This window comes from Mycobacterium gordonae, assembly GCF_001417955.2.
GTDB lineage: Bacteria > Actinomycetota > Actinomycetes > Mycobacteriales > Mycobacteriaceae > Mycobacterium > Mycobacterium gordonae_B.
This window is the reverse complement of the sequence record NZ_LKTM01000101.1, coordinates 1-56,958: the sequence shown is the minus strand read 5'-3', so window position 1 is coordinate 56,958 and position 56,958 is coordinate 1. Positions and strand designations below refer to the sequence as shown.

The 56,958-nt window shown below is 66.9% G+C and carries 57 protein-coding genes and 1 pseudogene (1 of these 58 only partly in view); 22 read left to right on the top strand and 36 right to left on the bottom strand.

Translation table 11 applies throughout. From position 1 onward, the window contains the following. The 6 genes in view from AO501_RS10605 to AO501_RS10580 are tightly spaced (at most 3 nt apart) and all read right to left on the bottom strand, a layout consistent with a single transcriptional unit that may run on beyond the window. Positions 1-776, bottom strand: partial view of an MlaD family protein gene (locus AO501_RS10605; protein WP_055577667.1) — the 5' portion only. 346 nt of this gene lie to the left of the window's left edge; 776 of the gene's 1,122 nt are visible here — the first part of the coding sequence; the start codon lies at positions 774-776; the stop codon falls past the left edge of the window. A 1-nt stretch (position 777) separates the two neighbouring features. Further along, positions 778-1,785 carry an MlaD family protein gene (locus tag AO501_RS10600; protein WP_231752432.1) on the bottom strand — a complete coding sequence of 336 codons (1,008 nt, stop codon included), beginning with the start codon at positions 1,783-1,785 and terminating at the stop codon, positions 778-780. Continuing rightward, on the bottom strand, positions 1,782-2,798 hold the full coding sequence (locus tag AO501_RS10595; protein ID WP_055577666.1) for an MlaD family protein: 1,017 nt from the start codon (positions 2,796-2,798) through the stop codon (positions 1,782-1,784). Before AO501_RS10595 ends, AO501_RS10600 begins: the two co-directional genes overlap by 4 nt. Then, the gene (locus AO501_RS10590) at positions 2,795-3,787 is read right to left on the bottom strand and encodes an MlaD family protein (RefSeq protein ID WP_055577665.1); all 993 of its coding nucleotides are present in this window, start codon (positions 3,785-3,787) and stop codon (positions 2,795-2,797) included. The genes AO501_RS10595 and AO501_RS10590 overlap by 4 nt, the downstream gene beginning before the upstream one ends. A gap of 3 nt (positions 3,788-3,790) precedes the next feature. After that, positions 3,791-4,675: an MlaE family ABC transporter permease gene (locus AO501_RS10585; protein ID WP_082658542.1), complete on the bottom strand. Its 885-nt coding sequence runs from the start codon at positions 4,673-4,675 to the stop codon at positions 3,791-3,793. After that, on the bottom strand, positions 4,675-5,580 hold the full coding sequence (locus tag AO501_RS10580) for an MlaE family ABC transporter permease (RefSeq protein WP_082658541.1): 906 nt from the start codon (positions 5,578-5,580) through the stop codon (positions 4,675-4,677). The genes AO501_RS10585 and AO501_RS10580 overlap by 1 nt, the downstream gene beginning before the upstream one ends. A 357-nt stretch (positions 5,581-5,937) precedes the next feature. Between AO501_RS10580 and AO501_RS10575 the strand changes: the two genes are divergently transcribed. Further along, complete coding sequence (locus AO501_RS10575) at positions 5,938-7,680, top strand: FAD-dependent oxidoreductase (RefSeq protein ID WP_231752431.1); 1,743 nt, start codon at positions 5,938-5,940, stop codon at positions 7,678-7,680. A 13-nt stretch (positions 7,681-7,693) separates the two neighbouring features. Here AO501_RS10575 and AO501_RS10570 read toward each other — a convergent pair whose 3' ends face one another. The 5 genes from AO501_RS10570 to hsaA form a co-directional block, all read right to left on the bottom strand. Further along, positions 7,694-8,302, bottom strand: a complete 609-nt coding sequence (locus AO501_RS10570) for a hypothetical protein (RefSeq protein WP_055577663.1) — start codon at positions 8,300-8,302, stop codon at positions 7,694-7,696. A gap of 152 nt (positions 8,303-8,454) precedes the next feature. After that, entirely contained in the window at positions 8,455-9,021 is a 567-nt protein-coding gene (hsaB, locus tag AO501_RS10565) for a 3-hydroxy-9,10-secoandrosta-1,3,5(10)-triene-9,17-dione monooxygenase reductase subunit (protein ID WP_055577662.1), read from the bottom strand. 9 nt (positions 9,022-9,030) lie between these two features. Continuing rightward, a complete protein-coding gene (gene hsaC / locus AO501_RS10560; protein WP_055577661.1) occupies positions 9,031-9,933 on the bottom strand; it encodes an iron-dependent extradiol dioxygenase HsaC in 903 nt (300 codons plus the stop codon). Beyond that, positions 9,930-10,805 carry a 4,5:9,10-diseco-3-hydroxy-5,9,17-trioxoandrosta-1(10),2-diene-4-oate hydrolase gene (gene hsaD / locus AO501_RS10555; protein ID WP_055577660.1) on the bottom strand — a complete coding sequence of 292 codons (876 nt, stop codon included), beginning with the start codon at positions 10,803-10,805 and terminating at the stop codon, positions 9,930-9,932. Before hsaD ends, hsaC begins: the two co-directional genes overlap by 4 nt. A 2-nt stretch (positions 10,806-10,807) precedes the next feature. Beyond that, positions 10,808-11,992, bottom strand: coding sequence for a 3-hydroxy-9,10-secoandrosta-1,3,5(10)-triene-9,17-dione monooxygenase oxygenase subunit (gene hsaA, locus AO501_RS10550; protein ID WP_055577659.1), 1,185 nt, complete (start codon positions 11,990-11,992; stop codon positions 10,808-10,810). Positions 11,993-12,138: 146 nt separating this feature from the next. On the opposite strand from hsaA, the gene AO501_RS10545 reads away from it, so the two are divergent. Together AO501_RS10545 and AO501_RS10540 are read left to right on the top strand one after the other, a co-directional pair. Continuing rightward, on the top strand, positions 12,139-13,218 hold the full coding sequence (locus AO501_RS10545) for a ferredoxin--NADP reductase (RefSeq protein WP_055577658.1): 1,080 nt from the start codon (positions 12,139-12,141) through the stop codon (positions 13,216-13,218). 46 nt (positions 13,219-13,264) lie between these two features. Next, entirely contained in the window at positions 13,265-13,795 is a 531-nt protein-coding gene (locus AO501_RS10540) for a hypothetical protein (RefSeq protein WP_055577657.1), read from the top strand. 78 nt (positions 13,796-13,873) lie between these two features. Here the strand turns inward: AO501_RS10540 and AO501_RS10535 are convergent, their stop codons facing one another. Next, on the bottom strand, positions 13,874-15,985 hold the full coding sequence (locus AO501_RS10535) for an acyl-CoA dehydrogenase (protein ID WP_055577656.1): 2,112 nt from the start codon (positions 15,983-15,985) through the stop codon (positions 13,874-13,876). Between the two features lie 244 nt (positions 15,986-16,229). Between AO501_RS10535 and kstR the strand changes: the two genes are divergently transcribed. Further along, positions 16,230-16,829 carry a cholesterol catabolism transcriptional regulator KstR gene (gene kstR, locus AO501_RS10530; protein WP_055577694.1) on the top strand — a complete coding sequence of 200 codons (600 nt, stop codon included), beginning with the start codon at positions 16,230-16,232 and terminating at the stop codon, positions 16,827-16,829. Between the two features lie 26 nt (positions 16,830-16,855). On the opposite strand, the gene AO501_RS10525 is transcribed toward kstR, so the two are convergent. Further along, a complete protein-coding gene (locus AO501_RS10525) occupies positions 16,856-17,935 on the bottom strand; it encodes a substrate-binding domain-containing protein (protein WP_055577655.1) in 1,080 nt (359 codons plus the stop codon). Between the two features lie 116 nt (positions 17,936-18,051). Between AO501_RS10525 and AO501_RS10520 the strand changes: the two genes are divergently transcribed. The 7 genes from AO501_RS10520 to AO501_RS10490 all read left to right on the top strand — a co-directional run bounded on the left by AO501_RS10520 (position 18,052) and on the right by AO501_RS10490 (position 24,281). Continuing rightward, the gene (locus AO501_RS10520; protein WP_156452468.1) at positions 18,052-18,927 is read left to right on the top strand and encodes a metal ABC transporter solute-binding protein, Zn/Mn family; all 876 of its coding nucleotides are present in this window, start codon (positions 18,052-18,054) and stop codon (positions 18,925-18,927) included. Positions 18,928-18,932: 5 nt separating this feature from the next. After that, positions 18,933-19,721 (top strand): metal ABC transporter ATP-binding protein, encoded by a 789-nt coding sequence (locus AO501_RS10515; RefSeq protein ID WP_082658538.1) that lies wholly within the window; start codon positions 18,933-18,935, stop codon positions 19,719-19,721. Further along, complete coding sequence (locus AO501_RS10510) at positions 19,721-20,569, top strand: metal ABC transporter permease (protein ID WP_055577653.1); 849 nt, start codon at positions 19,721-19,723, stop codon at positions 20,567-20,569. The genes AO501_RS10515 and AO501_RS10510 overlap by 1 nt, the downstream gene beginning before the upstream one ends. Positions 20,570-20,662: 93 nt before the next feature. Next, positions 20,663-21,331: a sensor domain-containing protein gene (locus tag AO501_RS10505; RefSeq protein WP_156452467.1), complete on the top strand. Its 669-nt coding sequence runs from the start codon at positions 20,663-20,665 to the stop codon at positions 21,329-21,331. A 26-nt stretch (positions 21,332-21,357) separates the two neighbouring features. Then, positions 21,358-22,116 carry a LamB/YcsF family protein gene (locus AO501_RS10500; RefSeq protein ID WP_055577651.1) on the top strand — a complete coding sequence of 253 codons (759 nt, stop codon included), beginning with the start codon at positions 21,358-21,360 and terminating at the stop codon, positions 22,114-22,116. Beyond that, entirely contained in the window at positions 22,116-23,036 is a 921-nt protein-coding gene (locus AO501_RS10495; protein WP_055577650.1) for an MBL fold metallo-hydrolase, read from the top strand. The genes AO501_RS10500 and AO501_RS10495 overlap by 1 nt, the downstream gene beginning before the upstream one ends. 3 nt (positions 23,037-23,039) lie before the next feature. Next, positions 23,040-24,281, top strand: coding sequence for an SLC13 family permease (locus AO501_RS10490; protein WP_055577649.1), 1,242 nt, complete (start codon positions 23,040-23,042; stop codon positions 24,279-24,281). Positions 24,282-24,355: 74 nt separating this feature from the next. On the opposite strand, the gene AO501_RS10485 is transcribed toward AO501_RS10490, so the two are convergent. The 8 genes from AO501_RS10485 to carD form a co-directional block, all read right to left on the bottom strand. Continuing rightward, complete coding sequence (locus AO501_RS10485) at positions 24,356-25,552, bottom strand: PPE family protein (RefSeq protein WP_055577648.1); 1,197 nt, start codon at positions 25,550-25,552, stop codon at positions 24,356-24,358. Positions 25,553-25,585: 33 nt separating this feature from the next. Then, entirely contained in the window at positions 25,586-26,794 is a 1,209-nt protein-coding gene (locus AO501_RS10480) for a PPE family protein (protein WP_055577647.1), read from the bottom strand. A 30-nt stretch (positions 26,795-26,824) separates the two neighbouring features. Beyond that, positions 26,825-27,124, bottom strand: a complete 300-nt coding sequence (locus tag AO501_RS10475) for a PE family protein (RefSeq protein WP_055577646.1) — start codon at positions 27,122-27,124, stop codon at positions 26,825-26,827. Positions 27,125-27,592: 468 nt separating this feature from the next. Continuing rightward, the gene (gene rlmB / locus AO501_RS10470) at positions 27,593-28,522 is read right to left on the bottom strand and encodes a 23S rRNA (guanosine(2251)-2'-O)-methyltransferase RlmB (RefSeq protein WP_055577645.1); all 930 of its coding nucleotides are present in this window, start codon (positions 28,520-28,522) and stop codon (positions 27,593-27,595) included. Continuing rightward, positions 28,523-29,929: a cysteine--tRNA ligase gene (gene cysS, locus AO501_RS10465; protein WP_055577692.1), complete on the bottom strand. Its 1,407-nt coding sequence runs from the start codon at positions 29,927-29,929 to the stop codon at positions 28,523-28,525. 48 nt (positions 29,930-29,977) lie between these two features. Then, entirely contained in the window at positions 29,978-30,457 is a 480-nt protein-coding gene (ispF, locus tag AO501_RS10460; RefSeq protein WP_156452462.1) for a 2-C-methyl-D-erythritol 2,4-cyclodiphosphate synthase, read from the bottom strand. Next, complete coding sequence (gene ispD, locus AO501_RS10455) at positions 30,454-31,131, bottom strand: 2-C-methyl-D-erythritol 4-phosphate cytidylyltransferase (RefSeq protein WP_055577643.1); 678 nt, start codon at positions 31,129-31,131, stop codon at positions 30,454-30,456. The genes ispF and ispD overlap by 4 nt, the downstream gene beginning before the upstream one ends. Further along, positions 31,128-31,616 carry an RNA polymerase-binding transcription factor CarD gene (gene carD, locus AO501_RS10450; RefSeq protein WP_055577642.1) on the bottom strand — a complete coding sequence of 163 codons (489 nt, stop codon included), beginning with the start codon at positions 31,614-31,616 and terminating at the stop codon, positions 31,128-31,130. The genes ispD and carD overlap by 4 nt, the downstream gene beginning before the upstream one ends. A gap of 288 nt (positions 31,617-31,904) precedes the next feature. Between carD and AO501_RS10445 the strand changes: the two genes are divergently transcribed. From AO501_RS10445 to disA, 3 genes are read left to right on the top strand one after another with little or no spacing between them, the layout of a single operon-like run. Next, a complete protein-coding gene (locus AO501_RS10445; protein ID WP_055577641.1) occupies positions 31,905-32,474 on the top strand; it encodes a hypothetical protein in 570 nt (189 codons plus the stop codon). A 57-nt stretch (positions 32,475-32,531) separates the two neighbouring features. Next, on the top strand, positions 32,532-33,950 hold the full coding sequence (gene radA / locus AO501_RS10440) for a DNA repair protein RadA (protein ID WP_055577640.1): 1,419 nt from the start codon (positions 32,532-32,534) through the stop codon (positions 33,948-33,950). Between the two features lie 30 nt (positions 33,951-33,980). Continuing rightward, positions 33,981-35,057, top strand: a complete 1,077-nt coding sequence (disA, locus tag AO501_RS10435; protein WP_156452461.1) for a DNA integrity scanning diadenylate cyclase DisA — start codon at positions 33,981-33,983, stop codon at positions 35,055-35,057. Here the strand turns inward: disA and AO501_RS10430 are convergent. Both AO501_RS10430 and AO501_RS10425 read right to left on the bottom strand, forming a co-directional pair. Further along, a complete protein-coding gene (locus AO501_RS10430) occupies positions 35,054-35,854 on the bottom strand; it encodes a hypothetical protein (protein WP_156452460.1) in 801 nt (266 codons plus the stop codon). The two genes, disA and AO501_RS10430, sit on opposite strands and share 4 nt — an antisense overlap. A 90-nt stretch (positions 35,855-35,944) precedes the next feature. Further along, positions 35,945-36,586 carry a carbonic anhydrase gene (locus tag AO501_RS10425; RefSeq protein WP_055577638.1) on the bottom strand — a complete coding sequence of 214 codons (642 nt, stop codon included), beginning with the start codon at positions 36,584-36,586 and terminating at the stop codon, positions 35,945-35,947. Between AO501_RS10425 and AO501_RS10420 the strand changes: the two genes are divergently transcribed. The 6 genes from AO501_RS10420 (at position 36,585) to AO501_RS10395 (ending at position 43,709) form a co-directional block, all read left to right on the top strand. Further along, positions 36,585-37,499, top strand: coding sequence for an A/G-specific adenine glycosylase (locus AO501_RS10420; RefSeq protein WP_055577637.1), 915 nt, complete (start codon positions 36,585-36,587; stop codon positions 37,497-37,499). The genes AO501_RS10425 and AO501_RS10420 overlap by 2 nt on opposite strands. 186 nt (positions 37,500-37,685) lie before the next feature. Further along, positions 37,686-39,263: a proton-conducting transporter membrane subunit gene (locus tag AO501_RS10415; RefSeq protein ID WP_055577636.1), complete on the top strand. Its 1,578-nt coding sequence runs from the start codon at positions 37,686-37,688 to the stop codon at positions 39,261-39,263. Beyond that, positions 39,260-41,848, top strand: coding sequence for a DUF2309 domain-containing protein (locus tag AO501_RS10410; protein WP_055577635.1), 2,589 nt, complete (start codon positions 39,260-39,262; stop codon positions 41,846-41,848). Before AO501_RS10415 ends, AO501_RS10410 begins: the two co-directional genes overlap by 4 nt. Positions 41,849-41,862: 14 nt before the next feature. Next, positions 41,863-42,162 (top strand): P-II family nitrogen regulator, encoded by a 300-nt coding sequence (locus AO501_RS10405; protein WP_231513242.1) that lies wholly within the window; start codon positions 41,863-41,865, stop codon positions 42,160-42,162. 25 nt (positions 42,163-42,187) lie between these two features. Beyond that, the gene (locus tag AO501_RS10400; RefSeq protein WP_055577633.1) at positions 42,188-42,799 is read left to right on the top strand and encodes a carbonic anhydrase; all 612 of its coding nucleotides are present in this window, start codon (positions 42,188-42,190) and stop codon (positions 42,797-42,799) included. 61 nt (positions 42,800-42,860) lie between these two features. Then, a complete protein-coding gene (locus AO501_RS10395; RefSeq protein WP_055577632.1) occupies positions 42,861-43,709 on the top strand; it encodes a DUF6671 family protein in 849 nt (282 codons plus the stop codon). A 63-nt stretch (positions 43,710-43,772) separates the two neighbouring features. Here AO501_RS10395 and AO501_RS10390 read toward each other — a convergent pair whose 3' ends face one another. Then, complete coding sequence (locus AO501_RS10390; RefSeq protein WP_055577631.1) at positions 43,773-44,090, bottom strand: helix-turn-helix transcriptional regulator; 318 nt, start codon at positions 44,088-44,090, stop codon at positions 43,773-43,775. Between the two features lie 133 nt (positions 44,091-44,223). Continuing rightward, the gene (locus AO501_RS10385; protein ID WP_156452459.1) at positions 44,224-44,997 is read right to left on the bottom strand and encodes an alpha/beta fold hydrolase; all 774 of its coding nucleotides are present in this window, start codon (positions 44,995-44,997) and stop codon (positions 44,224-44,226) included. A 14-nt stretch (positions 44,998-45,011) separates the two neighbouring features. Here AO501_RS10385 and mhuD point away from each other — a divergent pair, with 14 nt between their 5' ends. Both mhuD and AO501_RS10375 read left to right on the top strand, forming a co-directional pair. After that, positions 45,012-45,329: a mycobilin-forming heme oxygenase MhuD gene (mhuD, locus tag AO501_RS10380; RefSeq protein ID WP_055577630.1), complete on the top strand. Its 318-nt coding sequence runs from the start codon at positions 45,012-45,014 to the stop codon at positions 45,327-45,329. Next, positions 45,304-46,671 (top strand): serine hydrolase, encoded by a 1,368-nt coding sequence (locus AO501_RS10375; RefSeq protein WP_055577629.1) that lies wholly within the window; start codon positions 45,304-45,306, stop codon positions 46,669-46,671. Before mhuD ends, AO501_RS10375 begins: the two co-directional genes overlap by 26 nt. Here AO501_RS10375 and AO501_RS10370 read toward each other — a convergent pair whose 3' ends face one another. The 11 genes and pseudogenes from AO501_RS10370 to AO501_RS37900 form a co-directional block, all read right to left on the bottom strand. Continuing rightward, positions 46,672-47,208, bottom strand: coding sequence for a histidine phosphatase family protein (locus tag AO501_RS10370; protein ID WP_269435174.1), 537 nt, complete (start codon positions 47,206-47,208; stop codon positions 46,672-46,674). Continuing rightward, positions 47,205-47,951: a CbtA family protein gene (locus AO501_RS10365; RefSeq protein WP_055577628.1), complete on the bottom strand. Its 747-nt coding sequence runs from the start codon at positions 47,949-47,951 to the stop codon at positions 47,205-47,207. Before AO501_RS10365 ends, AO501_RS10370 begins: the two co-directional genes overlap by 4 nt. A gap of 9 nt (positions 47,952-47,960) precedes the next feature. Next, complete coding sequence (locus AO501_RS10360; RefSeq protein ID WP_371935031.1) at positions 47,961-48,173, bottom strand: CbtB domain-containing protein; 213 nt, start codon at positions 48,171-48,173, stop codon at positions 47,961-47,963. A 141-nt stretch (positions 48,174-48,314) separates the two neighbouring features. Further along, positions 48,315-50,849, bottom strand: a complete 2,535-nt coding sequence (clpC1, locus tag AO501_RS10355) for an ATP-dependent protease ATP-binding subunit ClpC (RefSeq protein WP_055577627.1) — start codon at positions 50,847-50,849, stop codon at positions 48,315-48,317. Positions 50,850-51,181: 332 nt separating this feature from the next. After that, positions 51,182-51,520, bottom strand: a complete 339-nt coding sequence (lsr2, locus tag AO501_RS10350) for a histone-like nucleoid-structuring protein Lsr2 (protein WP_055577626.1) — start codon at positions 51,518-51,520, stop codon at positions 51,182-51,184. A gap of 117 nt (positions 51,521-51,637) precedes the next feature. Beyond that, entirely contained in the window at positions 51,638-53,161 is a 1,524-nt protein-coding gene (gene lysS, locus AO501_RS10345; protein WP_055577625.1) for a lysine--tRNA ligase, read from the bottom strand. Between the two features lie 33 nt (positions 53,162-53,194). Beyond that, on the bottom strand, positions 53,195-54,013 hold the full coding sequence (locus AO501_RS10340; RefSeq protein WP_055577624.1) for a type III pantothenate kinase: 819 nt from the start codon (positions 54,011-54,013) through the stop codon (positions 53,195-53,197). 2 nt (positions 54,014-54,015) lie between these two features. After that, positions 54,016-54,447: an aspartate 1-decarboxylase gene (panD, locus tag AO501_RS10335; protein ID WP_055577623.1), complete on the bottom strand. Its 432-nt coding sequence runs from the start codon at positions 54,445-54,447 to the stop codon at positions 54,016-54,018. After that, entirely contained in the window at positions 54,447-55,373 is a 927-nt protein-coding gene (gene panC, locus AO501_RS10330; protein WP_055577687.1) for a pantoate--beta-alanine ligase, read from the bottom strand. Before panC ends, panD begins: the two co-directional genes overlap by 1 nt. Beyond that, a complete protein-coding gene (locus AO501_RS10325) occupies positions 55,373-56,284 on the bottom strand; it encodes a Rossmann-like and DUF2520 domain-containing protein (protein WP_055577622.1) in 912 nt (303 codons plus the stop codon). Before AO501_RS10325 ends, panC begins: the two co-directional genes overlap by 1 nt. 103 nt (positions 56,285-56,387) lie before the next feature. Continuing rightward, a pseudogene (locus AO501_RS37900) lies at positions 56,388-56,958 on the bottom strand (hypothetical protein); the annotation flags it as partial.

Here is a 56,958-nt window from a genome sequence, read left to right as displayed (position 1 = left end):
TCGACCAGCAAAGGCAACGCGTGCCCGAGATGCGCGAGCGCGGAACCGAACCCGTTCGACAGCCCCTCGATCATGCGCAGGCTCTCGGGCAACGTCTGCAGCACGGTGGTAAAGGTGTCCCAGTGTGCCAGCAGGTCTGAGGTGAGGATCTCACTGTTGGCCAGTAATTGCCGGTACTCGGCATCGGCGCGGCCGGGATCGCCTACCAGGGTGACCAGATCCCGCAGCGTCTGATTGGTCTGCGGGCCGGTTCCCTCCAGGGAACGGCTCAACGCGGCCAGGCTCTGGTTGATCGCCTGAGCGCCGGGCGCCTTCGCCGGGTCCGGCCCGTCACCGAGGATGGCGCCGGCGAGTTTGTCGACAGCGGAGAAGGTTTGGCTGACGCTGATCGGCGTCTTCGTGGACTCCAGCTTGATGCACTGGGCCCCGGAGAACTTCGGCCCGCCGGCGTAGGGCTTGGTGAGCTCGACGTGCCGGTCGGCGACGATCGACTGCGAGTAGGTGAGCGCTCCCACATCGGCCGGCAATTCGAGGTCACCTGGCACGGTGAAGTCCACCTGCACGTAGTCCGGCTTGTTGGCGATCGCCGTCACCGAGCCCACGTCGATGCCCAGCAACTGCACCTTGTTCCCGGGATAGAGCCCCACCGCGTCACTGAATTCGGCACACAACGCCCGGGTGGCAGGTGCCATCACCTTGGCCCCGGTGACCGCGAGAGCGACGACTCCGACCACCACGGCAAGCACCGCGGCACCGATCCATCCGAATTTCTTCATATCAGCACTGCTTCACCATGTTGGGCAGACAGACAGCGGGGGCGCGTACCACCCGATTGCTCTGGTCCACAACGAGACCGTGTCCCTGCAGCATCGGCAGCAACACATTGACAATCTGAGACAGGCCCTCGGTGGCCTTGCCGACCCGCTCCGGATGGGCCACCAGCGCGGTGATGATGTCGTCGATGCCGTTGACCGAGGGGGCCAACTCCCGGTTGTAGAACACCATCACCCTATCGATGATGCGAGTCAATTCGCTTAGCAGCGTGAAGAACTCGACGATATCGACCGATTTGGTGGTGTAGCGCTGCCCCACCAGCGCGAACTGCTCGATCAGGGCCGTGAGTTGCTGACGTCCATTGGCGAACGCGCCGGCGGCGTCGTTGACGAAGTCGAGGCCGCGGTGGAAATCACCACTCATCTTGCTCAGCGATCCGGTCAACTCGTTGGCGGACTGCAGGATCTCGCGCAGCGCGTTGGGATACTTGTCGGTTGCGTTGGCGAGTTCGGTGAAGGTGTCGTGGATAACCTGGCCGTTGACGTCGCGCAAGAACGGGGTCACGGCCTGGATGATGTCGTTGCCCTCGAATGGCGTTCTGACCCGCTGAGGTGGAATGACATTGTGGCCCAATGGTGTACGACCCTGAGGGTCGAGAGCCACGTAATGACCGCCCAGCGGGGTCAGCAGGCGGATATCCAGTGTCGAATCGTTCCCGACCGCCACCGAGCGGTCGACGTCGAACGTCATCTCGACGAGAGTCCGGCTCAGCCGCACCCCGGTCACTTTGCCGACCGGAACACCGGCTACGCGAATCTCGTCGCCGACGCGCACGCCGCCGGAGGTCGCCGCGTGTGCGGTGTAGCCGGCCTGACCCGCCGGATTGACATAAGCCAGCCCGGTGGTGACCAACGCGACCACGATCGCGAACACGCCTACGATGCCGAGACGGCGGTTGCGTACGGCCTCGCCGCGATCGTCGAGCGCGCGACGGTTCCGCACGCCCATCATCGGCACACCACCAAACCCTGGTGGGCGAACGACACTTCACCGATGCCGGGGAGCTGCACCTCGCCGTTGGAGCAGGTGTACGCCGGCCGTTCGTCGTCGACCAGAGAGTCACGCAGCCCCTGAATCAGGGTGGGAGTCAAAGACAGCCCGGCGATCACGGTAGGTGTCTGTGGGAACATCCGGGTGGCCATTCCGTACAGCGGCGACGTCGAGGCGTCGAAGCCGCGTTCGGCGGTCTGTAAGACCTGCACGAGGCTGCGCATCATCGGCAGCTCGATATCGATCGAGGTACGGAACTGCTCGGCTTTCGATGTGAAAGTCGCCAGCGCATCGTTGAGCGCGTTGATGAGGTTGAACAACTGCTGCGACTTACCACCGAGATCATGTGACAGGTCACTGAGGTTGTGCAGCAGCAGAGTGATGACGGCCTGCCGGTTGACGGCGTACTTGGATATGACGTCGAGATCCCGGAGCACCGGCCCGATCCCGGTGTCGTCGCCCTGGATCAACCGCAGCAGGTTCTCGCCGAACTGGTTGAGCTGGGCTGCGTCCAGCGTCTGGAACACCGGCCGGAAACCGTTGAAAAGCTTGGTGATATCGAATGACGGCACCGTCTGCCCCACCGGGATGGCCGAACCTTCGGGCAGTCGCTGACCGGCCCGTTCACCCGAGGAAGCCGTCTGCACCAGCTCCACATAGCGCTGCCCCAACAGGTTCTGGTAGCGCACCGCCGCAATGGTGTTGCGATACACCGGATGCTCATTGAGGGCACTGAAATCGACTCTGGCCGTGCGGCCCTCGAGCTGGATGCCCTCCACCTTGCCGACCTGCACTCCGGAGATGCGGACATCATTGCCCACATCCAGCCCGGAGACATCGGTGAACGTTGCCGAGTAGTGCGAGACTGCCCCGTTGACCGGACTCCGCAATGCGGTGAGCAGCAGGATCGCGCACACCGTGGCGACCGCGGTGAACGTCGTCAGCCAAAACACCTGCCTGGCCAGTTTTTTCATCGGCGCGGTCCACCGTCCAGGGATACCTCGGTGCGCAGGCGCACCTGGCCGTCGACCACGATCAGGGCGCCGTCCGCGCGATCGATGAGGCTGGACAGCCGGTCATAGGCGGGAGCAAGGCTCCCCGCGGCGAAGGACGCCGGTATGCCGACATTCATGATCGCGTTGACCAACTGCACGATCCAGGCGCTGTTCTGTCCGGCGAGGTGTCCGACGTCGACCAGCAACTGCCCGGTCTGCTGAAAGACCAGGTTGGTCCGCTCGATACCACCGGGTCCGACGAGTGGGGTAAGACCGTCCACCAGGTTGGTGCTCAGCCCGACCACCGGAAGCGCGTCGCCCAGGCCGGTGACGAACGATGCCAGTACCGAAAGCGATTGGGCAACCGGCATGGTGTTGGTGTCGGCGATGATCTTGGCCAGATCCGACCCGGCTCTGGCCAAAGGCTCGACGATGTCGGCGTGTCGTCGCAGCACCTCGATGACGTGCTCGAATTCCGGGTTGTCGAAACTGCGGCTCAGCTTCTGCCCCTGCCGCAGCAACCCGGTGATCGACGCTGCCTGCACGTCGGCGCTCATCACCAGCGTCTGGTCGGACCGCAGCGGCGGACCGTTTCCGTCGCTGACGAGTTCGACTGCCGCCGTGCCGAATACGTTCGACGAGGTGAACCTGGCTTTGGTGTCGGTGGTCAGCGCCCCGGCCTGGCGCGGGTCGAGCACCACCGTCATCCGTTGCCGGTTGTAGCCGACCGATTCCAGTTCCTTCACCGAGCCGATGGCCAGGCCATGGAACTTGACCTCCGCGCCGGGGGCCAGGCCTTCGCCGATCGTATTGGCGATCACGGTGAGCCTGAACGTGTCGTCGTAGGTCCCCTGGCCGGTCTGGTAGAGCACGGTGCCGATCAGCGCCAGCACCACCGCGACGATCAGGCCGCGGATCCTCAGACTGGTTACGGTCGCTCGTCGTGCGACCAGGTCTCGAATCGTCATCTGCTACCCCGACAACCGAAGGCCCGGATTGTTGCCCCAGAACACCAGCGTCAGCACCATGTCGGCGACGACCACCGAAATCAGGCTGGCCCGGATAGCGCGTCCCGAGGCCTGGCCGACGCCCTCGGGGCCGCCGGCCGCGTAGTAGCCCTCGTAGCAATGGATTGCCACGATCAGCAGCACGAAGATCGCCGCCTTGACCACCGAGAGCAGCACGTCAGACGGTTGGATGAAGGCGTCGAAGTAGTGGTAGTAGGTGCCGGAGGACTGATGGTGCACCACGTTGACCACCAGGGAGCAGAACAGGTAACTGAGCACCAGCGACATCAGGTAGAGCGGGACGATGGTGATGACGCCGGCGACGACACGCGGGGTCACCACGTAGGGAATCGACGAAATGCCCTGCACTTCAAGCGCATCGATCTCCTCGGATATCCGCATCGAGCCGATCTCGGCGGTCATCCGGGTTCCCGCCTGCGCGCCGAACCCGATCGCCGCGATCATCGGAGCCATCTCCCGGGTGTTGGCGTAGGCGGAGATGAAGCCGGTGAGCGGGCCCATGCCGACCATGTCCAGGGCGGCATAGCCCTCGATGCCGACCGACGCGCCGATTGCGGCGCCCATGAAGATCAGCACACCGACGGTCCCACCACCGACGATCAATGATCCGTTGCCCCAGATCATGTCGACGAGGATCGCCCCGGTGTGGCGGCGGTATCTGGTCACGGTCCGCGGTATCGCGCCGAGCGCCATGATCAGGAAGCTGGCCTGGTGCCCTAGCCGTTCGAAGAAGGACAGGCCCCGATTAACTACCCCCAGAGGCAGCCGCAACGCCGCCGCCATTCCACCTGGCCGGTACCGGGCCGGCCTGGCCACATACCCCGCCATCAGCCCACCTTCGTCGGCATGAGTGTGGTGACCAGCTCGGTGATCACCAGGTTCAGCACAAAGACGGCGACCACACCCAGCACGACGGCGGCATTGACCGCGTCAGCCACCCCGCGCGGACCACCCCGGGCCTCCAGCCCACGCTGACAGGAGATCAGCGTGACAATCACGCCGAAGAGCCAGGTCTTCAACAGCGCAACGACGAGATCGGCTGTGGTGGCGAAAGATCCGAACGATGCGATGTAGCTGCCCGGCGTGCCGGACTGGAAACCCACATTGATCACGTAGCCGGCCGACAGTCCCATGAAGATGATGAAGACGCACAGCAGCGGCGCTACCAGGATCATCGCCGCCAGCCGCGGGGTGACCAGACGCTGCACCGGGTCGATACCCATCACCCGCAGCGCATCGACCTCGTCCCGGATGCTGCGCGCGCCGAGGTCGGTGGTGACCGCCGCGCCGGCCGCGCCACCCAGCAGCAGGGCGGCAACGATCGGTGCGGCCTGCCGGATGACACCGAGGCCGCCCGCCGCGCCGGAGATCGATGTCGCACCGACCTGCTGAATGACGCTGCCCACCTGCACCGCGACGATGACGCCGAACGGAATGGAGATCAGCAGCGCGGGAATCGCGGTGACGCTGACGATGAACGCCGCCTGGTTCAGGGTGTCCCGCCACGGGTGACGCAGCCGGAACAGATCGGTGATCAGGTACACGGCCGACTGCACGGCCAGCTCGAAAAACCGGCCGAGCGTCTGCAGCGACCCGTCAGCCTTCCGCACCGCCCGGCGCCCCGCGCGGACGACCCGCGGAGCACTACGGCGGGGTGCGGCGGGCGCAGCGGATGTGACCGTCGGCGCCGGAGCCTCGATCACCGGATTCACGGTGCCACGTCCTGCCGCGATCCGGCCGCAGCCGGGTAGGCAGCTGAAAAAGGCATGACGGTTCCCCGGGATCGAATGAAGGTTTGGGCCTAACTGACGTTGTTAGTGATTTCGCACAGTACAACACCGCACATTATTAAAGCGAGTCCCAATCGTTATTTCCCCCGCGCAATGCAAACGCCTGTCAAAGACGTTTACATTTTGCGTCGATGTTCAAATGTAAAGTTGATTTACGCGGTCTCACTAAAGCGTGATCCACCCTCGTCGAGTCAACGTGGAAAAGATTCCCGGCCAATTTCGGGCGAACCATGGTATCGCTGCCGTCGCAGGTTTAGGCTGCGCTACATTTACCGGTTCCCGACATTGGAGGTTGCCGACATGGTGGCACCGCCCTTCCGAATGGCCTTGCCGACCGCCGCTTCTTTGGCCACTCCCCACGACGCACTTCGCAGCGAGTACGACGTGGTGATCCTGGGCTCCGGCTACGGCGGCGCCATCACCGCCGCGCGCCTCGGCGTCGCGAATGCACGGGCGGGCGGCAAGCTGCGCATCGCGGTCTTAGAGCGCGGCTCCGAGCATCCGACCGGGACGTTCCCGGAGACTGAGAAAGCTGCGGCGGCCGAGTTGCGGTCACCGCTCAACCCACTCGGCTTGATCGAACTCGAACGTTTCAAGACCATCGACGTCATCCACGCCAACGGACTGGGCGGCACCTCGCTGATCAACTTCAACGTGGCGATCGTGCCGGACCGCGAGGTGTTCCTCGCGTCGTGGCCCAAGGAATTTCAACGGTTGGTGGACCAGGCGCGCGAGGGAGTCGGCGGGCTCGACGAGTACTACGGGCGGGCCCGGCGCATGCTCGGCGCGGTGCCTTACGCGGAGAACGTGCCGCTGCGGCGGGTCGACGCGTTCACCCAGATCGCCAAGAACGCCGGAGCCCAGCTACAGCTGCTCAACCTCACCGTCAGCACCGAGGACCGGGTGACCAAATATGGTGTGCAGCGCCGGCGCTGCCCGAACCACGGCGGTGACGGTACCGGCGACAACACCGGGTCGAAGAACACCCTGATGACCAACTACCTGCCGATGGCCGCGCACTTCGGCGTCGAGCTGTTCGCCGGCATCGAGGCACAACACATCGAACCAACGGACGACGGCCGGTGGCGCGTCGTCACCCGTCACACAGACGGCAAGAGCGGGAAGACCACGAGCGTCATCGCCCGGCACGTGGTGGTGTCCGCGGGAACCATCGGGTCCAACGGCATCCTGTTGCGTTCGGGTCAGGCCGGGTTGCAGTTGTCCACCCGCGTCGGCAAGAACTTCAGCGGCAACGGCGACAACTTCGGCATCGCCTACAACACCGACATGCAGACCGACACCCAGACCTGGGCCACCACCGACGGGCCCCCACGCTCGCTGCTGGCCTGCGGACCCAGCATCACCGCCGCCATGCGCTTCGGCGCGGACCAGTCCGACCTGCGTAAACGCTTCACGGTGCAGGATCTGTCATTGCCTCGCGCGCTGATCGACAGCTTCCGATTCGGGCTGATGGGGCTGGCCGCAACCAGCTACCGCGACTACCGCAAAGCCAAGCTCGACCGGTGGCGCCGCGACATCACGTTCAACACCGACGGGGCGATGAACCACTCGCTCGGCTTCCTGATCATGGTGCACGACAACTCCGACGGCGAGCTGGTGCTGCGTAAGAACGGCACCGTCAAGATCGACTGGCCCGGGGCGCCCACCGAGCTCGTCTATAAGGACGTCGACGCCGTCATGCGGCCGGCCGTCGAGGCCATCGGCGGGACCTACATCAAGAATCCGCGGTGGGACAAGCGGTTCCTGGGCAAGCACCTGATCACCGCGCACCCGATGGGTGGGTGCACCACCGCGGACAACGTCGACGCGGGTGTCGTCGACCATGCCGGACGGGTGTTCCGGCCGGACGGCGGTACCTACGACGGGCTCTACGTGTGCGACGCGTCGGTGATCCCGCGAGCCATCGGGGTCAACCCGTTCCTGACCATCTCAATGTTCGCCGAGCGGACCGCCGAACTGATGCGCGAGGACCTGGGTCTGCCCGGTTACGACCCGGCCGTCGAAGGCGACGACCGGGCCTAGAGCCAGGCTCGCACTAGGTGCGCAGCGCGAAGAAGCCAATCATCTCGTATTTGTCGCGCGGCAGGCGGAACAGGATCTTGCCCAGATACGTGCCGGGCACCACCTCGACCAGTTCATCGCGGATGCTGCGGATGATGACGTACGGGTTCTCCTTGACGTCTGAGTAGTCGATGACCATGACCTGGACGTCGGGGTCCAGCTTGCCGGCGTCCTGGTAGGTCTTGAAGTCGAAGGCGAGCTTGCCGTCGGCGGCGTCCTTCATCTTGTACAGCGGCCACAGCAACTTGGAGGGAAGCTTGGCGTTGGAGGTCATCCGGTTGTCGCCGGTGCCGGCAGCCAGGTCGAATCGCTTGCCCTGCCACGGCATCCACAAGCTGGTGACGAAGCGGGCCGCGGCGTCGACGAGCTGATTCGTCGTGGTCATCACCAGGATGCCGTCGGTCGGTCCGTCCAGGTCTCCCGGTGGCGTTCCGTTACGGAAAATCGCGTCGAGTTCGGCCTCGGCGGCCGCACTGTCGGACTTCGCCTGTTCTTTGAGGTCGACGATCCATTGCCAGGCTTCTTGCGCAGCCTCGCGCTGTCGTAGTTCGGAGACGCGCGACTCGGTTGCTTCGATTGACATTTGGTGGCCTTTTCTGTGAGCGGAGCACGATGGCCCAGATGTTAACCCCGTCATACCCGAATTGGAATAGCCAGATATTGCGCTTGAGGTAGACAAATTGGTCGAAGAAATACGAATTCGGTGCTCGTGTAAAGCTGATTGACAGGCGCCGTTTAAAGCCAGGTGTCATCCGTGGTGGTGGTCAAAAACGCCTCCAGGTCGTCCCGCCACTGCGCCGGCCTCGTTTTGTCCGGCTCGATTCCGGTATAGGAGCCGCGGTAGAACAGCAACGGGCGCGGCTTGATCTTCGGCACTTCGGACAGCGAGCTGACAGCGCCGAAAACGACGAAGTGATCACCGCCGTCGTGCACGGACGCTACCGTGCAGTCGATGTAGGCCAGCGACCCGTCGATAATGGGCGATCCGAGTTCTGATGCGCGCCAGTCGATTCCAGCGAACTTGTCGGGCTCTTTGGATCCGAACCGGGCCGAGACATGCTGCTGCGACTCGGTCAGCACGTTGACGCAGAACCGGCCGCTGGCCTCGATGGCCTGCCAGGACCGCGACACCTTGGTGGGGCAGAACAACACCAGGGGCGGATCCAGCGACAGCGCGGCGAACGACTGGCACGCGAAGCCGATCGGCACGTCGTCGTGCACGGTGGTGATGATGGTGATTCCGGTGCAGAACTGACCGAGCACGGAACGGAAGGCGCGCGGGTCAATCGGCGCAGCAGTCATTCCTCGAGGCTAGCCACGCATGCCGACGCTGAAGTCGTGACCCCACAGGCTCACCGCGGTGCTCTCCCGCGCAATCCAGTCGTCGTCTTGCACTTTCCGGCCCTCACAACCGAATTCGACGTCGAACCCACCCGGCGTCTTCATGTAGAAGGACAGCATCAGGTCGTTGACGTGCCGGCCGAGGGTGGCCGACATGGCCACCTTGCGGCGCAGCGCGCGATCCAGGCACAGGCCGACATCGTCGGAGTTCTCCACCTCGACCATCAGGTGCACGATGCCCGACGGCGTCGGCATCGGCAGGAAGGCCAGCGAGTGGTGCCGGGGATTGCAGCCGAAGAAGCGCAGCCAGGCCGGCGCCCCATCGGCGGGCCGGCCGACCACCTGCGGTGGCATCCGCATCGAGTCGCGCAGCTTGAAGCCGAGCACGTCGCGGTAGAAGTGCAGCGCCTCGGCGTCGTCGCGGGTGGTCAACACCACGTGACCCAGGCCCTGCTCCTCGGTGACGAACCGGTGCCCGTAGGGGCTGACCACCCGACGGTGCTCCAGGGCGGCGCCGTGGAAGACGGCCAGCGGATTGCCGGACGGGTCGTTGAACAGGATCAGCTCATCGACCCGGCGTTCGGCCAACTCAGCGGCGGTGGCTTCTTTATAGGGCGTACCCTCCACCTCGAGCCGGTTCCGGATCTCTTGCAGCCCTGCGGCATTGGCGCATTCCCAGCCGGCCTCGGCCAGCCGGTCCTGCTCGCCGGGCACGATCACCAGCCGGGCGGGAAAATCGTCCATCCGGAGATAGAGCGCACCGTCGACCGTGCCTTTGCCTTCCACCATGCCGAGCACCTTCAGGCCGTAGTCGCGCCAGGCGGCCATGTCGGTGGCTTCGATGCGCAGATAGCCCAGTGACCGGATGCTCATCTCGCACCTCCTAAGAAATCGATAGTCAGTTTGTTGAACTCGTCGAACTTCTCCACCTGAGCCCAGTGTCCGCACTGCCCGAACACGTGCAACTGGGCCCTCGGAATGGTTTTCAGCGCCACCAGGGCGCCGTCCAGCGGGTTGACCCGGTCTTCGCGACCCCAGATCAGCAACACCGGCTGACGCAGCTTGTACACCTCGCGCCACATCATGCCGAGCTCGAAGTCCGCCCCGGAGAACGACATTCCCATCGCCCTGGTCGCCTGCAGCGACTCCGGGGTGCTGGCCAGCTCGAAGCGCTGGTCGATCAACTCGGGCGTGATCAGCTTCTGGTCGTGCACCATGATCCGCAGGAACGCCTCGAGGTTCTCCCGGGTGGGCTGCATCGAGAACTTCCCCAACCGCTTGACACCCTCGGTGGGGTCGGGCGCGAACAGGTTGACGCTCAGACCACCCGGCCCCATCAGGACGAGCTTGCCGGCCCGGTCGGGGTAGTCCAGCGCGAAGCGCACCGCGGTGCCGCCGCCGAGTGAATTCCCCACCAGCGGAACGCGTCCCAGTTCCAGCTGGTCGAACAGACCCTTGAGGGCCCGGGCCGCGTACCGGTTGAACTGCCCGTGTTCGGCGCGCTTGTCGGAATGCCCATAGCCCGGCTGGTCGACGGCCAGCACGTGGAATTGCTGCGCCAGGACCGCGATGTTGCGGGAGAAGTTGGACCAACTCGACGCGCCGGGTCCGCCGCCGTGCAACAGCACCACCGTCTGGTCGTTACCGGCCCCTGCCTCGTGATAGTGCAGCTTCAGCGGGCCGTCGACGTCGACTTCCGCAGTGCGCGAAGTGGATTCGAACGTTATTTCTTCGGTGGCAGTCATCCCTAGACCATGGTGTCGCCGGGCGGCAACCCGAACTCGTTGTTCCCGAAGATCACGTAGGCCCGCTCGGGGTCGTTGGCAGCGTGCACCCGACCGGCGTGCGCGTCACGCCAAAAGCGTTGCACCGGAGCGTCACTGGCGAGCGCTGTGGCCCCGGATGCCTCGAACAGCCGGTCGATCGAAGCGATCGCACGTCCGGTGGCGCGTACCTGGTCGCGGCGGGCCCGGGCGCGCAGCTCGAACGGGATCTCCTTGCCGGCCGACAGCAGCGCGTACTCGTCGGAGACGTTGCCGCTCAGTTGGCGCCAGGCTGCGTCGATGTCGCTGGCCGCCTCGGCGATGCGGACCTTGGCGAACGGGTCGTCCTTGGCCTTCTCCCCGGCGAACGCGGCGCGCACCCGCTTGCCCTGGTGCTCCACGTGCGCCTCGTAGGCGCCATAAGCCATGCCGACGATGGGGGCCGAGATAGTGGTGGGATGCATTGTGCCCCAAGGCATTTTGTAGACCGGGGCGGTGTTGGTCCGGTATCCGCCCGCAGTGCCGTCGTTCATCGCCTTGTAGGACAGGAACCGGTGCCGGGGCACGAAGACGTCCTTGACGACGACGGTGTTGCTGCCGGTGCCCTTCAGCCCGACCACGTGCCACACGTCGTCGATGCGGTAATCGCTGATCGGGATCAGGAAGCTGCCGAAGTCGACCGGTCGACCGTCCTTGATAACCGGACCACCGAGGAAGGCCCAGGTCGCATGGTCGCAGCCGGAGGACCAGTTCCACGATCCGTTGACCAGGTAGCCGCCGTCGACCACGACCCCGGCGCCCATCGGTGCGTACGACGAGGAGATGCGGGTCCTGGAGTCCTCACCCCAGACCTCTTCCTGGGCCTGCTGGTCGAACAGCGCCAGGTGCCAGTTGTGCACACCGAGGATCGAGCTCACCCAGCCGGTGGAACCGCAGGCGCTGGCCAGCCGGCGCACCGCCTCGTAGAACAGGGCCGGGTCACACTGCAGGCCGCCCCACTGCTCAGGCTGCAGCAGGGTGAAGAAGCCGACTTCGTCCAGTTCCGCAACGGTCTCGTCGAGCAGGCGGCGCCGCTCTTCGGTGGCCTGAGCGCGCTCCCGGATCCGCGGCAGCAGATCATCGATGGCAGCTAGGACCGTCTGCGCATCACGCTGTTGAATAGTGGTCACTGACGTATGCCTCCTGGGAGTGCTGACTTACACAAAGACTAGAACACGTTCCGATTTGTGTCGAGCAGGGTATTCCTGCGGCTGGTAGAGATGCGAATCGGGTTTTCTATAACATGTTCTAGTTGATACCGAAGAGAGGAAGCGCCTTGACCGAGGCGGATCTGGACCAAGCCCCCGACGAGCCGCTGGGCGACCATGTCCTGGAGCTGCAGATCGCTGAGGTTGTCGCCGAAACCGACGACGCGCGGTCGTTGGTGTTCGAGGCACCGAGCGATGCTCCCGTCCCGGCCGAGCGGCTGCGTTATGCGCCCGGTCAGTTCCTGACGCTGCGGGTGCCCAGCGACCGCACCGGCTCGGTGGCGCGCTGCTACTCGCTGTGCAGCTCCCCGTTCACCGACGACTCGCTGACGGTGACGGTGAAGCGGACGGCCGACGGCTACGCGTCCAACTGGCTGTGCGAGCACGCCCACAAGGGCATGCGTATCCACGTGCTCGCCCCCTCGGGCACCTTTGTGCCCAAGACGCTGGACGACGACTTCCTGCTGCTCGCCGCCGGCAGCGGCATCACCCCGATCATGTCCATCTGCAAATCGGCGCTGTCCGAGGGCAGCGGGCAGGTGACGCTCGTCTACGCCAACCGCGACGACCGCTCGGTCATCTTCCGCGACGCGCTGCGGGAACTGGCCACCAAGTACCCCGACCGGCTCACGGTGGTGCACTGGCTGGAATCGCTGCAGGGCCTGCCGAGTGCGGCCGCGCTGGCCGCGCTGGCCGCCCCGTTCACCAGCCGCCCGGCCTTCATCTGCGGGCCCGGGCCCTTCATGGAGGCGGCGCGCCTGGCCCTGGAGGCGCTGAAAGTCCCTGCGCAACAGGTGCACATCGAGGTGTTCAAGTCGCTGGAGTCCGACCCTTTCGCTGCGGTGAAGATCGAGGACGACGGCGACGAGGCGCCGGCCACCGCGGTGGTGGAACTCGACGGAGAAACCCACACCGTGTCCTGGCCGCGCAGCGCCAAGCTGCTCGACGTGCTGCTGGCCCAGGGCCTGGATGCGCCGTTCTCGTGCCGGGAGGGCCACTGCGGGGCGTGTGCCTGCACCCTGCGCAGCGGCAAAGTGAGCATGGAGGTCAACGACGTGCTCGAACAGCAGGACCTCGACGACGGGCTAATTCTGGCCTGTCAATCTCACCCGGAATCTGATTCGGTAGAAGTGACCTACGACGAGTAGTCGCGGGGATAAGTTCTGCTTGGCGATCGGTGGGAAGGGGAGCAGGATGAAGCGGCTGTTACCGGGTCTGACGCTGAGTGGGCTGCTGATGGCGTTGGTGACTGCTCCGGTGGCTTCGGCCGCCAGCAACACCGCGACCACCCTCTTCCCCGTCGACGAAGCTACCCAGATTCAGACGCACAGCTTCGTCGACTGCCACGGCAACGGCAGCTGCGACTTCGTCGCGGGTGCGAACCTGATGACGCCCGACGGGCCGGCGGGTTTCCCGCCGGGGCTGTGGGCGCGGCAGACCACCGAGATTCGCTCCAACAGCCGGGTGGCCTACCTGGACGCCCATGCGACCAGCCAGTTCGAGCGGGTGATGAAAACCGGTGGGGGCGATGTCATTACCACCGTCTACTTCGGTGAGGGACCGCCGGACAAGTACCAGACCACCGGCGTCATCGACTCGACGAGCTGGGCGACCGGCCAGCCGATGACCAACGTGATGGTGTTCGTGTGCACCCACATGCAGGTGGTCTACTCGGGCGTCAACCTCACCTCGCCGAGCACATGCGCGCAGACGAACTTCGCTTGATTCGCCGAGATTGCCGTCACGGCTGTGACTGGACCCCGAACTACCGCCATAGCGGCAATCTCGCGGTGAAGCCCCGATCTAGCGAGGCAACCCCAGCAACCGCTCGGCGGCCACCGTGAGCAGGATCTGCTCGGTGCCACCGGCGATGGTCAGGCAGCGGGTGTTGAGGAAGTCGAACACCGCGCGGTTGCGCACCAGCCCGCCGCCGTCGGACACGTCCATGGTGAATTCGGCGAGCTCCTGCCGGTAGCGCACGCCGATCAACTTCCGCACGCTGGACTGCGCGCCGGGGTCCTTACCCCCGACCGCCAACTGGGCGATGCGCTGGTCCAGCAGCGCCCCGGCCTGCGCCAGCAGGATCAGCCTGGCCAGCCGGTCCTGTTGCGCCGCATCGAGATCCATCGAAGCCAGCACCCGCAGCAGCTCTTCCATGGGATTGCCCAGCGCGGTTCCGGTGGCCATCGCGATCCGCTCGTTCGCCAGCGTGGTCCGGGCCAGCTTCCAGCCGTCGTTGACCGAACCGACCACCATCTCGTCGGGAACGAACACGTTGTCCAGGAAGACCTCGTTGAACAGCGAGTCGCCGGTGATTTCCCGCAGCGGCCGGATCTCGATGCCCGGCGCTTTCATGTCGACCAGGAAGTAGGTGATGCCTTTGTGTTTCGGGACGTCCGGGTCCGTCCGGGCCAGGCACACCCCCCACGCGGCCTTCTGCGCGGCGGACGTCCACACCTTCTGCCCGGTGAGCAGCCAGCCACCGTCCCCGCGGACGGCCTTGGTGCGCAGGGACGCCAGGTCCGAACCGGCGCCCGGCTCGGAGAAGAGCTGGCACCACAGGAAGTCACCACGCAGGGTGGCGGGCACGAAACGTTCGATCTGCTCCGGCGTGCCGTGCTCGAGGATGGTCGGCGCCGCCCACCAGCCGATCACCAGGTCCGGCCGCTCGACGCCGGCCGCAGCCATCTCCTCGTCGATCAACAACTGCTCGGCCGGTCCCGCGCCACGACCGTACGGCGCTGGCCAGTGCGGTGCCTGCAGCCCCGCCTCCGCTAACGCCACCTGTCGTTTCTCGGCCGGCAGCGCGGCCACCTCAGCGACGGCCGCGGCGATCTCCGCGCGTTGTCCTTCGACTTCCGTCAGGTCGATGGACAGCTTGCGCCGCACCCCGTCCTGGGTCAGTGCGGCGACCCGGCGCAACCAGTGCTCGAGTCCGCCCAGAAAGCGGCCGATGCTGTGGGCGCGGCGCAGGTAGAGATGCGCGTCGTGCTCCCAGGTGCAGCCGATTCCGCCGAGTACCTGGATGCAGTCCCTGACGTTGGCCTTTGCCGCGGCGATGCCGATGCTCGCGGCCGCCGCCGCGGCGATGGCGAACTGCTGGGAGTCCGAGTCGGACGCCGCCCTGGCTGCATCACTGGCGGCCACCTCGGCCTGCTCGGCACGGCACAGCATCTCCGCGCAGATGTGCTTGATCGCCTGGAAGCTGCCGATCGGCTTGCCGAACTGCTCGCGCACCTTGGCATAGGCGACCGCGGTTTCCAGCGCGTAGCGGGTGATACCGGCGGTCTCGGCGGCCAGCACGGTCGCAGCGAGATCCCGCAGAGCGGGAGCCTCCAGGACGGTGACTGCCACCGACGTCAGCTCCACCCGCGCCAGTGGCCGGGAGAAGTCTGCGGCCTCCAACGGTTCCAATGCCACCCCGTCGGCGTCCAGGTCGATGAGCACCCACGAGTCGCCGGCAGGCAGCAGCAAGATCCCGCCCGCCACGGCGCCCAGCGCCCAGGGAACCGAGCCGGACACCGTCCCGCCGTCAAGCTGCACGTCCCCCTCGAGCGCCAACCCGGCAAAGCGCTCACCGGCCATCAGCGCGCCCAACAGCTCAGGATCGGTGACGACGAGGGTGGCCAGCGCGGTCGTGGCGACCGGTCCCGGCACCAATGCCTTGGCGGCCTCCTCGACCATGGCGCACAGGTCGGAGATACTCCCGCCGGCCCCGCCGTCGTCCTCGGAGACCGCGACACCGAACAGCCCCAGGTCAGCCAGGCCGGCGAAGACCGGCCGCCAGGCGTCGGGGTCGCCCTGCTCCACGGCGCGGACGGCCAGGCTCGCGGTCTCCCCCGACGCTGCAGTGCGGGCCCAGTCGCGCACCAGCTCGCGTGCCGCGAACTGTTCATCGGTGACGGTCGCTACCACCAGCAGTCCTCCGCGTCATCAAATTCACTTGCCAAGATATCTTTTCTCTACACTAGAACGTGTTCTAATAGTGGAACCGATCGACCGTCAAGTCGGTGATCATCAGGCCAGTACACGACGTTGGCCCGGCGTTAGGGAGGTGGGAGATTTACGCGAAGAATGCGTATCGTTTGCGATCAAATCGCCCGCACGAGGAGCTGCCTGCCACATGTCGCCCGACGGCCAACCGCGCGAGGTTGTGAACATGGCCGTACTGGCTGAGTCCGAACTGGGCTCGGAAGCACAACGCGAGCGCCGCAAGAGGATCCTGGACGCCACCATGGCGATCGCGTCGAAGGGCGGTTACGAGGCGGTGCAGATGCGTGCCGTCGCCGACCGCGCCGACGTGGCGGTCGGAACGCTGTACCGCTACTTCCCGTCGAAGGTGCACCTGCTGGTGTCGGCGCTGGGCCGTGAGTTCAGCCGGATCGACGCCAAGACCGACCGCTCCGCGATGGCGGGCGGCACGCCGTTCGAGCGACTGAGCTTCATGGTCGGCAAGCTCAACCGAGCGATGCAGCGCAATCCGCTGCTGACCGAGGCGATGACGCGCGCCTACGTCTTCGCCGACGCGTCGGCGGCCAGCGAAGTCGACCAGGTCGAGAAGCTGATCGACAGCATGTTCGCCCGCGCCATGAGCGACGGCGAGCCGACCGAGGATCAGTACCACATCGCCCGGGTGATCTCGGACGTGTGGCTGTCCAACCTGCTGGCGTGGCTCACCCGTCGGGCCTCGGCCACCGACGTGAGCAAGCGGCTGGATCTGGCCGTGCGCCTGCTGATCGGCGATCACGAGAACTGCTAGCTCGTAGCGGGTCGCGACCAATCTGACTACGCGGGCGGTCCCGAGGTGCGCCCCCGGATCAGTTCGGTGGCGAGCAGTTCGACCGCGGGCAACCCGGACCGCGGCGGCTTGAGCACCAGCTCACCTGCGCGGCGCCCCTTCTGCAGGCTGGGTTGCGCCACCGTGGTCAGGCCGCGGCTCAGCGCGTCCTCGACCCCGTCGAACCCGGTGACCGTCAGCTGGCCGGGGACGTAAATGCCATGTGCGCGAAGGTAATCCATCGCCGACAGGGCGAGAATGTCGGCCGTGCACATCAACGCTGTGATGCGGGGATTGGCCTCAAGGGCAACCTTGGCGGCGTCGCCGCCGGAGGTCGGCAGGTGCTCGTAGCTTTCCACCACGGTCAGCGAGTCGGGATTCACGCCGGCAGCCGTCATCGCCTCCCAGACGCCGATGATGCGTTCGCGCTGGACGTCGAAGGTCGGCGACTTCAGCCGCTCGGCATCCACCAGGCCCTGACGCCGGTCCCGGCCCAGCCGCATGGTCAGTAGTCCGATCTCCCGGTGCCCCAGACCCAGCACGTAGTCGGCCAACTCACGCATCGCGGCCCGGTCGTCGATGCCCACCCGGGACACCCCCGGCAGGTCCACGGGCTGATCGACCACCACGACCGGTAGCCGGCGCTGCAAGACCACCTGAAGATACGGATCGTCGTCGCGCACGGAGTAGACCACGAACCCGTCCACCCCGGCACCCAGCACCGCCGACGTACCGTCCTCGATGCTGCGACTGGGACCCACCGCCACCAGCAGCAGGCCCTGGCCCAGCTCCTCGCACGACTGCGCCACCCCCGCAACGAAATCGCGCGCCGCCGGGTCGCTGAACGAATAGGTCAGCGGCTCGGTCATCACCAGACCCACCGCACCGGCCTTGCGGGTGCGCAGGGAGCGTGCCACCGGGTCGGGCCCCGCATAGCCCAGCCGCTTGGCCGTGGCGAACACCCGGTCACGGAGTTCTGGCGAGAGCTGATCCGGCCGGTTGAAGGCGTTCGAGATCGTGGTGCGCGACACTTTGAGCTCGGCTGCCAACGACGCCAGAGTCGCCCGCCTGCGCGGAATGGGACTCACGTCCGGTGACGCTACAGCGAGCCCCGGGAACCGCGCCGACCGACTTTCTAATGGAAACGATTTTCATTAGTATTATGGGTCGGCCAACCGGCCAGGCGAGAGGATGCGACGTGCGGATGTGGCTTGCGGTCTGCCTGATCTGCTGCGCCGCACTGCCAGGCTGCGCGACCGGCGGTGCGGAACACCCGGGTGCGGTGGCCGTGGTGGCTTCCACCGAGGTGTGGGGCAGTGTGGCCCGCACCGTCGCCGGCGGCCACATCGCCGTCAAGTCCATCCTGACCGGCGCGGACTCCGATCCACACTCCTACCAGGCCACCCCCGCCGACGCCGCGGCACTGGCCGACGCCGACCTGGTCGTCTACAACGGCGGCGGATACGACCCCTGGGTCGACCGGGTGCTGGCCGGACACCCCGGAATCCATGCCGTCGACGCCTACTCGTTCCTGGGGCCGGTGAACGAGGCACCCGACGAGCATGTTTTCTACAACCTCGCGGTCGCCAAAGCGGTCGCGATCACCATCGCGGAACGGCTGGCAATGATCGACCCGCCCAACTCAGCGGACTACCGCGCCAACGCGGCCCAGTTCGGCCGCGGCGCCGATGCGATCGCCAACTCCGAGCGCGCGATCGCCACCGCGTACCCGTCCGCCGGCGTCATCGCGACCGAGCCGGTCGTGCACTACCTGCTGGCCGCCGCGGGACTGATCAACCGCACCCCCGTCGGCTTCGAGATGGCCAACGAGAACGACGCCGATCCCGCGCCTGCGGATATGGCGTCCGCCCTGGACTTGATCAACCAGCGACGGGTGGTGGCGCTGCTGATCAACCCGCAGACCGCCACCGCCGCCACCGCCGACCTGCAGGCCGCCGCGCATCACGCCGGCGTGCCGGTGACCGAGGTTTCCGAGACCCTGCCCAGCGGCTCGGACTACCTGAGCTGGCAGCGCAATACCGTCACCCAACTGGCCACCGCGCTGCAGTCGAACAGCTGACGTCTGTGAGCCGCCAAGTAGTCGCGCTGGCCGGTGCCCGGCTGGCCTTCGGTAACCGTGCGCTCTGGGACCACCTCGAGTTGTCGGTGGCGGCCGGCGAGTTCGTCGCAGTGCTGGGACCCAATGGGACCGGCAAGACCTCCCTGCTCAAAGTGCTGCTGGGGCAACAGCCGTTGAGCGCCGGGACGGTGCGGGTGAACGGACCGGTCGGGTATGTGCCGCAACATCATCCGATCGACCGCGAGGTGATGCTGCGCGGACGCGACCTGGTCGGCCTCGGCGTGGACGGGCACCGCTGGGGTGCGCTGCCGCTGCGTGCCGCGGACCGGGCCCGTCGTCGCGACGCCGTGCGACTGGCCCTGCACCAGGTCAACGGCGAGCGGCTGGCCGACATCCGAGTGGGCCTGATGTCCGGGGGCGAGCTGCAGCGGGTGCGTATCGCGCAGGCGCTGGCCACCGATCCGGCGCTGATGCTGTGCGACGAACCGTTGCTGACCCTGGATCCGGCCAACGCCAAACTGGTCGCGGAGCTGATCAACCGGCGCCGGCATGACGCGGGGACGGCCGTCATCGTGGTCACCCACGAGCTCAACCCGATCCTGCCGTACGTGGACCGGGTGCTGTATCTGGTCGACGGCAGGTTCCGCATCGGCAGCGTCGAGCAGGTGATGACGGCGGCGACGCTCTCCGAGCTGTACCGGGCCGACATCGAGGTGGTCAAGGTCAAAGACCGCTATTTCGTCTTAGGCGCTCCGGAAGGCGCTCCGGAAGGCGCTCCGGACGGGCTGGTCTGATGAACGAGCGCCTCACCGAGATGCTGGACCACCTGTTCGCCTTCGACCTCACTGCCCATCTGCTCCGGCATGACTTCGTGCAGCAGGCGCTGCTCGCGGGGGCCCTGCTGGGACTGGTCGCCGGACTGATCGGCCCGTTCATCGTGATGCGCCAGATGTCGTTCGCGGTGCACGGCTCGGCGGAATTGTCTTTGACCGGAGCGGCATTCGCACTGCTGGCCGGTTTCGAGGTGGGGATCGGTGCGCTGATCGGCAGTGCGCTGGCGGCGGCCCTGTTCGGGATCCTGGGCCAGCGCGCCCGGGAGCGGGACTCGGTGATCGGCGTGGTGCTGGCCTTCGGCCTGGGTCTGGCGGTGCTGTTCATCCACCTCTACCCGGGCCGAACCGGCACCAGCTTCGCGTTGCTCACCGGCCAGATCGTCGGGGTCGGCTACTCGGGTCTGGTCATGCTGGCGGTGGTGTGTGCGCTGGTCATGGTGGTCCTCGGCGTCTGCTACCGCCCGCTGCTGTTCGCCACCGTCGACCCGGACGTCGCCGCGGCCCGGGGCGTCCCGGTGCGCGTGCTGGGCGTCGTATTCGCGGCGCTGGTAGGCGTGGTGGCCGCGCAGGCCGTCCAGATCGTCGGAGCGCTGCTGGTGATGTCGTTGCTGATCACCCCGGCCGCGGCGGCCGCCCGGGTGGTCAGCAGGCCGGCCGCCGCGATAGTCACCTCCGTGCTGTTCGCCGAGCTCGCCGCGGTCGGGGGGATCGTGTTGTCGCTGGCCCCGGGGGTTCCGGTGTCGGTGTTCGTGGCGACGATCTCATTCCTCATCTACGTGATTTGCTGGTTACTCGGGCGACGCCGCTGAACAGCATTTAAGCTGGTAGAACGCTCGCGAACAGGGGCGCGGGATTGGGGGGAACCAGTGCGCTTGCAGATCGCCGTGCTGGCCGGCGCGTGCATGCTGACCGCCGGTTGCACCGACGTCATAGACGGCAACGCCGTCGCCGGGGAGAAGGCCGGCCTGGCCAACCAGACGCCGATACCGGTGAGCGCGCTCGACGACCTGATGCTGGACGCCAGCCAGATCAACAGCGCGCTGGGCGCCACGTCGATGAAGGTCTGGTTCCAGGCCAAGGTGATGTGGGACTGGAGCAAGAACGTCGACGACAAGAACTGCCTGGCCGTCGACGGCGCCGCGCAGGGCAAGGTGTACGAGGGCACCGGGTGGACATCGATGCGCGGCCAGCGTCTGGACGACAGCATCGACGACTCCAAGAAGCGCAAGCACTACGCGATCCAGGCCGTGGTGGCCTTCCCGAACGCCCAGGACGCCAGCAACTTCTACAACTCCTCGGTGCAGAGCTGGAAGTCGTGCTCGAACCGCCGGTTCAACGACGCCAGCCCCAATCAGCCCGCCACCGTCTGGTCGGTGGGCGACGTGACCAACGACAACGGCCTGCTGACCAGCTCGCAGGTCCAGGAGGGTGGGGACGGCTGGAGCTGCCAGCGCGCCCTGACCGTTCGCAACAACCTGGCCATCGACGTCGTCACGTGCGCCTACAAGGAGAGCGGTCCGTCCGCGACGAACATCGCCAACCAGATCGCCACCAAGGTCGCAAAGCTGTAGCGTGCCCGGCCTTCTAAGCTGGCAAGGTGGCCCGCATTGACCTCAACGCCGACCTGGGCGAAGGATTCGGCGTCTGGCAGCTGGGCGACGACGAAGCCATGCTCGGGATCGTCAGCAGCGCCAATGTGGCGTGCGGCTTCCATGCCGGCGACCCGGCCGGGCTGCTGCGGGTATGCCGGTCGGCCGCCGAGCGCGGCGTGCGGATCGGCGCGCAGGTGAGCTACCACGACCTGGCCGGCTTCGGCCGACGCTTCATCGACGTCGCCGCTGAGGACCTGCTGGCCGACGTGGTCTTCCAGATCGGCGCTCTGCAGGCCATCGCGCAGGCGGCCGGCTCCACGGTGGCCTACGTCAAGCCCCATGGGGCGCTGTACAACTCGATAGTCTCGCACCGCGACCAGGCGGCTGCCGTCGCCGAAGCGGTTGCTACGGTGGATGCTTCGTTACCGGTGCTGGGCATGGCGGGTTCGGCGTTCTTCGACGAAGCCGACCGCCGCGGTTTGCGCACGGTCGCCGAGGTGTTCGCCGACCGCGCCTACCAACCCGACGGCCGACTGGTCCCGCGCCGGGAACCCGGTGCGGTACTGGATGATCCGGGGGCCATCGCCCGCCGGGTAGTCAACATGGTCAATGCCGGCGAGGTGACCGCAACCGACGGGACGGTGCTGCAAGTCACGGCAGAATCTGTTTGCGTACATGGTGATTCGCCCGGCGCCGTGCAGATCGCGACCGCCGTCCACGAACAGCTCCGCACCGCCGGGGTCGAGATTGGGGCATTCTGCTGATGCGACTGAAACTCGGCCGCCCCGACCTCACTCAACATGCCAGAAAATTCAATGTTCCTGGGGCAGGACAGGATTCGCCACTCTGGGTGACCTGGATGGGGGTGGCCACACTGCTCGTCGACGACGGCACCTCGGCGTTGATGACCGACGGCTACTTCTCCCGCCCCGGTCTGGCCTCGGTGGCAGCCGGGAAGGTGGCACCCTCGGAGGCCCGCGTCGACGGGTGTCTGGCCCGGGCCAAGATATCGCGGCTCGCTGCCGTCATCCCGGTGCACACGCATATCGACCACGCGCTCGACTCCGCCCTGGTGGCCGACCGCACCGGCGCCCAACTCGTCGGTGGCGAATCGGCGGCCAATCTGGGCCGCGGATACGGACTCCCGGTGGAGCGGATCGTCGTGGCGGCGTCCGGTGTACCAATGCCCTTGGGCGCCTACGACGTAACGCTGATCGAGTCGCACCACTGCCCGCCCGACCGGTTTCCGGGCGCGATCAGCGCTCCGGTGCGACCGCCGGTGAAGGCCTCGGCCTACCGCTGCGGCGAAGCATGGTCGGCACTGATACAACACCGGCCGTCCGGCCGGCGGCTGCTCATTCAGGGCAGCGCCGGCTACGTCGCGGGTGCGCTGGAAGGCATGAGTGCCGATGTCGTCTACCTCAGCGTCGGACAGCTCGGCCTGCAACCTCGGTCCTACATCACCGAATACTGGGATCAGACGGTACGAGCGGTGGGCGCGCGCCGCGTCATCGGCATCCACTGGGACGACTTCTTCCGCCCGCTGACAGAGCCGTTGCGGGCCTTGCCTTTTGCGGGTGACGACCTGAACGTGTCGATGCGGCTGCTGGACGAGCTGGCTGCGCGGGACGGCGTTGTCCTGCAGTTGCCCACCGTCTTCCGGCGCGAAGACCCCTGGGCATAGACGTTGCTACTAGTCCTCTCGCTGGTATTGCTGGCGGTCGTACTGGGGTTTGCTGTCGCGCGCCCCAGGGGCTGGCCGGAGGCGGCGGCAGCCGTTCCGGCCGCGGCTGTGCTGATCGCGGTCGGGGCGATCTCGCCGCACCAGGCGGGTGCCCAGGTGTCTGGACTGGCGCGGGTGGTCGCGTTTCTGGGCGCCGTACTGGTGCTGGCCAAACTGTGTGACGACGAGGGCCTGTTCGAGGCCGCCGGAGCGGCGATGGCGCGCGCCAGCTCCGGATCCCAGGGATTGCTGCGCCAGGTGTTCGTCATCTCCGCGACCATCACCGCGGTGCTCAGCCTCGATGCCACCGTGGTCCTGTTGACCCCGGTGGTGCTGGCCACCGTTCGCCAGCTCCGGACCCCGGTGCCCCCATATGCGTATGCCACCGCTCATCTGGCCAACACCGCCTCGCTCCTGCTCCCGGTGTCGAATCTGACCAACCTGCTCGTCTACCGCGGCGCGAACATCTCCTTCACCAAGTTCACCCTGCTGATGGCCCTGCCCTGGCTGAGCGCGGTCGCGACCGTCTACCTGGTCTTCCGGCTGTTCTTCGCCCGGGACCTGCGCACCCAGCCCGATCCCGAACATTCCGCGCCGCCACCGCGGCCGCCGGTATTCGTCCTGGCCGTCGTGGCGCTGACGCTGGTGGGATTCGCCGTGGCCGAATGGTTGGACATCGCACCCGCCTGGGCGGCGTTGGCCGGCGCTTCGGTGCTGGCGGTGCGCAGCCTGCGGCACCGGCGCACCACGGTGGGCGAGATCGCGGCTTCGGTGAACATCCCGTTCCTCGTTTTCGTCCTCGCGCTGGGCATCGTCGTGCAGGCCGTCATGCTCAACGGGATGACCGCCAGGATGTCCGCGTTGGTGCCGCACGGATCAGGCCTGGCCGCACTGCTGGGCATCGCGGCGCTGGCTGCCGTGTTGGCCAATGTCGTCAACAACCTGCCCGCCACGCTGGTACTGGTGCCGCTGGTGGCTGCAAGCGGACCGGCGGCCGTGCTGGCGGTGCTGATCGGGGTCAACATCGGGCCCAACCTGACCTACGTCGGTTCCCTGTCCAATCTGCTGTGGCGCCGGGTGCTGCGCCAGTACCAGGTGCAGGCCGGAGCCGGCGAATACACCCGGCTCGGCTTGTGTACCGTGCCCGCCGCTCTGGTGGTGGCGGTGCTCGCACTCTGGGCGAGCGTCCAGGTCTTCGGGGTCTGACCTTTCGTGCGCGACCAGACGCAAAATCGCATGAAACGCGGACGTTTCATGCGATTTCGCGTCTGCTCGCCGTGCTAACCCGCCGCCGGCGGCCTCGTCATGAACGTCAGCCGGTGCCCATAGGCCGGAGTCCTGCGGCCGTTGCCGGCATTCACGAACTGCCCGAACGGCGGCGCCACCGGCACATTGCCGCCGACGGCCCCCTCTGCCGCTGCCGAGATCGAGGTGGCATTGCTGATCGCCGTCACCCCGGACCCGGCGGGGGCGGTCGCCGACGTCCAGCTCACCGGGACCGACAATCCGCTGCCGAGCGGAACCGCCTTGCCAAGGCCCGCCGCCACACCACCGACGCTGCTGGAGAGTTTGGGCAGGGCCCCGGCCGCGCCCCCAACGGCCGCCGGGACCTTCGGGAACGCGGGAGCCACATCATTCGCAAACGAGCCGAGCTTGGCGAAACCGGCCATTTCGTCGCCAAGAAACAGCGTGCTCTGAAGCTCGTATGCCACTGAGTTCATGTAGGGCGAGATGTATTTGCTGTAGAGCGGGACCAGGTCGTCGAACGGCGTGTTGGCGACAATCCACTGGTCGATCGCGTTGAACTGACCGTTGAGTGGCGAAGACAGCGTCTGCAACAAGTCGCCGAACCGCGGCATGATTTGTGCTCCTACGCTGTTGAGCTGGGCTTGCACAGCTTGACCCGCGCCCTTGAACGCCCCGACGGCCTGGTCGACCAGGTTGAGCGGGTCGGTAGCATCGGCGGGCTGAGGCAGCTCGTTGAGCTGAGTTGCCGCCGCCGAGCTACCGGCATAGTTGTACATCGCCGCCGCGTCCTGAGCCCAGAACTCCATATAAAGAGCCTCAGTGGCCGCGATCGCCGGAGTGTTTATCCCCAGAAAGTTGGTCGCGACCAAAGCGGCCAGCAGTGCGCGGTTGGCCGCAATCACCGGTGGCGGAATCGACGCCGCGAAAGCCGTGTCGAAGGCAGCCGCGGCCGCGAAGGCCTGGGCAGCGGCCTGCCCGGCCTCCACGGCACCGCTGTCCAGCCAAGTGATGAACGGCGTCACCGCCGACAGCAGCGACTCCGACGCAGGCCCCAGCCACGGACCGTTGGTGAGCTCGGCGATCACCGACCGATGGCCGGCCGCGGCGGTTTCGAAGTCGCCGGCCAGGCCGCTCCACGCCGCCGCGGCAGCCAACATCGGGCCGGCCCCCGGACCGGCATATATGCGCCCGGAATTGATTTCGGGCGGCAACAGACCATAATCGACCATCGCGTGTTATCCCCGTTGCGTTGATCGGCCCGGTTAACCGGCGGCTGGCGGCTTGGCCATGACCGAGGGCTTGAACCCGTATTGCGGGACATTGCGGCCGTAACCACCATTGACGAACTGTCCGAACGGCGGTGCCATCGGAAAGCTGTTACCACCTTCGACCGCGGCCGGGATCGCCGATGCGATGCCTGGATTGGTCGTCGCGTGCCACGGGACCCAGTTCGCGGGAACCGCCAAGCCACCGATCGCCGTCGCCTTGCCCAGGCTGCCGGCCACGCCACCGAGACCGGCGCCCAGGTTGCCCGCGGCCTGCCCAGCAGCCGCGGCCGCCGCAGGGGCCGCTTCGGCGGCAGCCGAAGCGGCGGCCTTCGCGGCGGCAGCGGCATCCTTGTTGAGCGTGTTCGCAATGCCCGCGAGGCCGGTGAAACCGCTGGTGTTCTGCCCGATCGTCTGCGTCGACTGGGTCAGGGCCGCGACTGAGTTGATGTACGGCGAGATGTACTTGCTGTAGAGCGGGACGATGTCGTCAAGCGGGGTGTTGGCCACGATCCACGCGTCGATCGCTGCGCCCTGACCGTTCAACGGCGTGGACAGGGTCTTGACCACGTCGCTCACGCGGGGGCCCACCGTTGCGCCGAGGTTGTTCAGCTGGGTTTGAACACCCGAACCCGCGGCCTTGAACGCCCCGATCCCCTGGTCGAGGAAGCCGAGCGGGTCGACCGCATCGGCCGGTGCCGCAAGTGGCCTCAAATTCGTTGCGGCTGAGGCACTTCCGGCGTAGTTGTACATCGCTCCCGCGTCTTGCGCCCAGAATTCGCCGTATTGGGCTTCGAGCATCGAGATCGCCGAACTGTTCTGGCCGAGCAGGTTTGTGGCGATCAACTGCTGGAGCATGGCGCGGTTGGCCGTAATCAGCGGCGGCGGGACGCTGCCCGCGAACGCCCTCTCGTATGCGGCCGCCGCGGCGGCCGCCTGCGTTGCAGTCTCGGCAGCCTGCTCGGAGCTGTTGCTGAGCCAGGTGATGAAGGGCGAGACAGACGAAACCAGCTTCGCCGAAGCCGGCCCCAGCCAGGGACCGCTCGTCAGCGCCTCGATCACCGAGCGGTGCCCCGAGGCCGCCGCCGCGAAGTCGGCGGCCACGTTGTTCCAGGCCACCGCCGCGCTCACCAGTGAGGCTGCCCCGGGACCGGCGTAGATCCGCGCCGAGTTGATCTCGGGCGGCAGCATTCCGTAGTCGACCATTGCTCTTACTCCCCTATCGCCTCAGGCCGCTCAGTGGGCCAACGCGGCGTTGGCCGCCTCGGTCTCGGCGTAGCTGGCCCCATTGGTTGCCAGGTTCGCGGCGATCATCGCCTGGATCCTGGACGCCTGCGCGCTCAGTTCCTGGAATCGCTGGCCGTGCGACGCGAACTGAGCCGCGGTCAGGATCGACACCTCGTCGATGGCCGCGGGAATCACCCCGGTGATGGGTCCGGCAGCGGCTGCGCTGCCTACGTTCATCGCCGCACCCAGGGACTGCAGGGTGCTGGAGGCGGCGGTCAAGTGCTCGGGCAGTGTGCGTACAAAAGACATGAGAATTCCTCCGGCGGTTGTGTGGAATTGGGGCTCAACACCCAGATGAGTTGTCCGTGTATTGCCGTTGATCTTCAGACGGCGCCTACGGTTATCGCTCGATCTGACACCAGAAAGCGCGCGATACTACACCGCTAGTTGTCACTGGTCCATAGCTTTCGGGCCACCCCATGCGAAAGACAGTAGATCCAGAGCGAAGACACAGAAACCGATAACGCCAACTATTCACCGCTTGCAAACTTTTGTTCAGCGTGCGTTAAACAAGAAGGCAGAATTTAAATCATGACCTGCGGAAATGGGGTCGAGGGCCGCCCCCGGAAGACCGCCTGGTCGGCCTCCAAAATTCTTTGAGTTCACTATGTCGACACGATTCCTGTGAGTTCTCACAGAATCATGGAGCGTAGGGTTCCGCCCTCTTCGATCGGTGATGTAGTGATGCCGTGCGGCAATGCCGTGCGGCGGCGTCGCTCAGCTCCTGCGTTGCCGCGCGATTTCGGCGAGCACCACGCCGGCCGCCACCGCGGCGTTCAGCGACTCGGCCTGCCCGGCCATCGGGATGGAGACCACCTCGTCGCAGTTCTGCCGCACCAGGCGGGACAAGCCTTTGCCTTCCGAGCCCACGACGACCACCATCGGGTCGGTGCCGTCCAGGTCGTCCAACACCGTGTCACCACCGGCGTCCAGTCCGACGACCCGCAATCCGCGATCGGCCCAATCCTTCAGTGTCCTGGTCAGATTGGTTGCCCGCGCCACTGGGATCCGGGCCGCCGCCCCGGCGCTGGTGCGCCACGCCACGGCGGTCACCGAGGCGGATCGCCGTTGCGGTATCACCACACCGTGCCCGCCCAGGGCCGCCACCGAGCGCACGATCGCGCCGAGGTTGCGCGGGTCGGAGATGTTGTCCAACGCGACCAGTAACGCCGGCGGGCTTTCCAGGGCGCTGGCGACAAGGTCATCGGGGTGGGCGTACTCATAGGGCGGAACCTGCAGAGCGATCCCCTGGTGAAGATGGTTGGCCGTCATCCGGTCGAGATCGCTGCGCGGCACCTCCAGAATCGCGATGCCCTTGTCGGCGGCGCGTGCCACGGATTCGGTCACCCGCTCGTCGGCCTCTACTCCGAGCGCGACGTAGAGCGCGGTCGCGGGAACCCCGGCGCGCAGGCATTCCACCACGGGGTTCCGGCCGAGCACGGTCTCGACCTCGTCCACCGGCTTGGCCGGCCGCTGCTGTTGGGGTTTGCCGCGTCTGGCGGCGGGGTGGTTGGGACGCATGTGCGCGGGCGGTGTCGGACCACGGCCTTCCAGGCCGCGACGGCGCTGCCCGCCCGAGCCGACCGTGGGCCCCTTCTTGGAGCCGGCTTTCCGGATCGCACCCCGACGCTGTGAATTACCGGCCATTTATTTGACGTCACCGCCCAGCGTCCACTGCGGTCCGTCGGCGGTGTCGGTGACCTCGATGCCGGCTTGTTTGAGCCGGTCGCGAATCTCATCGGCCAGCGCCCAGTTGCGCTCCTCGCGCGCCTTCTTCCGATTCTCCAGTTCGGCCTGGACCAGCACGTCGACCGCAGCGAGAGCGGCAGACGTTTCGTCGCGGGTCTCCCAGCGCTCATCCAGGGGGTCGCAGCCCAGGATTCCCATCATGGCGCGGATGGCAGACGCGCTCTTCAAAGCACCGTCGTGATCTCCGGCGTCGAGCGCACGGTTGCCGTCGGCGCGCGTCTGGTGGATCTCCGCCAGCGCCATCGGCACCGCCAGGTCGTCGTCGAGCGCGGCCGCAAATCGCGGAGTCCACTCGCCGGGACACACCGTCCCCACCCGGCTGCGCACGCGGTGCAGGAATTCCTCCACGCCCACATACGCTTTGACCGCATCCTGCAGCGCGGTCTCGGTGTACTCGAGCATCGACCGGTAGTGCGCGCTGCCGAGGTAGTAGCGCAGCTCGGCGGGCCGAACCCGTTGCAGCATCGCCGGGATGGCCACCACGTTGCCCAGCGACTTGCTCATCTTCTCGCCGCCCATGGTCACCCAGCCGTTGTGCAGCCAGAAGCGCGCGAACCCGTCGCCCGCCGCACGGCTCTGGGCGATCTCGTTCTCGTGGTGCGGGAAGATGAGATCCATGCCGCCACAATGGATGTCGAATTCGGGGCCCAAGTAGGTGCGGGCCATTGCGGAACACTCGATGTGCCAGCCGGGGCGTCCGCGTCCCCAAGGCGACGGCCACGACGGCTCACCGGGCTTCGCGCCCTTCCACAAGGTGAAGTCGCGCTGGTCGCGCTTGCCGGTGGCCGCGCCCTCGCCCTGATGCACATCGTCGATCCGGTGGCCGGACAACTGCCCGTAGTCCGGGTAGCTCAGCACGTCGAAGTACACGTCACCCGCCGCCGGGTAGGCGTGCCCCGTTTCGATCAGCCGCTCCATTAATTCGACCATCTGGGTGATGTGCCCGGTCGCCCGCGGTTCTGCCGAGGGCGGCAGGACGTCGAGCGCGTCGTACGCCGCGGTGAACGCCCGCTCGTGCGTGGCGGCCCACTCCCACCAGGGGCGTCCGGCCGCCGCGGCCTTGTTCAGGATCTTGTCGTCGATGTCGGTGACGTTGCGGATGAACGCCACGTCGTACCCACGGGCCGTCAGCCAGCGGCGCAGGATATCGAACGCAACGCCGCTGCGGACATGGCCGATGTGCGGGAGCCCCTGCGGGGTGGCGCCGCACTGGTAGATGGAGACGTGCCCCGCGCGCAGCGGCACGAAATCACGCACGGCTCCCGTCGCCGTGTCATGAAGCCGCATTTGGGCACGATCGGTCACGACGTGCCAGCTTACTGCCTGCACCTGCGGGACCCCGGCGGCCGGTGTTTATCGGAGCGGAATGACAAGGGCCGTCGCGATGGCGGCGAGACCTTCTCCCCGCCCGGTGAGGCCGAGTCCGTCGGTGGTGGTGGCCGCCACCGACACCGGTGCGTTGAGCAGCCGGGAGAGCACCGCCTGGGCCTCGTAGCGGCGCCAGCCGATCTTCGGACGGTTACCGATCACCTGCACCGCCGCGTTGCCGACCATGAAGCCGTTCTCGGTGAGCAACTCGAGAACGTGGCGCAGCATCTCGGCACCGCTGACACCCTTCCAGCGGGGGTCATCGACGCCGAACACGCCTCCGATGTCGCCAAGACCGGCGGCGGACAACACCGCGTCGCAGAGCGCATGGATCGCGACGTCGCCGTCGGAGTGCCCCGAACAGCCGTCGGCACTGGGGAACAGCAGGCCTACCAGCCAACACGGCCGCCCGGGTTCGATCGGGTGCACGTCGACACCCATACCGACGCGCGGCGTCTGCATCACTGCCGCACTATAGCCTTGGCCAGCATCAAGTCGAGCTGCGTGGTGATCTTGAACGCGAGCGGGTCGCCGTCGACGACCTGAACCTGACCGCCCATGTGCTCGACGAGGGATGCGTCGTCGGTGAAATCGCCGGTGTCGGCGGATGCCTGCTCGAAGGCGCGCAAGAGCACTTCGGTGGCGAACCCTTGCGGTGTCTGCACCGCACGCAGGCCCGCCCGTTCCGGCGTGCCCAGGACCACCCCGTTGGCGTCGACGGCCTTGATGGTGTCGGAAACCTGCAACCCCGGCACCACCGCGCCGTGTCCGTCCCGCAGCGCCTGCACCACTCGCGCGATCAGCGACGGTGGCGTCAGCGCCCGGGCCGCATCGTGCACCAAGACGAACTCGGGCCCCGTGTCGATCACTGCCGACAAAGCCAGCCGCACGGATTCGGTGCGGCTGGCTCCGCCGGCCACGATGGTGGCGAGATGTCCCAGGATCAATTTGGCCTCATCGGTGCGATCCGGAGGGACCGCGACGACGACGGTGCCGACGACGCCCGACGCGTGCAGACCTGCCACGGCCCGCTCAACCAGCGACTGCCCTTCGAGCTGATAGAACGCCTTGGGTACGCCGGCAGCCAGCCGACGCCCAGAACCTGCGGCCGGAACGACCGCGACTACGTTTCCGTTCAGGAGGCGGCAGCCAGGACCTCGTCCAGGATGGTGTCGGCCTTGGCCTCATCGGTGCTCTCGGCCAGCGCCAACTCGCCGACCAGAATCTGCCGGGCCTTGGCCAGCATCCGCTTCTCGCCCGCCGACAGGCCGCGCTCCTGGTCACGGCGCCACAAGTCACGAACGACCTCGGCCACCTTGTTCACGTCGCCGGAGGCGAGCTTCTCCAAGTTGGCCTTGTAGCGACGCGACCAGTTGGTGGGTTCCTCGGTGTGCGGAGCACGCAGGACCTGGAAAACCTTGTCCAGGCCTTCCTGGCCGACGACGTCGCGGACGCCGACGTATTCGGCGTTATCGGCGGGCACTCGAACAGTCAGGTCACCCTGCGCAACTTTCAAGACGAGATACTCTTTTGGTTCCCCTTTAATGGTCCGAGTTTCGATCGCCTCGACTAACGCAGCACCGTGGTGTGGGTAGACGACGGTGTCACCGACCTTGAAGATCATATGATTCGAGCCCCTTTCGTTAGTTCATTCTAACACGCCGCCTCGACGCGTGTAGATCAACGGTGCAGGTCAGGGGCACGCTGCGCGCAATTTAGGGGTTGACAGGCGAGCTTAGACGTGCAGTGGGGCCGCGCCGCCGCCAAGTCCTGCCCGGCGTCACAAGCGCCTCCGAACGGCTGGGCCGGTCAACACCGGGCATCCCGCCGCTACCGTCATCGGTACCGTGCTACTACTCTGCATAGTTGAAATTGCGCCTGAATTGCGACGGGGCCGACCAGGAGGCATTGCGTGAACCACTCCAACATCCGCCTGCCATTCCGCCCGGCAAAGCTGACCGCGTGGTTGGCCGCTGTCGCGCTGGCCGTGGTCACGCTCAGCGGTTGCGGAACCGGACAGATTTCCCAGACTGCCGCTCAGGAACCCGCCGTCAACGGCAACCGGGTCACGATCAACAACGTCGCGCTGCGCGACATCCGCATCCAGGCCGCGCAGTCCGGCGACTTCCTGCAGCCCGGCAAGTCGGTCGACCTGGTCCTGGTGGCGATCAACAACTCACCGGACGTCAACGACCGGCTGACCGGTATCACCAGCGATATCGGCAACGTGACGGTGTCCGGTGACGCCAAGCTGCCGGCCGGCAGGTTGCTGATTGTCGGAACCCCCGAGGGCCAGGTCGTGGCACCGGGACCGTCCGAGGGCAACGGGGCGGCCAAGGCGACCGTCAACCTGTCAAAGCCGATCACCAACGGACTGACTTACAAGTTCACCTTCAAGTTCGAGAAGGCCGGCGAAGCCAGCGTGCAGGTGCCGATTTCGGCCGGCATGCCCCAATTGCACGAGGGTTCCACCCACCCCTGACCGGCCCGTCGGCGTTCCTTCCCCGGAACTGTCGCCCTCTCCCGATACCGTCACGGGGTGGCCAACGCGCGATCGCAGTACCGATGCTCGGAATGCCGCCACGTAAGCGCCAAATGGGTCGGGCGCTGCCTGGATTGCGGCAACTGGGGGACCGTGGAAGAGGTGGCCGTACTGGCCGCCGTCGGCAACGGCAAGCGCTCGGTGCCGTCCGGGTCGCGGGCGGTGCCGATCAGCGCGGTCGAGCCGAATAAGAGCCGTCATCAGACCACTGGTGTGGACGAACTGGACCGGGTGCTGGGCGGCGGTGTGGTTCCCGGCTCGGTGACGCTGCTGGCGGGCGATCCCGGCGTCGGCAAGTCAACCCTGCTGCTCGAGGTCGCGCACTGCTGGGCGCAGCGGGGGCGGCGCGCGCTCTATATCTCCGGCGAAGAGTCCGCCGGCCAGGTGCGGCTGCGGGCCGACCGGATCGGTTGCGCCGGCGCTGCGTTCGACGAGATGTACCTGGCCGCCGAATCCGACCTGCACACGGTGCTGGAGCACATCGACACCGTACGGCCGGCGCTGGTCATCATCGACTCGGTCCAGACGATGTCCACCACCGAGGCCGACGGCGTCGCCGGGGGCGTGACCCAGGTGCGAGCGGTGACGGCCGCTCTGACGGCGGCCGCGAAGGCCAACGGTGTCGCGATGATTCTGGTCGGACACGTCACCAAGGACGGAGCCATCGCCGGGCCTCGCTCGCTGGAGCACCTGGTCGACGTGGTGCTGCACTTCGAGGGCGATCGCAACGGGTCGCTACGGATGGTCCGCGGCATCAAGAACCGGTTCGGCGCCGCTGACGAGGTGGGATGTTTCCTCTTGCACGACAGCGGAATCGAAGGGGTCGCCGATCCGTCGAACCTGTTCCTGGATCAACGGCCGAACCCGGTTCCGGGGACCGCGATCACGGTGACCCTGGACGGCAAGCGACCGCTGATCGGCGAAGTCCAGGCGCTACTGGCCACCCCGAACGGCGGCTCGCCGCGGCGGGCCGTCAGCGGCATCGACCACTCCCGTGCCGCGATGATCACGGCGGTGCTGGAAAAACACGCCCAGCTGCGTCTTTCCGTCAACGACATCTACCTGTCCACCGTCGGCGGCATGCGGTTGACCGACCCCTCGTCAGATCTGGCGGTGGCCACCGCGCTGGCCTCGGCCTACGCCAACCTGGCGCTGCCCACCACCGCGGTGATGATCGGTGAGGTGGGTCTGGCCGGTGATCTTCGCCGGGTGCACGGCATGGACCGGCGGCTGGCCGAAGCCGCTCGCCAGGGCTTCACCATCGCGCTGATCCCGCCGGGTTGCAAGACCATTCCCGCCGGTCTGCGCGCCCTGAGCGCGGCCACCATCGGCGAGGCGCTGCAGCATCTGATCGGCATCGCCGAGCACCGCCCCGTCGCCGAAGTGGGGTGGCAACCGATCGGGAGCCCCCGGTAGGGGTCCCCTCGACCGGGCCGCCGTAGCAGAATGCTCGCTGTGACACGTACGACCCTGCGTGAGGCCGTCGCCCGACTGGCTCCGGGCACCGGGCTTCGCGACGGCCTGGAACGCATCCTGCGCGGACGCACCGGCGCCCTGATCGTGCTCGGCCACGACGAGAACGTGGAAGCCATCTGTGACGGCGGCTTTCCGCTCGACGTCCGCTACGCGCCCACCCGGTTGCGCGAGCTGTCGAAGATGGACGGCGCGGTGGTGCTGTCGACCGACGGCAGCCGTATCGTCCGGGCCAACGTGCAGTTGGTGCCGGACCCCTCGATACCCACCGACGAATCCGGCACCCGGCACCGGTCGGCCGAACGGGCGGCCATCCAAACCGGCTACCCGGTGATCTCGGTGAGTCACTCGATGAACATCGTGACCGTCTACGTCGGCGGCGAACGCCACGTGCTGACCGACTCCGCGACCATTCTGTCGCGCGCGAATCAGGCCATCGCGACCCTGGAGCGCTACAAGACCCGGCTCGACGAGGTCAGTCGGCAGCTGTCGCGGGCCGAGATCGAGGACTTCGTCACGCTGCGCGACGTGATGACGGTGGTGCAGCGTCTCGAGTTGGTCCGCCGCATCGGGCTGGCGATCGACTATGACGCCGTCGAGCTGGGTACCGACGGACGCCAGTTGCGGTTGCAGCAGGAGGAGCTCCTGGGCGGCAACGACATCGCCCGGGAGCTGATCGTCCGCGACTATCACGCCAATCCCGACCCGCCGTCCAAGGCGCAGATCGCCGAGACGCTCCACGAACTGGATGGTCTGTCCGACACCGAGCTGCTCGATTTCACCTCACTGGCCAAGGTGTTCGGCTACCCGACCACGGCCGAGGCACAGGATTCAGCGCTGAGCCCGCGCGGCTACCGCGCGATGGCCGGGATCCCCCGGCTGCAGTTCGCGCACGTCGACCTGCTCGTGCGCGCGTTTGGGACGTTGCAGGGGCTACTGGCCGCCAGCGCCAACGACCTGCAATCCGTCGACGGCATCGGCGCCATGTGGGCCCGCCACGTGCGCGAGGGCCTGTCCCAGCTGGCCGAGTCGACGCTTACGGATCACTAGCCGCCCTGCGCCGGCGGCGCCTCCGGCGGCGGCGCGAGCGCCGGTCCCGGGGCGGGCGCCGGGCCCGGCGGCTGCGGCGGCTGGTTCAGCACGAAGGGCAGGGGCTGCGAGCGCAGGTTGCCCAGCTGGACGACCAGGTTGTAGGTGCCCGGCCCGATCGCCGGCCGCGGCAGCGGGCACTTCGGTGCGGAACCCATGCCGGTCCAGGTCACCGCGGTAGTGACCTGCTCGCCGGGGGTGAAGGTCTTGACCAGGGTCTCGTTGGACGGCGCGCAGTCCAGGTTGGACCACAGCCGCTTGTTGTCCAGCGAGTACACGTACGCCGCCAGCACCGCGGCACCCACGTCGCGCTTGCAGGAAACCAGTCCGATGTTGGTCACCACCATGGTGAATTTCGGCTGGTCGCCGATGTAGTACTGGGGCGAGTTGGTCAGTCCCTTGACGGCCAGGGTCGCGTCGGGGCAGTCGTCGCCGTCCTTGAGCACCGGCGGCGGTTGCACCGCGGCGGTAGGTGTCGCCGACTCCGGGTTGAGCACGCCCGGAGAGGCACCCGGGGCGGGAGCCTCCGTTTGCCCGGCCGGCTGCTGCGTCGCCGGTGCCTGCGGCGCATTTGAGCCGGGATGGCTCTGAGCGGAAGCGGGCTTGTCGGCGGGCTTGGCCCCGGCGTTGCTACTGACGAAGGCGATGACGATGGCGACAGCTATCCCGACCACCACAACCGCGATACCCAGGGCTAGTCCCCTGCGCCGCCAGTAGATCTCGGTCGGTAGCGGGCCACGCGGTTCCAGATCCAGCACATTTCCACGGTAGGGCCAGGTCACGCATCTTTGCCTGACCCGGCTCGGCGTGTCGCGTGGTTAGCCGGACTGCCCGAGTGTAAGGAGTCGCTAGACGGCCTGTTCCTGTGGCGCCTGCTCGCCGATGTCGCCGATGTGGTCGACCAGCTCCGCCCTACCCTCGGCGAGCTGGTAGGTGACGCCGGCGAGCGCCAGCGTCCCTTCGGAGACCCGATCCGCGATGGTTGAGGAACGGGCCGCGAGTTGCTTGAGCGTTTCACTCACATGCCGTTCCTCGAACTCGTCGACACGACTCAGCCCGTCGCGCCGGCCGGCCAGCACCGACGGAACCACGCGTTCCACCACGTCGCGGACGAAGCCGCCCGGGATCGCGCCGTTGTCCAGGGCGTCGATGGTCGCCTTCACGGCCCCGCAGCTGTTGTGGCCGAGTACGACGATCAGCGGGACGTTCAGCACCGCGACCGCGTACTCGATGGATCCGAGCACCGCCGAGTCGATGGCCTGCCCCGCGGTACGGACCACGAAGACGTCGCCGAGGCCTTGGTCGAAGATGAGTTCGGCGGCCACCCGGCTGTCGGCACAACCGAAGATCACGGCGGTCGGCTTCTGACCGCCGGCCAGACTGGCTCGGTGGTCGATGCTCTGGCTCGGGTGGGCGGGCTTGCCGGCGACGAATCGCTCGTTACCCTCTTTGAGTGCTTTCCAGGCGCTTATCGGGTTGCTGTTGGGCATGTCAGCCATTCTGCCGGATCTGCCCGGGTCAAGCCCAGTGAACATATCGGTCACCAATCTTGTCGCTTGGTACGAGCGGTCGCGTCGGGACCTGCCCTGGCGTGAGCCGGGAGTCAGCGCCTGGCAGATCCTGGTCAGCGAATTCATGCTGCAGCAGACGCCGGTGTCCCGGGTGCTGCCGATCTGGACCGAGTGGGTGCGCCGCTGGCCCACCCCGTCGGCGACGGCGGCGGCCAGCGCCGCCGACGTGCTGCGGGCCTGGGGAAAGCTGGGTTATCCCCGGCGGGCCAAGCGCTTGCACGAGTGCGCCGTCGTCATCGCTCGCGAGCACGGTGACGTTGTCCCCGACGACGTGGACACGTTGCTGACACTGCCGGGCGTCGGTAGCTACACCGCCCGGGCGGTGGCCTGCTTCGCATATCGACAGCGAGTTCCAGTGGTGGACACCAATGTTCGGCGCGTGGTGGCCCGCGCCATTCACGGGCGGGCCGACGCGGGCAACCCGTCGGCCACCCGCGATCATGCCGATGTCGAAGCTCTACTGCCCAATGACGATGTCGCGCCTACGTTTTCGATCGCGCTGATGGAGCTTGGCGCGACGGTTTGCACCGCGCGCACACCCAAGTGCGGCCTGTGTCCGCTGCCGGCCTGCGCGTGGCGCGACGCGGGGTCTCCGGCCGGCGACACTCCGCCACGGCGGGCGCAGTCTTACGCCGGGACCGACCGTCAGGTTCGCGGTCGGTTGCTGGATGTGTTGCGCGACAACAGCTCTCCGGTCACCCGAGCGCAATTGGACGTAGCGTGGCTGACCGATACCGCACAGCGCGATCGCGCTCTGTATTCGCTGCTTGTCGATGGCCTGATCACCCAGACGGCGGACGGGCGATTTGCGTTAGCGGGCGAGGGACAGTAGCCCAGTAGGCGTCACAGCAGCGAAGCCCGAGACGTCCGCTCGTCAGCATGCATGACTTCTCGCACACCCGCGTAGATCGTTACATGAAATATATTTCGTGATGTTTGACAGACGTATTTTGTCTCACGTAATCTGCCTCGCATGTACCTCGGACATCTGATAGCCACGAAGGGCGGTGGCTGACCAATGACCGCCGTCCTCCTCACCGTTCTGATTGCGCCCCTGCTCGCATCCGTCATCGCCCTGCTGGCCGGTGACCGGCATCCCCGGCTGGTCGGCCGATTCGGCGCCGCGACCGCCGCTTCGGGACTGGTCGCGGCCGCCGCATTGAGCGTTCAGGTAGTGCTGCACGGGCCGACACACGCCTCGCTGCGTACTGACCACGGCACCCTCGTCGGCGAGGTGAGCGCCGGCCGGCTCAGCGCCCTGCTTCTGGTGCTGGTGTACGGAGTGAGCACGGTCGTTCAACTGTTCGCCCTGCGCTACCTCGCCTGCGACCGCCGGTCGGGCTGGTTCACCGCCGGGACCGGACTGCTCACCACCGCGTCCGCCGGCCTGATGATTTCGGGAACTCTGATCGCTCTGGCCCTCTGCTGGACCTTGGCCGGGACAGCGTTGTGCCTGCTCCTTGCGACTTACTGGGAATTGCCGGCCGCCCGCGACGGCGTGCGACGTACCGCAACCGCGTTCGCGGTGGGCGATCTCGCGCTGTGGTCGGCGGTCGGGTTGGTGACCATGCAGTGGGGGAATCGAAGCCTGTCCGAGTTGACCGTCAGCACGGACGCGTCACCGACGATGCTGGTCGCCGCGGTACTGATCGTGGTGGCTGCGCTGTCGCGGTCCGCGCAGATCCCGTTCCACCGCTGGCTGCCGGCCACCCTCGCGGCACCCACCCCGGTGTCGGCCTTGCTGCACGCCGGTGTGGTCAACGCCGGGGGTGTGCTGCTGGTCCGGCTGAGCCCGATCGTCAGCGGATCGGCGCTGGCCATGGGCATAGCGTTCACCGCCGGCATGCTGAGCATGGTCTACGGGGCCCTGGTGATGCTCACCAAGTCCGACATCAAGGGCTCGTTGGCATATTCGACGATGGCCCAAATGGGCTTCATGATCTTGACCTGTGGCTTGGGCCTGTCCGCCGCGGCGGTCTTCCACCTGGTCGGGCACGGCTTCTACAAGGCCACGCTCTTCTTGTCCTCGGGCTCGGCGATCGCCAAGCGGCGCCAGAAGGCCGCTCGCCCACCCGCGCCGCCGCTGAGCCCTACCCGACGTGCAGCGGTACTCGCCACTGCGCTGCTGGTGCCCGCGGCCGCACTGTACGCAGCCGACGCCGTGATGCCGTTGCACACGGCGGAGCATGGTTCGGCAGAGGCGCTGGTGATCTTTACCTGGGCCACCGCCGCGGCGGCACTGATGGGCTGGCTGGCGCGATCACCTCATTGGCCGGCAGTCTTCGCCGCCGGTGTGGCGCTGCTCGGCGCGGGCGTCGGCTACCTGGCGCTGGTCAACCTGGTGACCGGGTTCCTGTCTCCCGATCTGCCGCCGGTCGCCGTGCCATCGGCCTCTTCGTTGGGCATCGCCGCAGCGGCGGTCGTACTTGGCGCCCTGGCCCTGCTGCGCCAGGCTCCCCCGGATGGCTGGGCCGGCCGTCTGCAGCGTGCCCTCTACACCAAAGCGCTGGTAGCAGGACATGTCTCAGCGATACGCCCACAGCAGATCCCCACCCCGACCCACTTGACCGCACAGCTGACAGGAGCGCACCGATGACCATCGTCGCTGAACACGTCTCGATCGACGCGCTGCGTGCCCAGCTACGCAGCGAGGTGAATCTGGCCGCGCGGGTGGTTCCCACCCACTACCCGCTGGAGACCTTCATCGCCGTCAACCCGCTGGCAGGACTGGAAGGTATGCCTTTCGAGCAGGCGGTGCTGCGCGCCGGTGACCTCTACGGCGTCGCGGGACTGCTCGATGAGACCGCCTACCGCGACCTCTACCACCGCGGGCGGATCACCGACGCCGACCTCGAATCGACACTGCGGCTGCGTTACCCCACCCTGCTGGACGGAGGATCCATCCAGCTGGGTGCCCGGCGCGTGACACCCGCCGAGTTGTTGCGCGACGACCTGCTCAACGGCCGCGTCGCGGCCAAGCCGAAGCGCCGCAACAAGATGCGCAGTGAGCAACTCGCACCGCAGGTAGCCGAGGAGGTGGACGCTCAAGCCGCCAAATGGAGTACGGCATTCTTCGGATCACCCGCGGCGGGTTGGCCGATGCCCGCGCGTGATCGAGGCTTCTTCCACGCCTGGCGGACTCTGGCCGCCGGCGATCACAAATTGAGCCGAAAAGTCCGCGCCGCCCTACGCGAGGTGCCCGAACGAGCCGACGACGCTGCGCTGCAGGCGCTGCGGCAACTGGGCGTCACCGACGACGAACGCATCACCTACCTGCAGGCACATCTGACCCGGCTTCCCGGTTGGGCGGCGTACGTCCGTTGGTATGCCGAGCGGATGGTCGGCGCGGACCTCCTCGACTACCTGGCCCTGCGTCTGACCTACGAAGCATTGCTGCTGCCTGACAACGCTTCTGAGTCGGCCGCCGATGTCGACGCCATCGACCGCCCAGCCATCGCCTCCGCGGAGCAGCGGGCAGCGGATCTCGCGCGCATCTGGGGCCTGAACGAGTTGAGTGACGATGAGCTGGCCCCGGCCGCAAGGATCTTGGCAGCTCTTCCGGTCACGACCCGGCCGGTGGTTTGGCAACAGGCCTACGAGGCGCACTACCGCGACGCGCTGCTGAAGTCCTTGAGTGGCAGCACTGTGCAGGGGTCCCACGGGCGGCCGCACACCCAACTTGTGTGCTGCATCGACGCTCGGTCGGAAGGCCTGCGCCGGCGCATCGAAACCAAGGGCGGATACGAAACCCTCGGCTTTGCAGGGTTTTTCGCGGTCGCCATCCGGTTCACCGACCTGGTCGGCGGAGCGCCCAACGAGCTGTGCCCGGTTCTGATTCGTCCCCAGCACGAAGTCCGCGAAAGCCCGGCACCCGAAGGTGTGCGTGCGGCCAAGCGGCTGCGAGACGGCAGTGTCGTCATGGCCGGCGCCGAGGCCGCCTTCAACACCGCGAAGCAGGCACTTCTGGCGCCGTTCACCCTGGCCGAGGCCTCTGGCTGGGCCGCCGGTCCATGGGCTGCCGCAAAGACGCTGAGCCCGAAAGCCAGCGGCACCCTGCGCCGGCGCCTGCGCGACCGGCTGGCCCCGCCCGCACCCACCGTTCTCTCCGTCAACGACAGCGTCGATCTGGCACAACGGGCCCTCTACGCTCAAGTGGCTCTCACCACCATGGGCCTCACCAGCGGATTCGCCCGGCTGGTAGTGATGTGCGGACACGGCAGCACCACCGAGAACAACCCCTACCAGGCGGCGCTGGACTGCGGGGCGTGCGGCGGGCAACCGGGTGGCCCCAACGCGCGAACCGCGGTCGCCATCCTCAACAACGCCGACGTCCGTGCGGAGTTGCGCGATATGGGCATCTCGATTCCAGAGGACACCTGGTTCGTCGCCGCTCTGCACGACACGGCCACGGACCGGGTTTCTGTCCTGGACGAGCACCTGGTCCCGGCGAGCCATGTGGCGGACCTGCGCCGGCTGAGCACCGATCTCGAGGTGGCCGGTGCGGAGTTGGCCGCCGAGCGCTGCGCCGTCCTACCCGGCGGCCCGGCCCGGCCGGACCCGTCGCGGGCAGCGCGGCACGTCGCCAACCGCTCCGCCGACTGGGCGCAGGTCTTTCCCGAATGGGGGCTGGCCGGCAACGCTGCCTTCATCGTCGGGCCCCGCGACCTCAGCAGCGGCCTCGACCTGGGGCGACGGACCTTCCTGCACTCCTACGAAGCGGACGTCGACCCGGACGGCAGCGCGTTGGAGACGATCCTGACCGCCCCCATGGTCGTGGCCCAGTGGATCAGTTGCCAGTACTACTTCTCGACGGTTGCGCCGGAGCTGTTCGGAGCGGGAACCAAGACGGTCCACAACGTGGTCGCCGGAGTGGGCGTACTCGCCGGCCACGGCGGTGACCTGCAGCTGGGGCTACCTCGCCAATCGGTTACCGACGGTCAGACGTTCGGGCACGAGCCGATGCGCCTGCTGACCGTCGTCCAGGCCCCACTCGCGCGAATCGACATGATCGTCGACCGCAACCCCGTCCTCCAGCATCTGTTCGGAAACGACTGGGTAGCCCTCGCGGCCCGCGAAAAGCCCGGAGACGGCTGGCAGCGCTGGACTCGCAACGGCTGGCGGAGCTGGGAATCGGGAGTCGAAAAGCACAACGCAACTGAGGAGGTATTGCCATGCCACTGAATGGCCTGACAAAAATGACGAAAATCGAAGTGGTGGTGGGCGGCGATCACGCGTCCGCGGTTCGCGACCAATTCCACAGCGCAGGCGCCACCGGGTTCACCAGTGTCTCGGGCGTCTCTGGGCTCGGGCATCACGGCTATCACCAGGGCCGGCTGCTCTTCAACCAGCAAGCGGCACTCGAAATGCTCATCACCGTCGTGCCGGACACCAAGTCAGAGGCACTGGTAGCCGGATTACGACGGCTTCTCGAGGGTTCGCCGGGGGTCATGTTCGTGACCGACACCTACGTCAGCCGGCCCGAGTACTTCAGCTGAAACCAACCACAGAAAGGTAACGAAAATGTCCAACCCCACTTCCGCCTGGCAGGGCCTGCAAGCCGGAAACCAGCACTTCCACAACACTTTGCGCAAGCAGCACAGCGTCGCCAACGGACAGCCGCCCGCCGCCGTCGTGTTCCGCTCCGCAGATTCCGACGTGCCGAGCCAGGTGGTGTTCGGTCAGAGCTGGGGCTCGATCATCGACGTCAGCAACTGGGGACACGTCATCGACACCGGCGTGCTGGCCACCCTCGAGTACGCCGTCGGCACCCTCAAGACGCCGTTGATCGTCATCCTCGGCCACTCGGACTCCAGCGCCATGCAGACGGCCCTCGATGCCTGGAACAACGCCAACTTCCCCGACGGCGCCACGCGTGCCGTCGTCGAACAGGCGGTTTCCTCCCTGGCCCGCGCAGACGCCGGCATCAGTACCGCCGACGATCTGACGGCCGCTCACGTGGCGCACGTCGGGGTGTCGCTGCTGCACAAATCGCCGCTGGTCGCCAAGGCGGTCGACAGCGGACGCTGCGCAATCGTCGCCGCCCTGCTCGACCGTGCGGACGGTCGGGTCCAGGTCTGCGGGACCATCGGGCAGGTTTCCGACAACGAGACACCGTTGCTGCGGGTCGTCTAAGCAGTGCGAGCTGCCGGGCCCGGCGGATTCCGCCGAGCCCGGCCGCCTGCTGAAACCTCTGATGAACGCACCCATTGACTCCTACGCCGGGACGGTGATCGCGATGGGCACCATGCACGGCAAAGAGCGGCAGGTGGCGCCGGCCTTCGCCGCAGAGATCGGTGCCCGGGTGATCGCCCCGCCAGGCATCGACACCGACCAGTTCGGCACCTTTGCGGGCGAGATCACCCGGACGCTCGCACCGGTGGCAGCGGCCTCGGCGAAGGCCCGGTTGGCCATGAGCGCGGCCGGAGTGCCCTACGGAGTGGCCAGCGAAGCCAGCTACGACAGGTGGTACGGCATGCTGGCCGTGCACCAGGAGATCCTGGTGTTCGTCGACGACACCCGGGGCATTCAGCTGGTGGAAGGTGTGAACATCCCGCGTACCCCCGGACCGCCGAAATTGGTCGTGAGCGGCCATGAAGCCGTCGACGCCGCGCGACGCTTCGGGTTCCCCGAGCAGGGAGCGGTCGTCAAAGCCACCGTCGAAGGGGATACGCGCGTTTTCGGCAAGGGACTCACGGATGCGTTCGCTCTGGTCGAGATCGTCGACAACGCCGTGGCGGCCGCGGACAACCGGTGCGCCCTGCTGGAACCCGACCTCCGGGCACACCACAACCCGGGGCGCCGGGAAGTCCTGTCCGCCCTGGCCAATCGACTCGCCGGCCGGCTCGCCACCCCGTGCCCAGGGTGCATGTCACCTGGATACGGGCGGGTCGCGGTCCGCGAAGGGTTACCGTGCCGAGCATGCGGGTCGCCCACCACACTCGTCGCGGCCGACATCCTCGGCTGCCCGGCGTGTGACCACCACAGCGAGGATGCCCGCGGCGGGCTGGCGGCCCCACGCTACTGCCCGGAATGCAACCCCTGACGGCGATCGCAAGCGCGGCGTTGCCGCGCGTAGCGGGTCGCCGCAATCGGTCCCAGCGCCAGGTCAGGAGAGCGCGGTGACCAACTCACCGACGGTGTGGTTGGCTTCGAGTGGGTGTCGCAGCCTGCCTTCGGGGTTGACTTCGTAGACGTTGCGGCGGCCGACCTTCGACTTGATCAGGTAACCCTCGGCGGTCAGGTCGGTCAAGATGGCCTGCACCGAGCGCTCGGTGATACCGACCCGCAGGGCCAACTCGCGCGCCGTCAGCTCTTCGCCGGAGGAGATGCATATCAGGACGTGGGCGTGGTTGGTGAGAAACGTCCAGCTTCGGTCCTGCGGTTCGAGCACAGGCGGAGCAACTCCCCTGCGCTTTCCGGCCACAGACTTCCCGGCAACAGCCACCGCTCGATGATACCCATGCCTGATTCACGTAAACGACTTCGCCAATTCTCCCGCGCGTCGGAACCGGCCTGACCCGCTTCGCCGTCGACGGCGCCGACCCTAGTGCTGGGAGTTACCGCTTTCCGCCGGCCAGGAAGGATTCCACGGCCTGCCGGTAAGCCTCGGGCGCGTCGTCGTGCACCAGGTGGCCGGCCTCCGGGACCGCTAGATACGTTGTCGGGAAATCCCTTTGAGCCATCTGACGCATCTGGCCCGGCGGCGTGACGGTGTTGCCCGCCTCGATCAGCAGTGCCGGCGCGCGTACGCCGCGCCACTGCGCCCAGTAGTCGCGGGTGCCCCACTCCGCGGCGATCTCAATCCATCGCTGGGGGTGCCCGTGCAGGCGCCAGCCCGTGTCGGTACGGTCGAACGCCTCCAGGAAGTACTGGCCGGCAACCGGACCGAATTCGGCGAATACCCTTTCGGCAGAATCGAATTCAACCGGCAGCGCGTGCAGCCAGGGCTCCCACGGCCCGGTGGTCCGCCCGACGAAATCCGGGGCCATGTCCTCCACCACCAGTGCGCTCACCAGTTCCGGCCGCTCGGCGGCCAGACACCAGGAGTGCAGGCCGCCCATCGAATGCCCGATCAGGACGACCCGGGCGTTCAGCGAGCCGACCGCGTCGCCCAAATCGGCGACGAAGCGTTCGGTGCTGATCGGGTAGGGGTCCTCGACGTCACGCCCCCGGTGCCAGGGGGCGTCGTAGGTGTAGACCGCGCCCAGCCGGGTGAGCCACGGCAGCTGTCGCGGCCAGGTGGTGCCGCGTCCCATCAGTCCGTGTACCAGAACCAGCGGCCTGCCCGCTCCGCCGCGATGGGTCAGCAGATCGGCGGCCATGTTCGGCACGGTAGCCTAGCCACATGCCAGTGGTGAAAATCAATGCAATCTCGGTGCCCGCCGGCGCTGGCCCCGAACTGGAAAAACGCTTCGCTCATCGCGCGCACGCGGTGGACAACCAGCCCGGCTTCCTCGGCTTTCAGCTGCTGCGTCCGGTCAATGGTGAAGACCGCTACTTTGTGGTGACACAGTGGGAGTCTGATGAAGCGTTCCAGGCCTGGGCGAACGGGCCCGCGAGAGAAGCCCACGCAGGAGAGCGCGCCAACCCCGTGGCCAGCGGTGCGTCCCTGCTGGAATTCGAGGTTGTGCTCGACGTTGCCGGGACCACCGAGGCTGGGTAGGCGGCGCGCGGCGCCGCGCCGGGCGCTGGCGTTGAGCGCCGCCGCCGCGCTCGTGGTGACGCTCACTCCGGGGTGCTCGTCCTCACCCACTCCGTCGGCGAACGCGGCGAACGTGGGACACCGAATCGACACCAGCACGCCACCGGGTCTGCGGGCTCAGCAGACCATGGACATGCTGAACTCCGAGTGGCCTATCGGCCCGGACGGCGTGCGCACGCTGGCCACCGCCGACAAGGTCGAATCAGTGGAAGCCTCCATGGAGAGCCTGTGGTGGGACCGGCCGTTCACCCTGGACTCGGTATTCATCGGGGCCAACGTGGCGACGCTGCAACTGATCTCCTCTTACGGCGCGCGCCAGGACATCCGGATCCACACCGGCGATACCGGCGAGGTCGACCGGTTCGAAGTCGACACCCAACCGCCACCGCCGATCAACAATTGGTCGGACGTGGACGCGGTGCTGAGCAAGACCGGCGCCCGGTATTCCTATCAGGTGGCCAGGGTCGACAACGGTCAATGCGACCGGGTGGCGGGCGCCAACACCGCCCAGCCCCTGCCGTTGGCATCCATTTTCAAGCTGTACGTACTACACGCCGTCGCGACCGCGGTCACGAACGGCACGGTCTCCTGGGACGACCAGTTGACGGTGACCGCCAAGGGCAAGGCCGTCGGTTCCTCGGGCCTGGAACTGGCTGTGGGCGACCATGTTTCGGTGCGCACGGCCGCCGAGAAGATGATCGCCACCAGTGACAACATGGCCACTGACATGTTGATCGAGCGAGTGGGAACACGCGCCATCGAGCAAGCCCTGGCCAGCGCAGGGCACCACGATCCGGCCAGCATGACGCCATTCCCCACCATGTACGAGTTGTTCTCGATCGGCTGGGGACAGCCGGATGTGCGTGAGCAGTGGAAGAACGCGACCCAACAGGAACGGGCCGCGCTACTGGCCCAGGCGAATTCGACCGAGTACAAGCCCGATCCATTTCGCGCGCACACGCCCGCCTCGGCCTACGGCGCCGAGTGGTATGGCAACGCCGAGGACATCTGCCGGGTTCACGTGGCATTGCAGTCCGACGCCGTGGGCGCGGCCGCGCCGGTGCGGCAGATCCTGTCCGCGGTAGCCGGCATCCGCTTGGACCCCAACGTGTGGCCGTACATCGGCGCGAAAGCCGGTGGGCTGCCCGGAGATCTGACGTTCAGCTGGTATGCGGTCGACAAGACCGGCCAGCCCTGGGTGGTCAGTTTCCAGTTGAACTGGCCGCACGACCACGGGCCGACGGTGACCAGCTGGATGCTGAAGGTCGCCCAGCAGGTCTTTGCGCTGGTGGCGCCCCGCTGACTAGATCCGCAGGGTCCAGACCCCGCCCCGGCGATGCAGCACGGTGTGGCCGGCGGGGGCAACATCGATGCGCCAGAACGATTTCGGCGGTGCGCTCAGGGCCACCAGGATCGCCGCTCGGATGACCGCGGGGTGAGTGACTGCTACCGTCCGGACCGCGTCGTCCAGCTGCGTCAGCCAACCGGCGACCCGCTCGACCAGTTCGACGATCGACTCCCCGCGGTGCGGCGCCGCGGCCGGTTCGGTCAGCCAATCCCGCAGGCCGGCGGGCGGAATGTTCTGCAGCTCTTGGCCGCGCCACTGTCCGCAGTCCAGGTCGGCCAGCCGGGGCTCGACGATGGCCTGCAGACCAAGCAGTTCCGCGGTTTCGCGCGTCCGCAGTTCGGGCCCGGCGAGTGCCCGCTCGGCGGTGACCGGACACCCGGTCTGACGGCGACCGATGTCGCTGAGCGGTTCGTCGACCGGGAAACGCCCCGCCGACATCGCGTCGGTCATCGCGTGGGAAATCAGCGTCAGCCGGGCGGTGGGCCGGGTCACGCCGCTACGCTCTGCGCCCTTGTTCCCTCACCCAGGAGCCGGCCGGCCAGCACCGCGAACACCAACCCCATGCCTGTCCACATCACCAGCTGGGTGCCCAGCGACACCAGCCTGAATTCATAGAGGTCGTCGGCGGGAAAGCCGGGCGGCACCTCGGCGACGTTCGGCAAGGCCAGCGCGACGGCCGCTGCCGCGAGCACATAGGCACCGGCCGCGAGCAGCCTGGCAGTGAACTCGCCGAAGCGCGCCACCAGAAGCCGGGCCAGCCAGACGGCGCCGATCGCCAGCCCCACCGAAGCCAGCACCATCACCACGAACCACAGGGTGCGCGACCCGATCGTGTCCGCCTGCCCCACCGCAGGCGGATTGGGCGGGTACTTCAGGAACGGCACCAGATACACCGCGACAAACGCCGCGGCGGCCAACCGCAGTGAAAGCGACTGCGGCGCAATGCGTCCCGCTCTCGGGTAGTACACGCAGAACACCACCGCGAATAACGCGCCCACCGCGATGCCGAAGATCAGCACGCCGAAGCCCAGACCGGCGTTGCCCTGGACGCCGCGCGAGAACAGTTCCGCGCCGTGCTCGTGCACACCCTGAGCGTGCGCAGCTTCGACCCGGCCTTCTTCGAACTCGATGGCACGGCCGATGACCGGCTCGGCGAACAGACGGCCGAACACAAACGCCAGCACTGCACCGACTGCACCCGCCAGCACACCGCGCGCTATCAGACGCTTCTCCACGGCTGCGGGTCAGTGGCAGGGGAAGCCGAGCAAATGCCTTGCGTCGTGGAAGAACTCGTGCACGTGGGTGTCGCTGCCGAATAGCGACACGGCGCCCTGGTCGATGCCGACGAAGTAGATCGCCAACAGTGCCAGGAACGCTGTCGCCGCCAGCCACAGCGCCGCATTGGCAGCCGAGAGGTCAACCGATCCGACCCGCGTCGTCTCAGAACTCGCCACGATCAACTCCTTCTGGGATCTCGCGCCCCACTCGGATAACTCCACCTGATGACGGGCGCCGGGTCTGACTCTCGACAGTGGCGCGACCGTTCTGGAATCTCACCAGATTCCGGTGCCCGTCAGCATTGGCAGTCTATGCCCGCCTTAACCCGAGGTGCCAGGACCACCGGCGCCGGCCTTGGCCAGATCCGGCTCGGCCGGCGGCTTGCGCGTTCCGGTGAAGGTGAACACGGCGTCCTCGCCGCTGCCCTCGCCGTCCCAGTTGTCGACGTCGACGGTGACGACCTGCCCCGGACCGACCTCCTCGAAGAGGATCTTCTCCGACAGCTGGTCCTCGATCTCCCGCTGGATGGTGCGCCGCAGCGGACGGGCGCCCAGCACCGGGTCGAAGCCGCGCTTGGCCAGCAGTGCCTTGGCCTTGTCGGTCAGCTCCATCTCCATGTCCTTGGTCTTGAGCTGCTTGCCGACGCGTTCGATCATCAGGTCGACCATCTGAATGATCTCGTCCTTCGTCAACTGGTGGAAGACGATGATGTCGTCGATGCGGTTCAGGAACTCCGGACGGAAGTGCTTCTTCAGCTCGTCGTTGACCTTCTGCTTCATCCGCTCGTAGTCGTTGGCGCCGCCACCCTGGGTGAACCCGAGCCCGACGGGCTTGGAGATGTCGGATGTCCCCAGGTTGGAGGTGAAGATCAGCACGGTGTTCTTGAAGTCGACCGTACGGCCCTGGCCGTCGGTAAGCCGGCCGTCCTCGAGCACCTGCAACAGGCTGTTGTAGATCTCCTGGTGCGCCTTCTCGATCTCGTCGAACAAGACAACCGAGAACGGCTTGCGCCGCACCTTCTCGGTGAGCTGACCGCCCTCCTCGTAGCCCACGTAGCCCGGAGGGGCACCGAACAACCGCGACGCGGTGAATCGGTCGTGGAACTCGCCCATGTCGATCTGGATGAGCGCGTCGTCGTCGCCGAACAGGAAGTTGGCCAGCGCCTTGGACAGCTCGGTCTTACCGACACCGGACGGGCCGGCGAAGATGAACGAGCCAGACGGGCGCTTCGGGTCTTTCAGCCCGGCGCGGGTACGACGGATCGCCTTGGAGACCGCCTTGACCGCGTCCACCTGGCCGATGATCCGCTTGTGCAGCTCCTCCTCCATGCGCAGCAGTCGGGTGGTCTCAGCCTCGGTGAGCTTGAACACCGGGATGCCGGTCCAGTTGCCCAGCACCTCGGCGATCTCGTTGTCGTCCACCTCGGCAACGACGTCCATGTCGCCCGAACGCCACTGCTTCTCGCGCTCGGCGCGCTGGGCGACCAGTTGCTTCTCCCGGTCCCGGAGACTGGCGGCCTTCTCGAAGTCCTGGGCGTCGATCGCTGATTCCTTCTCCCGGCGCGCGTCGGCGATCTTCTCGTCGAACTCACGCAGGTCTGGCGGCGCGGTCATCCGGCGGATACGCATCCGGGCGCCGGCCTCGTCGATCAGGTCGATCGCCTTATCCGGCAGGAACCGGTCATTGATGTAGCGGTCGGCCAGGGTGGCCGCGGCCACCAGCGCCCCGTCGGTGATGGACACCCGGTGGTGCGCCTCGTAGCGGTCCCGCAGACCCTTGAGGATCTCGATCGTGTGTGCCACCGTCGGCTCACCCACCTGCACCGGCTGGAACCGGCGCTCGAGCGCGGCGTCCTTCTCGATGTACTTGCGGTACTCGTCGAGTGTGGTGGCGCCGATGGTCTGCAGCTCGCCGCGGGCCAGCTTGGGCTTGAGGATGCTGGCGGCGTCGATGGCGCCCTCGGCGGCACCCGCACCGACCAGCGTGTGCAGCTCGTCGATGAACAGGATGATGTCGCCGCGGGTGTTGATCTCCTTGAGCACCTTCTTCAGGCGTTCCTCGAAGTCACCGCGGTAGCGGGAGCCCGCGACCAGCGATCCCAGGTCAAGGGTGTAGAGCTGCTTGTCCTTGAGCGTCTCGGGAACCTCGCCGTGCACGATCGCCTGCGCGAGACCCTCGACCACGGCGGTCTTGCCGACGCCGGGTTCGCCGATCAGCACCGGGTTGTTCTTGGTACGCCGGGACAGCACCTGCATGACCCGCTCGATTTCCTTCTCGCGGCCGATGACCGGGTCGAGCTTGCCTTCCATGGCCGCGGCGGTGAGGTTACGGCCGAACTGGTCGAGCACCAGCGAGGTGGACGGGCTGCCGGATTCACCGCCCCGGCCACCGGTGCCGGCCTCTGCGGCTTCCTTACCCTGGTAGCCGCTCAGCAGCTGGATCACCTGCTGGCGCACCCGGGTCAGTTCAGCACCCAGCTTGACCAGCACCTGGGCCGCAACGCCCTCACCCTCACGGATCAGGCCCAGCAGGATGTGCTCGGTGCCGATGTAGTTGTGGCCGAGCTGCAACGCTTCACGCAGGCTCAGCTCGAGAACCTTCTTGGCCCGCGGAGTGAAAGGGATGTGCCCGGACGGCGCCTGCTGGCCCTGGCCGATGATCTCCTCGACCTGGCTGCGCACGCCTTCCAGCGAGATACCCAGTGACTCCAGCGACTTGGCCGCGACACCTTCGCCCTCGTGGATCAGACCCAGGAGAATGTGCTCGGTGCCGATGTAATTGTGGTTGAGCATCCGGGCCTCTTCTTGCGCCAGGACGACGACCCTGCGGGCACGGTCGGTAAATCTTTCGAACATCGTCGGTTACCTGCTCTCCCTCACCATTAGGTACTCCGCCTCGGAAAGGCGTCTGCCGGCTTTTGCCGACCTTTTGTCGACTCCGGCCCCGACACCGCGTACCTGTCGTCCACTGTAATGGTCGGCCTGCCACGCTTCATACCTCGCAGTGCGCAGCGGTGGCCGGACGTGACTGGTCTCGACTGGTCGTGACTGGTCTTGACTGGTTCAACCTGGTTTAACGAGGAAAAGCCCCAATGCGTTACCCGCATTGGGCGCCGATCAGTTCGCCACCAGCGAAAAGAAAAATCCGGCGCCCAGGCTCTGAAGCCTGGGCGCCGGCAAGAGTGTGCCTAGGTGGCCGCGTGGAACGCGTCGATGACGTCGGCCGGGATACGCCCACGGGTCGACACGTTGTGCCCGTTGCGGCGCGCCCATTCGCGGATCGCGGCGCTCTGCTCGCGATCGATGGCGCCGCGGCCACGGCCCGAACCGGAACGCCCGCGCCGCCTACCGCCCACGCGACGGCCCGCCGCAACCCATTGCTTCAGGTCATTGCGCAGCTTCGTCGCATTCTTACTGGAAAGGTCGATCTCATAGGTCACCCCGTCAAGCCCGAATTCGACCGTTTCGTCGGCGGAGCCGGCACCGTCGAAATCATCGACCAAGGTGACGGTCACTTTCTTCGCCATTGGCTTACCCTCACGTTTCTTCCTGTGCAGTTACAGATCCTGTTTGGATAGACTCCCCACCGACCTAATCTGCCATAAGAACTCAAAATACTCAATCCAGACACAACTTTGTGCAGTTCAGTTGGAGTGCGGGCGAACAATCGGGAACAAAACAGTCTCCCTAATTGACAGCCCGGTCAAACACATCAACAACCGATCGATACCCATTCCCGTTCCAGTGCAGGGCGGCATCCCGAACTCCAGGGCGGCCAGAAAATCTTCGTCGAGTTGCATGGCCTCGTCATCCCCGGCGGCTGCGGCACGGGCCTGATCAGCAAATCTCTCCCGTTGCACTACCGGGTCGTTTAATTCCGAGTACCCGGTGGCCAGCTCCATTCCGCGCACGTATAGGTCCCACTTCTCGGTCACGCCGCGGATGCTGCGGTGGTGGCGGGTCAATGGCGTTGTCTCGACCGGAAAATCCCTGACAAAAGTGGGCGCGGTGAGCGTGTTGCCCACGGTGTGCTCCCAGAGTTCCTCGACGAGTTTGCCGTGACCAAAACCACGGTTGTCGGGAATCTCCACGTCCAGTTGCGCCGCGATGTCGCGTAACCGTTCGACCGGCGTCTCCGGCGTGATCTCTTCACCCAGAGCTTTGGACAGCGAGGAATACATCTGCAGAGTTGCCCATTCTCCGTCGATGTCGTAGACAGTGCCGTCGGGCATCGGGAGTTGTCTGGTCCCGATCGCCTCATCGGCCACCTCTTGAATAAGCTCCCTAGTGACGACTGCCGAATCGTCATAGGTCCCGTAGGTCTGGTACGTCTCCAACATGGAAAATTCCGGGGAATGGGTGGAATCGGTTCCTTCGTTTCGGAAGACCCGATTTAGTTCGAAGACCCTGTCGAAACCACCGACGATGCAGCGCTTCAGGAACAGTTCCGGCGCGATCCGCAGGTAAAGGTCGATGTCGAGTGCATTGGAATGGGTGATGAACGGCCGTGCGGCGGCCCCGCCGGCCAGCGTCTGCAGGATGGGAGTTTCGACCTCGAGGAACCCGCGTCGCTCGAGTGCATTTCTGATGGCGCGTATAACAGCGATCCGCTGGCGCGCCACCGAACGCGCCTGCGGCCGGACGATCAGGTCGACATACCGTTGCCGTACCCGTGCCTCTTCACTCATCTCTTTGTGGGCGACGGGCAGGGGTCGCAGCGACTTGGCCGCCATCTGCCAGGAATCGGCGAGGACGGACAGTTCGCCTCGGCGTGAACTGATCACGGTGCCGTGCACGAAGACGATGTCGCCGAGGTCGACGTCGGCCTTCCACGCATCCAGAGATTCCTGACCCACCTTGTCGAGGCTGATCATCGCCTGCAGCTGGGTGCCGTCTCCATCCTGAAGTGTCGCGAAGCACAATTTTCCGGTGTTGCGAGCGAACACCACCCGTCCCGCGACACCGACCACGTCGTCGGTCGAGGTGTCGGTGGGCAGGTCAGGGTGGGCCGCGCGAACCTCGGCCAGCGTGTGCGTCCGCTCAATCGCCACCGGGTACGGGTCGTGACCCTCTGCCAACAGCCGGGCGCGCTTGTCCCGCCGGATCCGGAACTGCTCGGGAAGATCCCCTAAGGGATCTCTGTCGGGATCGCTATCGGCGGCACTCACGACGTGCCAGCTTAAATGAGATCGCGCCGGCGCTCAGCGCGCGGTCTTGAGCCGGCCGCGCTGGGCATCGCGGTTGCGTTCGAAAACGAGCCGCAGCCCGTGCAGTGTCAGATGCTGGTCGTAGTGCTCCACCGTGTGCAGTTCGGGCAGCAACAGCGGTGCGGTGTGTCCGGTGGCCACCACGGCGACGTCGTCACCGGCCGAGAATCCGGCGACGTCGTCGCGGATGCGGCCCACCAGTCCGTCGACCAACCCGGCAAACCCGAAAACCGCACCGGCCTGCATGCACTCGACTGTGTTCTTGCCCACCACCGATCTGGGGCGGGCCAGCTCGACTCGGCGCAGGGCGGCCGAGCGGGCCGCCGCGGCGTCCGAGGACACCTGCACGCCGGGCGCGATCGCGCCACCGAGAAACTCTCCCTTGGCTGACACCACATCCACGCAGATCGACGACCCGAAGTCGACCACGATGGCGGCCCTGCCGAACTTGTGGAAGGCCGCCAGACAGTTGACGATGCGGTCGGCCCCCACCTCTTTCGGGTTGTCCACCAACAGCGGAATACCGGTGCGCACCCCGGGCTCGATCAGCACATGCGGCACGGACGGCCAGTACTGCTCGAGCATGATCCGCACCTCGTGCAGCACCGACGGCACGGTGGACAGCCCCGCGGCGCCGGTGAGGCGCTCGGCATCCTCACCGATCAGACCGTCGATGGTGAGCGCCAGTTCGTCCGCGGTGACTTCCGACTCGGTGCGGATGCGCCACTGCTGAACTACTTTGGCGTTGTCTTTGACGCCGGATATCAGGCCGACGACCGTGTGAGTGTTGCGGACGTCGATCGCCAGCAGCACGGTTACCGCACGCCGATCCGCGGGTCGAGCAACTCCCCCATACTCGGTGGCACGCCGTCGGGCACGTGAGCGGGGTCACTGCCCAGGTCGATCTGCTTGTTGTCGGCGTCGACGAAGACGATCCGCGGCTGGTAGGCGCGCGCCTCGGCGTCTTCCATGGTGCCGTAAGCGATCAGTATCACCAGGTCACCCGGGTGGACGAGATGTGCTGCGGCACCGTTGATTCCGATCACACCGGTACCGCGCTCACCCGTGATGGCGTAGGTGACCAACCGGGCCCCATTGTCGATGTCGACGATAGTGACCTGTTCACCCTCGAGTAGGTCGGCGGCGTCCATCAGGTCGGCGTCGATGGTCACCGATCCGACGTAGTGCAAATCGGCCTGAGTGACGGTGGCGCGGTGGATCTTCGACTTCAACATCGTCCGTAACATCAGTTCCTCCAATTCGATTGAGCGTCCGGCCCACTGGTGGTGCCGGCGAGATTGCCGATTTGAATTGCCACATTGTCCAGCAGTCTGGTGGTGCCGAGCCTGGCCGCGACCAACAGCCGGCCGGATCCGTTGGTTGGCACCGGACCCAGCTCGGTGTCCCGCAGCTGCAGATAGTCGACGACCAGTTCCGGCGTGGCCTGCAGCACCGCATGCGCCGCGTCCAGGGCGGCCTGGACGCCATAACTCGCGGCGTGCGCACCCGCGCTCAACGCCGCCGAAAGGGCCACGGCCGCTTCACGTTGCGCCGGATCGAGGTAGCGGTTGCGGGACGACATGGCCAGCCCGTCGCGTTCCCGAACCGTCGGCACGCCCACCACCTGCACGTCGATATTCAGGTCGGCGACCATCTGCCGGATCAGCACCAGCTGCTGGTAGTCCTTCTCGCCGAAGAACGCCCGGTCCGGCCGCACGATCTGCAGAAGTTTGAGAACGACCGTCAGCACGCCGGCGAAATGTGTTGGGCGTGCACCACCTTCGAGCTCGGCAGCCAGCGGACCCGGCTGCACGGTGGTACGCAGGCCACCGGGATACATACCCGAAGCCGACGGCGCGAAAACGATGTCCACACCCTCGCCCCGCAGCAGTTCCACATCCTGGTCGAGGGTGCGCGGGTAGGCGTCAAGGTCCTCGCCGGCGCCGAACTGTAACGGGTTGACGAAGATCGACACCACCACCACCGAACCCGGGACCCGTTTGGCGGCACGCACCAAGGTCAGGTGACCGTCGTGCAGCGCTCCCATGGTGGGCACCAACATGATTCGCCGGCCGGTATGCCGCAGCGCGCGGGTGACGTCGCTGACGTCGGCCGGCGCCGAATACACGTTGAGTTCGCCCGGCTTGAAGGCAGGCGGCTTCTTGTTGCCGATCACCGGGCCAGCACCTCGACTACATCTTCGGGGGCGTGCGCACGCTGCGCGGTGCGCAGCGCATTCACCCGGTACGCGTGGGCAAGGTCCGGGTCCGCATCCCCGAGCGCATTCAGGTGTCCCGCGACGGCGGCCGCGTCGCCGCGGGCGACCGGGCCGGTGAGTGCGGCCTGACCGCGCTGCAACGTGTTCTCCAGCGCTGCACGGGCCAGCGGGCCGACGATGCGTTCGGCGATACCGCCCGGCTGGTTGTCGACGCGCTGTTGTCCCAGCAATTCGTCCCCTGCCAGGGCGGCCCGCAACGCCTCCAGCGCGTCGGCCAGCACCGTCACCAGATGATTGGATGCGTGGGCCAACGCGGCGTGGTACAGCACGCGGGCCTCCTCGCGGACGCAGAACGGCTCGCCGCCCATCTCCAGTACCAACGACTGGCCGATGGCATATCCGACTTCGTCGGCCGCCGTCACGCCGAAACAGGTGTCGGGCAGTCGGGCGATGTCTTCGTCCGAGCCGGTGAAGGTCATCGCCGGGTGAATCGCCACCGGGATGCAACCCTGCCGGGTCAACGGGTCCAGGATTCCGATGCCGTTGGCACCGGAGGTGTGCACCACGATGGTGCCCGGCCGGACCGCGGAGGTGGCGGCCAAACCGGCGACCAGGCCGGGCAGCTCGCTGTCGGTGACGGCCAGAACCAGCAACTCAGCAGCCGCCGCGACATCCGGCGGCGAAAGTACCGGCGTATCGGGCAACCGGCGCTGCGCCCGTTGCAGGGAGGCCTGGGAAATGGCGCTGCAGGCCACCACGACATGGTCGGCACGCTCCAGCGCTACACCCAGCGCCGAGCCGACCCGACCCGCCGAGATGATTCCCACCTTCAGCCTGGCCGGGCGCAGTCCGTCGAACTGCTCCATCGCAGACGACCTCACAGATTTCTTTCGTACGTTCCAGTCCCGCTGCTGGGGTACCGGACGGTCACTACGACTGTAGTCGATCCGTCAGACCGAGCACAGCGTGTCAGGCGTCACGCCGACGCCGCCGGCCGCCTCCGCTCGGCTGCACCTGGAACCTCGCCAGGAGGTCGGCAGCCGACTGACCACCGCTTTGCGGCTCGTCCTGGCTCTCGACCGGTTCCTCGGCACTGCGATGCCGGGGGGCCGGCGGTGCGGGAGCAAGCCGGGGCGGCGCGGGTGGCGGCGGCGCCTCTTCGGGCTGCCAGTCCCGGGGACGCGCGAGATTGCCGACACCGAAGTCCCGGTACTCCGCGGAATGCCGGGACCGCGAACGGCGGCCGCCGTACTGCGGCGCGGGCTCGTCGGGAGCGGTCCCGAGGGCGCCGGCCTCCGGCTCGTCGGACTCGGCCCGGTAACGCCTTCTACGGCCTTCCGGCTCGGCGGGGGGCGGGACCGCGGGAGCATCTGCCGGCGTCCAGCGGCTGCCGGGCGCGCCCGGAGGCAGCCACTGACCCTCGGCGGGCGCAGGCTGCCAGGCTGCCGGCTGGGGCTGAGGACGGGGCGCCGGCGGCTGGAACTGCGGCTGGGGCTGCGGTTGGGGCTGGGATTGCGGCTGTGGCTGGGATTGCGGTGGC

What these genes read in the sequence shown, in the direction of transcription:
- AO501_RS10400 (WP_055577633.1), top strand. Translation starts at nt 42,188, where the DNA reads ATGTCCAACCCCACTTCCGCCTGGCAGGGCCTGCAAGCCGGAAACCAG.
- hsaC (WP_055577661.1), bottom strand. Translation starts at nt 9,933, where the DNA reads ATGAGCATCCGGTCACTGGGCTATCTGCGCATCGAAGCCACCGACATG.
- AO501_RS10425 (WP_055577638.1), bottom strand. Translation starts at nt 36,586, where the DNA reads ATGCCCAACAGCAACCCGATAAGCGCCTGGAAAGCACTCAAAGAGGGT.
- AO501_RS10575 (WP_231752431.1), top strand. Translation starts at nt 5,938, where the DNA reads ATGGTGGCACCGCCCTTCCGAATGGCCTTGCCGACCGCCGCTTCTTTG.
- AO501_RS10485 (WP_055577648.1), bottom strand. Translation starts at nt 25,552, where the DNA reads ATGGTCGATTATGGTCTGTTGCCGCCCGAAATCAATTCCGGGCGCATA.
- disA (WP_156452461.1), top strand. Translation starts at nt 33,981, where the DNA reads ATGCTCGCTGTGACACGTACGACCCTGCGTGAGGCCGTCGCCCGACTG.
- AO501_RS10510 (WP_055577653.1), top strand. Translation starts at nt 19,721, where the DNA reads ATGAACGAGCGCCTCACCGAGATGCTGGACCACCTGTTCGCCTTCGAC.
- AO501_RS10475 (WP_055577646.1), bottom strand. Translation starts at nt 27,124, where the DNA reads ATGTCTTTTGTACGCACACTGCCCGAGCACTTGACCGCCGCCTCCAGC.
- AO501_RS10505 (WP_156452467.1), top strand. Translation starts at nt 20,663, where the DNA reads ATGCTGACCGCCGGTTGCACCGACGTCATAGACGGCAACGCCGTCGCC.
- hsaD (WP_055577660.1), bottom strand. Translation starts at nt 10,805, where the DNA reads ATGACTGCCACCGAAGAAATAACGTTCGAATCCACTTCGCGCACTGCG.
- AO501_RS10595 (WP_055577666.1), bottom strand. Translation starts at nt 2,798, where the DNA reads ATGAAAAAACTGGCCAGGCAGGTGTTTTGGCTGACGACGTTCACCGCG.
- hsaB (WP_055577662.1), bottom strand. Translation starts at nt 9,021, where the DNA reads ATGACTGCTGCGCCGATTGACCCGCGCGCCTTCCGTTCCGTGCTCGGT.
- AO501_RS10600 (WP_231752432.1), bottom strand. Translation starts at nt 1,785, where the DNA reads ATGATGGGCGTGCGGAACCGTCGCGCGCTCGACGATCGCGGCGAGGCC.
- mhuD (WP_055577630.1), top strand. Translation starts at nt 45,012, where the DNA reads ATGCCAGTGGTGAAAATCAATGCAATCTCGGTGCCCGCCGGCGCTGGC.
- AO501_RS10405 (WP_231513242.1), top strand. Translation starts at nt 41,863, where the DNA reads ATGACGAAAATCGAAGTGGTGGTGGGCGGCGATCACGCGTCCGCGGTT.
- AO501_RS10540 (WP_055577657.1), top strand. Translation starts at nt 13,265, where the DNA reads ATGAAGCGGCTGTTACCGGGTCTGACGCTGAGTGGGCTGCTGATGGCG.
- kstR (WP_055577694.1), top strand. Translation starts at nt 16,230, where the DNA reads ATGGCCGTACTGGCTGAGTCCGAACTGGGCTCGGAAGCACAACGCGAG.
- carD (WP_055577642.1), bottom strand. Translation starts at nt 31,616, where the DNA reads ATGATCTTCAAGGTCGGTGACACCGTCGTCTACCCACACCACGGTGCT.
- AO501_RS10410 (WP_055577635.1), top strand. Translation starts at nt 39,260, where the DNA reads ATGACCATCGTCGCTGAACACGTCTCGATCGACGCGCTGCGTGCCCAG.
- AO501_RS10325 (WP_055577622.1), bottom strand. Translation starts at nt 56,284, where the DNA reads ATGGAGCAGTTCGACGGACTGCGCCCGGCCAGGCTGAAGGTGGGAATC.
- AO501_RS10495 (WP_055577650.1), top strand. Translation starts at nt 22,116, where the DNA reads ATGCGACTGAAACTCGGCCGCCCCGACCTCACTCAACATGCCAGAAAA.
- AO501_RS10395 (WP_055577632.1), top strand. Translation starts at nt 42,861, where the DNA reads ATGAACGCACCCATTGACTCCTACGCCGGGACGGTGATCGCGATGGGC.
- AO501_RS10415 (WP_055577636.1), top strand. Translation starts at nt 37,686, where the DNA reads ATGACCGCCGTCCTCCTCACCGTTCTGATTGCGCCCCTGCTCGCATCC.
- panD (WP_055577623.1), bottom strand. Translation starts at nt 54,447, where the DNA reads ATGTTACGGACGATGTTGAAGTCGAAGATCCACCGCGCCACCGTCACT.
- clpC1 (WP_055577627.1), bottom strand. Translation starts at nt 50,849, where the DNA reads ATGTTCGAAAGATTTACCGACCGTGCCCGCAGGGTCGTCGTCCTGGCG.
- rlmB (WP_055577645.1), bottom strand. Translation starts at nt 28,522, where the DNA reads ATGGCCGGTAATTCACAGCGTCGGGGTGCGATCCGGAAAGCCGGCTCC.
- AO501_RS10420 (WP_055577637.1), top strand. Translation starts at nt 36,585, where the DNA reads ATGTCAGCCATTCTGCCGGATCTGCCCGGGTCAAGCCCAGTGAACATA.
- AO501_RS10480 (WP_055577647.1), bottom strand. Translation starts at nt 26,794, where the DNA reads ATGGTCGACTACGGAATGCTGCCGCCCGAGATCAACTCGGCGCGGATC.
- AO501_RS10590 (WP_055577665.1), bottom strand. Translation starts at nt 3,787, where the DNA reads ATGACGATTCGAGACCTGGTCGCACGACGAGCGACCGTAACCAGTCTG.
- AO501_RS10585 (WP_082658542.1), bottom strand. Translation starts at nt 4,675, where the DNA reads ATGGCGGGGTATGTGGCCAGGCCGGCCCGGTACCGGCCAGGTGGAATG.
- lsr2 (WP_055577626.1), bottom strand. Translation starts at nt 51,520, where the DNA reads ATGGCGAAGAAAGTGACCGTCACCTTGGTCGATGATTTCGACGGTGCC.
- AO501_RS10520 (WP_156452468.1), top strand. Translation starts at nt 18,052, where the DNA reads ATGTGGCTTGCGGTCTGCCTGATCTGCTGCGCCGCACTGCCAGGCTGC.
- AO501_RS10570 (WP_055577663.1), bottom strand. Translation starts at nt 8,302, where the DNA reads ATGTCAATCGAAGCAACCGAGTCGCGCGTCTCCGAACTACGACAGCGC.